Here is a 56,644-nt window from a genome sequence, read left to right on the forward strand (position 1 = left end):
CAGACCGTGCAGGTGTCGGCCTACCCGGACGCGTACGCGCAGTGGGAGCAGCAGGCCGCCGACATCGTCGCCCAGTACTGGAACAGCTGACCCGAACAACGACCGCTGGCCGGCACCCCGTACAGGGGTGCCGGCCAGCGGCGTGTCCGGCGCGAGATTCAGACGTCGGCGACCAGCTCGACCTCGTACCCCTGCCTGTCGGACAGGTAGGCGGCGTACGTCTGCGGGCCGCCCGCGTGGGGGTGGCGGTCCGGGAAGAGCAGCTCCCACCCGTGCCCGGGCGCGGCGGCGACCAGCCGGTCCACGGCGGCCGGCGGGCCGGCGTGGAAGGCCAGGTGGTTGAGGCCCGGCGCGCGCCGGTCGTGCGTGCGCCCGGTGAGCGCCGGGGACTCCTCCAGGACCAGGTAGGTCGGGCCGAGCCGCCAGGACCGGCCGGCCGGCCAGTCCTGGTACGGCGTCCAGCCCAGCTCGCCGAGGAGCCAGCCCCAACTACGCCTGGCAGCCGCGAGATCGGGTACCCAGACCTCCACGTGGTGCAGAGCGCCGATGGTCAGCGCTTGCCGCCCGGCACCCATACCACATCCCCATCCGGATTTGCCGTTCTTGACAGGATAAAGAGCAGATCGGAGAGCCGGTTGAGATACTTTGCCGGGAGCGTGCTGGTCCGGTCCGGATCGTGCGCGACCAGCGCCCACCCCGCACGCTCGGCGCGCCGGGCGGTCGTCCGTGCCACGTGCAGCAGCGCCGCGCCAGCGGTGCCGCCGGGGAGGATGAAGGAGTCGAGCTTGCTCAGGCGCGCGTTGTACTCGTCGCACCAGCCCTCGAGGCGCTCCACGTACTCCTCGGTGACCCGCAGCGGCGGGTACTTCGGGTCCGGCTCCACCGGCGTCGCCAGGTCCGCGCCGACGTCGAACATGTCGTTCTGGATCGACTGCAGCACCGCCCGCAGCTCGTCGGGAAGCTGCCCCAGGGCGAGCGCCACGCCGATGGCGGCGTTGCACTCGTCCACGTCCGCGTACGCGGCGATCCGCGGATCGGTCTTCGGCACCTGCTCGTTGTTGTTCAGCCTGGTCATGCCGGCGTCGCCGGCCTTGGTGTAGATGCGCGTGAGGTGGACGGCCATGACGCACAGCCTACGGATACCGGACCTGACGATCCCGGCGCGGCCGGCCCGCACCGCCTGGCCGGCAGGGGTCGGGCCGGGCGATGCCGGCGACCCGGCGGTCAACGACGTCGACGTCATCCGGGTGCCCGGTGAGGCCCGGCTGGCCGGCACCGTGCACGTGGTCGGGGCGAAGAACTCCGCGTTGAAGCTCATGGCGGCGGCGCTGCTCGCCCCGGGGCGCAGCGTGATCACCAACGTCCCGCGGATCACCGACATCGCCATCATGGGCGAGGTGCTGCGCCGGCTCGGCTGCGCCGTACGCTTCGCCGCCGACGACCCGGTCGACCCCATGGTGGCCCGCGGCGGCGTGGAACGGTCCCGGTCGGTGGTGATCGACGTGCCGGAACAGCCGGGCGCGGAGGCCGACTACGACCTGGTCCGCCGGCTGCGCGCGTCGATCTGCGTGCTCGGTCCGCTGCTGGCCCGCCGGGGCTACGTGCGGGTGGCCCATCCCGGCGGGGACGCCATCGGCTCGCGCGGCCTGGACATGCACATCGCCGGGCTGTCCCGGATGGGCGCGGAGATCTCCGGCGAGCACGGCTTCGTCATCGCCGAGGCCCCCGACGGGCTGTACGGCGCGGACATCCTGCTGGACTTCCCGAGCGTCGGCGCCACCGAGAACCTCGTGATGGCGGCGGTGCTGGCCCGGGGCACCACGACGATCGACAACGCGGCGCGGGAGCCGGAGATCGTCGACATCTGCACCATGTTGAACCGGATGGGCGCCCGGATCGAGGGAGCCGGCACGTCGACCCTGCACATCGTCGGGGTGCCCGAGCTGCGCCCGGTCCGGCACGCCACCGTGGGGGACCGGATCGTCGCCGGAACGTGGGCGTTCGCGGCCGCCATGACCCGGGGCGACGTGACCGTGACCGGCGTCGACCCGGCCTACCTGGAGGTCGCGCTGGACAAGCTGGTCTCCGCCGGCGGCCTGGTGGAGACCCGGGGCGGCGCGTTCCGGGTACGCATGGACGACCGGCCGAAGGCCGTCGACGTGGTCACCCTGCCCTTTCCGGGCTTCGCCACCGACCTGCTGCCGATGGCGATCGGGCTGGCCGCGGTCAGCGACGGCGGCTCGCTGATCACCGAGAACATCTTCGACGGCCGGTTCATGTTCGCCAACGAGATGATGCGGCTCGGCGCGGACATCAAGACCGACGGCCACCACGCCCTGGTGTGCGGCCACGAGCGCCTCTCCGGCGCCCCGGTACGCGCCACCGACATCCGGGCCGGCGCCGGCCTGATCATCGCCGGGCTGTGCGCCGACGGGGTCACCGAGGTCTCGCACGTGCACCACGTGGATCGCGGCTACCCGGATTTCGTGGCCGACCTGCGGGCCCTCGGCGTCGAGGTGGAGCGCGGAACCGCGCCCGAGGAGCCCGACCTCGCCATCTGAGGGACGCCCTTAGCAGTCGTTCAGCCTCGCGGATTAGGGTGCTCGCAGACACTCATTCGCAGCGAGGGAGAAGCAGATGGCGGGTCGACTCGCGGTCGTCGGTGCCGGGTTGATGGGCTCGGGCATCGCCCAGGTGGCGGCGCAGGCGGGCTGGCAGGTGACCCTGCGCGACCTGGACGACGCGGCCACCAAGCGGGGCGTCGACGGCATCCGGAAGTCGCTTCAGAAGTTCGCCGAGAAGGGGAAGATCGAGGCGTCCGAGGTCGAGGCGACCCTGGCCCGGATCACGCCGACCACCGAGCTGGAGGCGGCGGCCGACGCGGACATCGTCGTCGAGGCGGTCTTCGAGAAGATCGAGATCAAGCACGAGGTGTTCCGCGCGCTGGACAAGATCTGCAAGTCCGACGCGGTGCTGGCCACCAACACCTCGGCCATCCCGGTCACCCAGATCGCCACCGCCACCGAGCGCCCGGAGTCGGTCGTCGGCACCCACTTCTTCTCGCCGGTGCCCATGATGAAGCTCTGCGAGCTGGTCCGGGGCTACAAGACCAGCGACGCGGCCCTGGCCACGGCCAAGGCGTTCGCCGAGGAGATCGGCAAGACCGTCGTGGTGGTGAACCGGGACATCGCCGGCTTCGTCACCACCCGGCTGATCTGCGCCCTCGCCATGGAGGCGGTCAAGCTGGTCGAGTCCGGCGTGATCTCCGCCGAGGACCTGGACACGGCCTGCAAGCTCGGCTTCGGCCACGCCATGGGCCCGCTGGCCACGGTCGACCTGACCGGCGTGGACGTGCTGCTCAACGCCAGCAAGAACATCTACACCGACACCGCCGACGAGAAGTTCTTCCCGCCGGAGCTGCTCCAGCGCATGGCCACCGCCGGCGACCTGGGTCGCAAGACCGGCCAGGGCTTCTACAGCTACTGATCCGCACGCTTGACACCCCCGGCCGCCCCGGTCGGGGGCGTCAGGCCTTCCGGGGTGGGGTCAGGGCCGTGCCGAGCAGGGCGAACGCGTCGGGGATGACGGTGCCCCAGTAGGCGAAGTTGTGCCGGCCGTCGGCCCAGGCGGCGCGTACCGGGGGTTCGGGCAGCTCCCGGGCCAGCGCGCGGACGTCCTTGAGGAAGTTGTCCTGCCGGCCGCACCAGAGGCCGACCGGGGTGCCGCGCAGCCGGTCCACGCCCGTGAAGACCGCGTCGCCCGGGCGGACCGCGGGGGAGAAGGCGGCCACCGCGCGCAACCAACCGGGGTACGCCTCGGCGAGCAGCAACGCCCCGAACCCGCCCATCGACCAGCCCCAGACGGCGAGCCGGCTGCTGTCGAAGCCGCGCCGGGCGCACCAGGTGGGCAGCTCCTCGCGGACCATCCGCTGCGGGTCGTCGTTGCCGGAGCGGCGCCAGGAGAGCCGGCCGCCGGTGGCTCCGGCCAGCGCGAAGGGCGGGGCGCCACGGCGTACCGCCTCGGTGAGGAAGCGGGCCAGCCCGAACCGGCCGTAGTCCCGGGGTGTGGCCGAGGCGCCGTGCAGCACCAGGCAGACGGGGAGGCCGCGGCCGTCGCCGTACCCGTCGGGCACCGCCGTCCAGAAGTCCACCTCGCGGCCGCGGGCCCCGGAGGCGATCCGGATCAACCGCTCGTCCCCGGCCGGCACGTCCGGCACGGCAGGCCCCGGCCCGGGCCGGGGCTCGGCGAGCTGCCGGGCGGTGAGCCCGCCGACCACCGCGACGCCGGCCACACCGGCCGCGGCCCCGAGCAGCGTGCGCCGGGTCAGGATGTGCGCCATGCCGGCGAGTGTGCCACCCCGGGTGGGCGGCGGGACCCCCCGTCCCGCGAGGCGCCGACCGGGGTGCCCTCAGCCGTCGTGCCCGGTGGTTCGGGGCCGGGTACCCGCCGCCGTCGCTCGCGCGACCGCTGTGGCCGGTCCTGGCCTGGTCGGCCCGCCACCCTCGGCGGGAGGCGGCGCGGCGGATCCGGGAGCGGTCCGCCGCAGGCCGGGGGTGAGGGCGACGGTGGCGGCCAACGCCGCCGCGGCCACCAACGCGACGGCACGCGCCGGCGCGACGAGGTCCGCGACCGCCCCCGCGAGCGCCGCGCACACCGCCTGAGCGGCCAGCATGCCGTTCCCGTGCAGGCCGAGCACCTGGCCACGGACCTCGGGCGGCGAGTGGGCGATCAGCCGCTCCTGCAACGGCAGTGCAGCGGCGTAGCCGACCGACGCGAGCAGCGCGACGGCCATGGCCAGCGGCAGCGGCGGCGACAGCAGGAGGGCCAGGTACGGAACGGCGAGCAGCAGCCGCAGCGGCCGCAGCCACCGCTCGCGGCGGGCCGGCGGCAGGAACCGCCCCACCACCACGTCCCCGATCAGCATGCCGAGGGCGGCCGCGGCGAGCAGGAAGCCGGCGCGCTCACCCGCGTACGGGACGAACAGCGCCTCGCAGCCGACGATCAGGCCGCCGGGTACCCAGAGGTTGAGCAGCAGCGACCGGCGGCCGGGGTCGGCCCAGAGAGCCCGGTTGACGAGGTGGGTGCGCGCGACCGTCACCCGCCCGGTGGTCCGGGCCGGACGCTCGTCGAGCCCGAACCAGCCCACCGCCGCGGACACCGCCCGCAGGACCAGGGCGAGCAGGAACACCTGGTACGGGCTCAGCCAGACGAGCAGGACGCCGGCCAGCCCGAACCCCGCGATCTGCATGACGCCGACGCTGGTGTTCATGGTGGCCCGGGCCAGTACGTAGGCGTCGACCGGCACGATGTCGGTGAGCAGTGCCCACCGGGCGCCGCCGGCGACCGAGCCGACGTAAGCGTTGGCGAAGATGATCGCGAAGCGGGCCCACAGGGGCAGCCCGGGCACGGCCTGCAGCGCCGCTCCGGCGGTGGCCAGCAGGGCGGCGAGGGTCAGCGCCCGGCGGGGCGGCACGCTGTCCGCCGCGGACAGCAGCGTCAGGCTGCCGAGGACCCCCGCCAGCGGCGCTCCGAACATGCTCAGCGCGGTGAGCAGGGCCGAGCCGGTCGCCGCGTAGGTCAACGCGCCCAGGGCCAGCGCCGACGTCGTGTGCGCCGCGATCCCGGCACAGTTGGCCAGGAACAGGTTGCGGAACTCCCGGACCGCGAACAGTTCTGCGTAGGTTCTCACCCGGGCATGGTCCGCAGGCCACGGCGCATCCCATAGAGTTACGTCCGGAGGCGAAACGTGGGTGTCTGGCAGGTGCCGTCCGACCTGGTCGCGCGGAGCCGGTTCACGGTCTCGCCGATGGTCGAGACAGTCGCGGCGCTGAAGGCGCTGCGCCATCCGCACGTCCTGTGGGAGCAGGCCTGGCGGCGACCGCACGCCGAGGAGTTCCGGCGGATGCTGGCCGCCCGCCCGGTGGCCCGGGCGCTGGTGTCGGCGTCGTTCAACCTCCGGTGGATCGCGGACTTCCTCACCATCGCACCCGCCTCGGCGGATCCGACGTTCACGGCGGAACTGGCGGCCGTCGAGGGGCTGTCCGACGAGCGGATCCGGGCCGACCTGCGGGCCACCCACCCGGGCCCGCTCGCGGCGGAGCTGCTGGCGGACGGCCTCACCGGGCAGGTGGTGGAACTCCTCCGGTGGGTCTGGACGCACACCGTCGGCCCGGAGTGGCCGGAGCGGGAACGCCGGCTGCGGGCGGACATCGTGGCCCGCACCGCCGCGTTGAGCACCCGCGGCTGGGCCGGTGCGCTGACCGACATCAACCGCGACGTGCGGTGGCTGGGGGACGGTCGCCTGCAGGTCAACGACTATCCGGAACCGCCGCTGTCGCTGCACGAGGCCGAGCAACTGGTCTTCCTCCCGGCCCACTGCCGTCGCGGCTGGGTGGTCTGGGACGTGCCGACCCGGTTCGGGATGGTCTATCCGGCGCGCGGGATCCTGGCCGATCCCACCTCACCGGCGCCGGACGGGCTCGCCCGGCTGATTGGCGGGAACCGGGCCGACATCCTGGCCCGGCTGGACGCGCCGCTGAGCACCTCGCAGCTCGTGGTGGTGACCGGGCTGTCTCTCGGCACGGTGGGCGATCACCTGCGGGTGCTGCTCGACGCGGGCGCGGTCACCAAGCGGCGGTCCGGGCGCGAGGTGCTCTACTGGCGTACGCCGCTCGGTGCCGCGCTCGTCGCCGGCGGGTGATCAGCCGTCGCGCTTGGTGGTCCAGCGGAACGTGGTGAGGCAGAGGACCAGGCCGATCACGCACCACAGCCCGAGGACCAGGGCGACGCGGCCCAGCTCGAACGAGCCGCCCGGTTCCTGCGTGCCGAAGCTGTCCGGCAGGAAGACCGAGCGCAGCCCCTGGCACATCCACTTGAGGGGGAAGAGCGCGGCGACCTGCTGCATCCAGCTCGGGAGGCTGGTGAAGACGAAGAACACGCCGGAGATGAACTGGAGGACCAGGGCCACCGGGGTGACCACGGCCGAGCCGCTGCGGGCCGTGCGGGCGAGGGAGGAGATGGCGATGCCGCACAGGGTGCAGGCGGTGACGCCGAGGACGGCGACCCACCCGAAGGTGACCCACCGGGCGGCGGTGTCCGGGAGCGTCAGGTCGAACAGCGCGACCGACACGGCGAGCAGCAGCGCGGTCTCCGCGACGCCGATGGCCACCACCATGAGCACCTTGCCGGCGAACCACACCCACTTCGGCATCGGCGTGCCCCGGTAGCGCTTCAGGACTCCCCGGTCCCGTTCGATGGGGATCCAGATGCCGAGGTTCTGGAAGCTCACGGTCATGAGGCCGGTCGCGATCATGCCGGTGATGAAGTACTGCGTGTAGCTCACGCCCGGCGCGATCTCGTCGTTGAAGATCGCCGCGAAGATCAGGATCATGATGACCGGGAAGCCCATCGTGAACACGACGGACTCCCGGGAGCGCAGGAACTGGGTGATCTCCAGCCGGCCCTGGCGCAGGGCGAGCGTGGCCCCGCCCGGCCGGCGGCCCGGGGCGGCGGCGACCGGGACGGCCGGCTTCGTCGTGGTGGTCATCAGTGTCCGATCATCCGCAGGTAGACGTCCTCGAGGGTCGGCCGGGTCACGGTGAGGCCGGGGACCTCGCCGCCGAAACGCGCGGCCAGCTCCGCGACCAGCGCCGTCGGCGTCGCGGTCTCCGCCGCCTCCGGTGCCCCCTCCGGGGTACGCCAGGAGACCTTCGCCAGCGCCTCCTGGCGGTTGCCCAGCCGGTTCGGCGGGGCCACCTCGACCACCCGGCCGGCGGCGATCACGCCGACCCGGTCGGCCAGGGCCTCGGCCTCGTCCAGGTAGTGGGTGGTGAGCACGATGGTGGTGCCGGCCGCGGAGAGGTCCCGGATCAGCTCCCAGAACTCGCGGCGGGCCTCCGGGTCGAAACCGGTGGTGGGCTCGTCGAGGAAGAGCAGCTCGGGGCGGCCGACGATGCCGAGTGCCACGTCGAGCCGGCGCTTCTGCCCGCCGGAGAGGGTGTGCGTGCGCGCCCGGGCCTTGGCGCCGAGCCCGACCCGCTCGATCACCTTCTCCGGGTCGTCCGAGTCGGGGTAGAAGCCGGCGAAGTGCCGGACCACCTCGCCGACGGTCAGCTCGTCGAACTCGCCGGTGCCCTGCAGCACGATGCCGACCCGGGAACGCCAGCTCGCGTCCGGGTGGGCCGGGTCGGCGCCGAGCACCCGCACCTCGCCGGCGTCGCGCCGCCGGTAGCCCTCCAGGATCTCCACCGTGGTGGTCTTGCCCGCGCCGTTCGGGCCGAGCAGGGCGAACACCTCCCCGCGGCGGACGTCGAGGTCCACGCCCGCCACCGCGAGGTTGTCGCCGTACGCCTTGCGCAGCCCCCGTACGGAGATCGCGAGCTCGTCATCCATGACGTCCAGTGTGCGACTCCGGCGGGCCCGGCGGTGGCCCGGGGGTGTGGTGGTGTCGCCCATGTCGCGCCGCTCGTGCCCGTCGGTCCGCTCCATGGACCTGTGTGGTTTTCCACAGCCCGTTTTACTGAACGGTAACTTAAACTCCGGCCATGGATGAGAAGGCTCCTTCGGGGCGGTTGCCGGAGCGCGACCGGCCCTGGGTGATGCGCACCTACGCCGGGCACTCCTCCGCCGCGGCCACCAACGCGCTCTTCCGCCGCAACCTGGCGAAGGGGCAGACCGGGCTCTCGGTCGCCTTCGACCTGCCCACCCAGACGGGCTACGACCCGGACCACGAGCTGGCCGCCGGCGAGGTCGGCCGGGTCGGTGTGCCCGTGGCGCACCTCGGCGACATGCGCGCCCTCTTCGAGGGCATCCCGCTCGCCGAGATGAACACCTCGATGACCATCAACGCGCCGGCGATGTGGCTGCTCGGCCTCTACGGCACGGTCGCCGCCGAGCAGGGCGCCGAGCTGTCCCGCTGCGCCGGCACCACCCAGAACGACATCATCAAGGAGTACCTGTCCCGGGGGACCCACATCTTCCCGCCGGCCGCCTCCCTGCGGCTCACCGCGGACGTCATCGCGTACACGCTGCGTGAGATGCCGAAGTGGAACCCGGTCAACATCTGCTCGTACCACCTCCAGGAGGCCGGCGCGACGCCGGTGCAGGAGGTCGGCTTCGCCCTGGCCACCGCCGTCGCCGTGCTCGACGCGGTACGCGACTCCGGCCAGGTGCCCGCCGAGCGGATGGGCGACGTCGTCCAGCGGATCTCCTTCTTCGTCAACGCCGGTGTGCGCTTCGTCGAGGAGATCGCCAAGATGCGCGCGTTCGGCGCGCTCTGGGACGAGATCACCCGCGACCGGTACGGCGTCGAGAACGCGAAGCAGCGCCGCTTCCGGTACGGCGTCCAGGTCAACTCGCTGGGCCTCACCGAGGCGCAGCCGGAGAACAACATCCAGCGCATCGTGCTGGAGATGCTCGGCGTCACCCTGTCCCGCGACGCCCGCGCCCGCGCCGTGCAACTGCCCGCCTGGAACGAGGCGCTCGGCCTGCCCCGCCCCTGGGACCAGCAGTGGTCGCTGCGCATGCAGCAGGTGCTGGCGTACGAGTCGGACCTGCTCGAATATCCCGACCTGTTCGAGGGCTCGCACGTGATGACCGCGCTGGTCGACGACATCGTGGCCGGGGCCCGGGTCGAGCTGGAGAAGGTGCTGGAGATGGGCGGCGTGGTGACCGCCGTGGAGACCGGCTACCTGAAGAGCGCCCTGGTCGCCTCGCTGGCCGACCGGCGCCGGCGGATGGAGGCCGGCACCGACGTGGTGGTCGGCGTCAACCGGTTCACCGAGACCGAGCCCTCACCGCTGACCGCGGCCGGCGCCCAGGCCATCGAGCAGGTCGACCCCGCCGTCGAGGCGGCCGCCACCACCGCCGTACGCGAGTGGCGGGCCGGCCGGGACACGGCGGCCGTGGACGCGGCACTCGCCCGGCTGCGCGCGGACGCCGCGACCACCACGAACCTCATGCCGGCGACGCTGGAGTGCGTGCGGGCCGGGGTGACCACCGGCGAGTGGGCCGGCGCGCTGCGCCAGGTCTTCGGCGAGTACCGGGCGCCCACCGGCCTGTCCGGCGCGGCCGGCGCGGGCGGCGACGCCGGCCTGGGTGCGGTCCGGGAGCGGGTCGCCGCCACCGCGCGCGAACTGGGCAGCGGCCGGCTGCGGCTGCTCGTGGGCAAGCCCGGCCTGGACGGGCACTCCAACGGCGCCGAGCAGATCGCGGTACGCGCCCGCGACGCCGGCTTCGAGGTGGTCTACCAGGGCATCCGGCTGACCGCCGGGCAGATCGTGGCGGCCGCCGTGGAGGAGGACGTCGACCTGGTCGGCCTCTCGGTGCTCTCCGGGTCGCACCTGGCCGCCGTGCCGGCCGTGCTCGACGGGCTGCGCGCCGCCGGGCGGGCCGACCTGCCCGTGGTGGTCGGCGGCATCATCCCGGCGGCCGACGCGGAAGCGCTCCGGGCCGCCGGCGTGGCCCGCGTCTTCACCCCGAAGGACTTCGCGCTGACCGGCATCATCGACGACCTGGTCACGGTGATCCGCGAGTCCAACGGCCTGTCCTGACGCGGCGGGCTCCGGGACCCTGGTCCGTGTCGCAGTGCGCGGCCCCAGGTCGGCCCGCTGCCGGCGAGCCCGCCCCCGGTCAGCGGCTCGCGTAGGTCTGGCAGTCGGCCATGTCCAGCTCCGGGCCGACGGTGATCGCCGGAGCGTGGCACTCCAGGTCGGAGTTGTGCCGGCAGTCCGCGCGCTGGCAGGCCCCGACCTGGGCGATCAGCTGCTCGACGCCGCCGCGTACCGGCAGCTCGATGAAGGTGTGGCAGTGCGCGTGGTCGCTGCTGCCGATCGTGATGGCGAACGCGTGGCAGTCGTTGGTGTGGTTGTAGGCGCAGGACCTGACGGCGCACTCCTGGACCCGGGGCATCTCCATCGACGCGGTCATCTCTCCGGCCCTCCTCTGGACGTCTGTCCTGAACGTAGGCGTTCGTCCGGGTCTCGTCCCTGGATCCGGGTGCGGGTCATGCCGTCGGGTGCTCCGCGGCCGTCAGCGCCGCGCCCAGCGGGAGGCAGGTGCTCCACCACCGCCTTTGCTCTGCACCCATGTACGCAACATGGCAGGTGCCGGCGGTGTGGGCGGGGTGCTCCGTGTCCGCCTTTGCTCTGCACCCATGCACGCGGCACGGCAGGTGTCGGCGGGGTGGGGTGGGTTGCTGCGTGTCCGCCTTTGCTCTGCAGCCATCGCCGCAGCGGGCACGGAGCGTAGGTGGTGCGTGGATGGCTGCAGAGCAAAGTGGGTCGGGCGGGGTTGGGCGGGTGGCTACGTGGCGTGTGGGATGGGGTGGGGCCGCCGCGCCGATCCCGCCACGTCGTCACGTTGCGCCGACACGGGCAGTGAGCCTGGGGCGAATGTCCGGTTCATGCCCGGCTTCCGGCGGTGAGTGGAGCGCTATGGCTGTCTCCGGCGGCCGGATACCTCCATGGCGCTCCACCGAGCGTGCGCGGGTGGGCGTGGTGTCTGTTTTGCGGGGTGACCGGCGGCATCCCGGCGGTGGAATGGCCGGCGGGCGAGGGTCGTTATACCCGGTGCACGACCGAGGACCACGGCCCCGCCCGACGGGGTGCCCGGCCCCCGCGGCCCGCCCGCCCGACCCGGATCCCCCGGGAATGATGGTGGCCGGTCGGTCGTTGTACATGGTCCCGGCGCGACGAAGAGGCCCCGCCCCGTCCGCCGGATGATCCCCCCTAAGACTTTCTTGAGCGCCTGACGTGGTGCTTGCGCACAGCCGACCCCCATCGGCGTGTGCGCCAACCCCCGAATGGAGCTACCCCCATGAACACGATGCTGCGTAAGAGCGTGCTGGGTATCGCTGGTCTGGCCTTCACCGGTGGTGTGTTCGCCGGTCCGGTCGCCGCCCACGCCGAGCCGGTGGACACCAAGCCGGCCGCGGTGGCGACGGTGCAGGGCGCCCAGTCGCGCATCGACCTGAACGACGAGCAGACCGCGAACGCGAAGGCGATCATCGCGGCGACGAAGAAGGCCGGCCTGCCGGAGCGGGCCGCGGTCATCTCCATCGCCACGAGCCTGCAGGAGTCGAAGCTGGAGAACCTGGGCCACCTCGGCGACAAGAACGACCACGACTCGCTGGGCCTGTTCCAGCAGCGCCCGAGCTCGGGTTGGGGCACGCCGGAGCAGATCACCAACCCCGAGTACTCCACCCTCGCCTTCCTCAAGGGTTTGAAGCAGGTCGACGGCTGGCAGGACATGCCGCTGACCGACGCCGCGCAGACCGTGCAGGTGTCGGCCTACCCCGACGCGTACGCGCAGTGGGAGCAGCAGGCCACCGACATCGTCCACCAGCACTGGAACAGCTGACCCAACGCAATCGCCGCTGGCCGGCACCCCGAACACCGGGGTGCCGGCCAGCGGCGTCTCCGGAGCGTGAAGGACTCAGACCCGGAAGCCGGCAGCCCGAGCCGCCCGCCGTTCCCGCCTCCGCTCACGACGCCGTCGCAGGAACCAGAAGAGGAACGCCACGAACCCGAGGAGGAACACCAGCACGAGCACCGGCAGCAGGATCGCCACCACCGACATGACGGCACTGGTCGCGTCCTCGGCGGTGCTGGCCACCGGCGCGCCGAAGCCCGCGGTGGTCGCGTTGATGACCGGGCGGGCCGCCGACTTGAGCAGGTGCACGCCGAGCGCGAGGAGCACGCCGACCACCACCGGCACCCACTGGTGCGTGGAGAAGAAGGTGTCCGGGTCGCTGACCGTCACCGTCTCCGAGCTGGAGCCGGCCCCGAAGGCCAGCCCGCCCGCGGTGGGCCGGACCACCGTCTGCACCACGTCGTTGACGTGGTCGACCACCGGCACCTTGTCGGCCACGACTTCGACGGCGAGCAGCACGGCGAGGATCAGCAGCACCCACCCGTTGCCCAGCCACTGCCAGCCGCTCGGCAGCTCCATGAGGTCGGTGTAACGCGCGAGCAGACCCATCAGCAGGAGGGGGATGTAGGCGTTCAGGCCCGCCGACGCGGCGAGCCCGGAACCGGTGAGGACTTCGAGCACGATCTCAATATGGCACCGGTACGCCAGTGGCGCTCGTCGGCGGCGGCCGGGTCCTCGGCTACCCTCGTCGGGTGCGGTTGGTGATTGCGAAGTGCTCGGTGGACTACGTCGGACGACTGTCGGCACACCTGCCGCCGGCCACCCGGTTGCTCATGGTGAAGGCGGACGGGTCGGTGTCGATCCACGCCGACGACCGGGCCTACAAGCCGTTGAACTGGATGAGCCCGCCGTGCCGGCTGGAGGAGGCCCCGGGTGTGTGGCGGGTGGTCAACAAGGCCGGCGAGGAGCTGCGCATCACCCTGGAGGAGATCTTCCAGGACACCTCGTACGAGCTGGGCGTCGACCCGGGCCTGCGCAAGGACGGTGTCGAGGCGCACCTGCAGGAGCTGCTGGCCGCCAACCCGGAGACCCTCGGCGACGGTTTCACGCTGGTACGGCGGGAGTACATGACCGCGATCGGCCCGGTCGACCTGCTGTGCCGGGACGCCAACCAGCGCGCGGTCGCGGTCGAGGTGAAGCGGCGCGGCGAGATCGACGGCGTGGAGCAGCTCACCCGCTACCTCGAACTGATGAACCGCGACCCGCTGCTCGCCCCGGTCGCCGGCGTGTTCGCCGCGCAGGAGATCAAGCCCCAGGCGCGGGTGCTCGCCACCGACCGGGGCATCCGGTGCGTGGTGGTGGACTACGACAAGCTGCGGGGCATCGAGCGCGACGAGCTGACCCTGTTCTGAGCCGGGCGGGCCGGGGCGTTCAGCGGCCCCGGCCGTACATCAGCTTGGCGGCCTTGACCAGGCGGGCGACGTCGGCGGGGGTGCGTTCGAAGGTCATCGACGGCAGCAGCGAGCGGGCCCGGCGGCGGGTGATCGACTTGGCCCGGCCGAACTCGCGCAGCCCGTCCTCGCCGTGGATCCGGCCGAAGCCGGAGTCGCCGACGCCGCCGAACGGCAGTGTGGACATGCCGGCGAAGGTCAGCGTCGAGTTGACCGCGGCCATCCCGGAGCGCAGCCGCCGCGCGACCGCCACGGCCCGCCTGCGGCCGAAGACCGAACCCCCGAGGCCGTACGACAGGGCGTTGGCCCGTTCGACGGCCTCGTCCACGTCGCGGACGCGGTTGACGGTCAGCGTCGGCCCGAAGGTTTCCTCGCGCACCGCGGCGGAGTCCTCCGGCACGTCCACGAGCACGGTCGGGTGCACGTACGGCGGCTGGACCGCCTCGGGACCGCCGAGCACCGGCCGGCCGCCGGCGGCCACCGCGTCGTCGATGTGCCGCCGGATGACGTCGACCTGGGACGGCATGGTGATCGGCCCGATGTCGGCGCCGTCGGGGCCGACGGTGAGCCGGCCGGCCCTGGTGACCACCTTGTCGACGAAGGCGTCGAAGACCTGGTCGACCGCGTAGACGCGCTCGATGCCGATGCAGGTCTGCCCGGCGTTGGTCAGCGCGCCCCAGACGCACGCCTCGGCGGCGGCGTCCAGGTCGGCGTCGGAGTCGACGATCATCGCGTCCTTGCCGCCCGCCTCCAGCAGCACCGGGGTGAGCGTCTCGGCACAGGCGGCCATCACCTTCCGGGCGGTGGCCGTCGAGCCGGTGAAGGCCAGTTTCGCCACCCCCGAGCGGCACAGGGCCGCGCCGACGTCGCCGAGCCCGTGCACGGCCTGGAAGACCGGCTGCTCCGGCACCACCTCGGCGAACCGGTCCACCAGCCACTGCCCGACGGCCGGGGTGTACTCGCTCGGCTTGAACACCACGGCGTTGCCGGCGGCGAGGGCGTAGGCGGCGGAGCCGATCGGGGTGAAGACCGGGTAGTTCCACGGCCCGATCACGCCGACCACCCCGTACGGCTGGTATTCCAGGTGGGCGGTGAACTCGGCGAGGATCAGCCGGGAGCGGACCCGGCGCGGCCCGAGCACCCGACGGGCGTTGCGGGCGGCCCAGTCGATGTGCTCCAGCGCGGTGAGGATCTCCACGACGGCGTCGCCGACCGGTTTGCCGCCCTCGGCGTGCACCAGGTCGGCCAGCTCCTCCATCCGGCGGGCGAGCACGCCTCGCCAGCGCAGCAGCCGGTCCCGCCGGCCGGCGAAGCCGAGCCCGGCCCACCAGTCGGCGGCGACGGCGGCCCGCTCCACCGTGGCGCGCACGTCCGCCTCGGTCGCCACGGGCAGCCGGCCGGCCTCCGCGCCGGTCGCCGGACTGGTCGACACCAGTCGGCCGTCTTCGATGAGCGGGGTCCCCGGGACATGCACAGCCGTCATGGCCGGAGTCTAGACCCGAGCGTTACTCACCGGTAGGCCCCGCGGGAGCCGTACCCTCTGCCCAGGTCGGCGGGGTCGCGCGCTCGGCGGGATCGACGGATGTGCCACGGCTTGAACCGGCGGCGCCCGCCGAAACGGCCAACAGGAGATGGCCGGCCGGGGTCCCGGGGGTGACCGCGCGGTGGTGGGACCGATTACGGTGAGGTGGCAGGCTGACGCCGCGGAGCGACGGTGGGGTGGAGGTCGACTGTCCATGGAGGAGCATCCGGAACTGATGCCGCTGTTGACGGTGTCGGGTGGGGCGATGCGGGGGCTGAGCTTCCGGGTCGGCCGGGATCCACAGCTGGTCGGCCGGGCGCCGAGCGCCGACATCGTGCTCGCCGATCCGCACCTGAGCCGGCGGCACGCGACGGTGCAGGCCACCGTCGACGGGGTGGTGCTCACCGATCTCGGCTCGACGAACGGCACCTGGCTCAACGACCAGCGGATCGTCGGCAGCGTGCCGCTCACGGACGGCGACGTGATCCGGCTGGGCCGCACCGACCTGCGCTTCTTCGACCCGGGCGTGGCCCGGACCGACCCGGTGGGGATGAGCTTCGGGCAGCCACGCCGCGACCAGCGGCCCACCCTGCCGCTGCCGGTCCCGCCCACGCCGCGGGCGCCGATCGAGTCGCGCGGCACGCTGCCGCTGGCGGTCGACGCGCACCGCTGAGCCGGGGCTCGGCCACACCGGCCGGCCGCCCCGCATGGGGGCCGCACACATGGACCGGTCGCCGCCGGCCGTGCCAGCATGCGCGGATGGGGAGCGAGCGACACACCGTCCGGGCCAACGGCATCGTCCAGGCGGTCCGGGTGGCCGGCCCGCCGGACGGCGTTCCGGTGCTGCTGGTGCACGGCAACGTGTCGTCCGCCGCCTTCTGGGAGCCACTGCTGCCCCGGCTGCCCGGGACGCTCCGGGTGGTCGCCCCCGACCTGCGCGGATACGGCGACACCGACACCGCCCCGGTCGACGCCACCCGGGGCCTCGGCGACTTCGCCGACGACGTGGCCGCCCTGCTCGACGCCCCCGGCCTGTTCGCCCCCGGGGCCCGGCCGGTGGTGGTCGGGCACTCGCTGGGCGGTGGGGTGGCGATGCGGCTGCTGGTCGACCACCCCGACCGGGTGGCCGGGCTGCTGCTGGAGGCGCCGGTCTCCCCGTACGGCTTCGGCGGGACCCGGGACCTCGACGGCACCCCCACCACTCCCGACTTCGCCGGCACCGGGGCGGGCACCGCGAACCCGGACTTCGTGGCGCGGCTGGCCGCGCACGACCGGAGCGCCGACGGCCCGACCAGCCCGCGCGCCGTGCTGCGCTCGGCGTACGTGGCCGACCCGGTGTCGCTGGGCGGGGACGAGGACCTGCTGCTGGAGAGCATGCTGACCACCGCCACCGGCGAGGACAACTACCCCGGCACGGCGGTCGCCTCGGCGCACTGGCCGGGCATGGCGGCGGGGGAGCGCGGTGTGCTCAACGCGCTGGCGCCCGCCCACTTCCGGCTCGCCGGCGAGCTGGTCGCCGTCCCGGCGAAGCCGCCGGTGACCTGGGTACGCGGCGACGCCGACGTGATCGTCTCGGACACCTCGCTGTTCGACCTGGCGTACCTGGGGTCGCTCGGGGTGGTGCCGGGCTGGCCGGGGGCGGCGGACTGCCCGCCGCAGCCGATGGTCGGCCAGACCCGGGCGGTGCTCGACGGGTACGCGGCGGCCGGCGGGACGTACCGGGAGGTGGTGCTGCCCGGCTGCGGGCACAGCCCGCACCTGGAGCGGCCGGCCGAGTTCGTCGCCGAGCTGCTGGCGCTCACGGAGGTGCCCTCCGGGGTCTGAGCGACGCGGTGCGTGAAATATCCCACGGCGTCTCGACAACGCAGCGTCACATGGCAGACTCCGGCGCATAACCTTAGCCGCCGTTCATGTCGGCGACGGCGGAGTCAACCAGGGGAGGCCGGTCGTGGCGCGCGAGTTCACCAGTGTGGGTGTGGTGGGTCTGGGCACCATGGGTGCCGGCATCGTCGAGGTGTTCGCCCGCAACGGCATCGACGTGGTGGCCGTCGAGATCTCCGCGACCGCCCTGGAGCGCGGCCGGGCCACCCTCACCGGCTCCACCGACCGCGCCGTCGCCAAGGGCAAGCTCGCCGAGGCGGACCGGGACGCGCTGCTGGCCCGGATCGACTGGCAGGTCGGCCTGGACGCCCTGCACTCGGTGGACCTGGTGATCGAGGCGGTGCCGGAGCACCTGGACCTGAAGCAGCGGATCTTCGCCGAGCTGGACCGGGTCTGCCGGCCCGAGGCGATCCTGGCCACCAACACCTCCTCCCTGAGCGTCACGGAGATCTCCGTGGCCACCACCCGGCCGAACCAGGTCATCGGCATCCACTTCTTCAACCCGGCGCCGGTCATGAAGCTGGTCGAGGTGGTCCGCACCGTGGTCACGTCGGCCGACGTGGTGGCCGACGTGGAGGCGCTCTGCGCGCGGCTCGGCAAGGTGGACGTCACCATCAGCGACCGGGCCGGTTTCATCGCCAACGCCCTGCTGTTCGGCTACCTGAACCACGCGGTCGGCATGTTCGAGTCCCGGTACGCCACCCGCGAGGACATCGACGCCGCCATGAAGCTCGGCTGCGGCCTGCCGATGGGCCCGCTCGCGCTGATGGACCTGATCGGCCTCGACACCGCGTACGAGATCCTGGACACCATGTACCGGCGGGGCGGCCGGGACCGGCGGCACGCACCGGTGCCGCTGATCAAGCAGATGGTCACCGCCGGGCTGCTCGGCCGGAAGTCCGGCCGCGGCTTCTACACCTACGAGCGGCCGGGCTCCCCGGTGGTCGTACCCGACGAGCACACCCCGGTGAGCACGGGTGCCGCGCTCGCCGACGGCGCCCGGGCGATCACCAAGGTCGGCGTGGTCGGCTCCGGGACCATGGCCACCGGCATCATCGAGGTCTTCGCCAAGGCCGGCTACGAGGTCATCTCGGTGACCCGGGGCGCGGAGAAGTCCGCCAAGGTCTGCGAGGCGGTCAAGACCTCCCTCAACAAGGGTGTGGTGCGGGGCAAGCTGAGCGAGGACGACCGGGACGCCGCGCTGGGCCGGGTCACCTGGTCGGCCACCCTGGACCACCTGGCCGACGTGGACCTGGTGGTCGAGGCGGTCGTCGAGGAGCTGAGCGTCAAGAAGGCCCTGTTCGCCAGCCTCGACGAGATCTGCAAGCCGGGCGTCGTGCTGGCCACCACCACCTCGTCGCTGCCGGTGATCGACGTGGCGATGGCCACCCAGCGGCCGGCCGACGTGATCGGCCTGCACTTCTTCAACCCGGCGCCGATCATGCCGCTGGTGGAGATCGTGCGGACCATCCGCACCTCGGCGGAGACCGCCGCCACCGCCCGGGCGGTCTGCGCGGGCCTGGGCAAGACCGGCGTGGTCTGCGGCGACCGGTCCGGGTTCATCGTCAACGCGCTGCTGTTCCCGTACCTGAACGACGCGGTGAAGATGCTGGAGGCCAGCTACTCGACCGCCGACGACATCGACCACGCCATGAAGCTCGGCTGCGGCTACCCGATGGGCCCGTTCGAGCTGCTCGACGTGGTCGGCCTGGACGTGTCGCTGGCCATCCAGCGGGAGCTCTACCTGGAGCTGCGCGAGCCGGGCTTCGCCCCCGCGCCGCTGCTGGAGCACCTGGTCACCGCCGGCTACCTGGGCCGCAAGAGCGGCCGCGGTTTCCGCGACCACACCCGGCGCTGATCCGGGTCAACGCCGGGCGCCGGTGACGGCGTCTTCAGGACGTGACCTTCGAGGAGTACGTCGGCAGCCGCGGCCCGGCCCTGCTACGCCTGGCCCGGCTGCTGACCGGGGACGCGCACCGCGCCGAGGACCTGACGCAGGACGTGCTGGCCCGCGCGTACGTGCACTGGCGGAAGATCGCCCGGGCCGACCGGCCCGACGTGTACGTACGGCGGATGCTGGTCAACGCGAACAGTTCCTGGTGGCGCCGCCGGTCCAGCCGCGAGCTGGCCGTGGACACCTTCGCCGAGCGGCCCCAGCGCGGTGACCTCGGCGGCGAGGCGGCCGACCGGGACGAGATGTGGCGGCTGATCCGCGCCCTCCCGGACCGCCAGCGCGCCGTGCTGGTGCTGCGCTACTACGAGGACCTGGACGACGCGACGATCGCCCAGATCCTCGACTGCTCGCCGGTCACCGTCCGCACCCACGCGATGCGGGCGCTCGCCCAGCTCCGGGAGCGCTGCGGCGCCCCGACGACGAAGGGGAGCCGGCAGTGACCGACCTCGACCAGCGGATCACCTCGGTGCTGCGGGAGCACGCCGAGGGCGACACCGACGCCCATCGCCTGCTGCGGAACTCCCGCGCCCTCGGCCGGCGCCGGCAGGTGCGCCGGCGGGTCGCCGCCGGCACCGCGCTCGCGCTGGTCGGCGTCGTCGGCTTCGCCGGCGTGACCGCGACGGACGTGGGCGGCCTGAACGGCCGGCTGCCCTGGACGGCCGCCACGCCGACCCTGGCCCCGCCGGTGCCGCCCCGCGCCGACGGGGTGCCCGGAGCGGCGGCCGACCCGGCCCGGGTCGGCACCGACCCGAGGGTGCTGCACTTCGGCGTCGACCCGGCGCAGGCGCGGTACCTGGGCTGGGGGGTCGACGGCGGCCAGGTCGAGTCGATCCAGGTCGAGACCGCCGGGGGACGGCGGGCCAGGGTGGAGGTGACCCGGTCCGAGGCCCCCCTGCGCGACGGCGGGATCGAAGAGTTCCCGGTGAGCCCACCGCGGCCGGCCGCGTTCGACGGCGCCGTCCAGCGGGTGCCGCTCGGCGCCGGCCAGAGCGGGTACGTGACCTGGTTCCGGCCGGCGACGGGCCTCTTCGCCCGAGCGAGCATGGTGGGCGGGGACCCGTTCGCGCTCGCCCGCCTCGTCGGGGCGCTGCGCTGGGACGAGGCCCGGCGGTGCGCCGCGCCGGTGCGGCTCGGCACGCTGCCGGCCGAAGCGAGGCTCGGCGCCTGCCGGGTCGACCTCTCCGCGTACCCCCGGCTGATCACCGCGCAGCTCACCGTGGTGCGGGGCGAGGCGCAGAACATGCTTGTCACGTACCGGTACGCGGCGCAGTCCGGCACCAGCACCCAGGCCAACCGGACGGTCGGCGGCCGGCCGGCGTACGTGCCGCCGAACGGGTGGACCGTCGACCTGGTCGGCATCCCGAAGGTGGAGGTGCGCGCCACCTTCGGCTGGCCGGGCCAGGGCTTCACCGAGGCGGACGCGGGCACGCTGCTGGGCGGCGCGCGGCTGGCCGAGGACCCGGCCCGCCTGCAGACCTGGCCCTGACCGGGCGACCGCCGGCCGGAGCCGCCCGACCCGGGTCGCTCCGGCCGGCGGACCGTACGCTTGGTGACCGTGAGCCCCCGTCGCAACCGTCCCCGCCGGGACGACACCACCCACCTCGACGCCGAGCGGGCGCGCCAGGGCGTGCCGACCGTCCAGCAGTGGCGCGACGGCGACTGGCAGGTGCGCGGGATCACCGGCGGGGCGTCGGTGAAGACGTACCGCTGCCCCGGCTGCGACCAGGAGATCCGCCCGGGGGTGGCGCACGTGGTGGCCTGGCCGGCCGACGACCGGGGTGACCTGAACGACCGCCGGCACTGGCACGGCGGCTGCTGGCGGGCCCGGGACCGGCGCGGGCCGAACCTCCAGCGCGGCCGGGGCGCCCCCCGGCACGGCTGAGCGATCTGGATCACCCTGTTTCCGCCCCGGCGGGCGGCGCGGACGGCGGCGCGGGAGACTGGGGCGGTGAGCACACCGATCCGTGCGTCGTCGATCCTGCCCGGCCGCCGGGAGGACATCGAGCTGCACACCGCCGACGGCCTGAAGCTGGTCGGCGAGCTGGCCCGGCCGCTGGACCGGGAGCCGGCCGGCACCCTGGTCTGCCTGCACCCGCTGCCCACCCACGGCGGGATGATGGACAGCCACGTGTTCCGCAAGGCGGCCTGGCGGCTGCCCGCGCTGGCCGACCTGGCCGTGCTCCGCTTCAACACCCGGGGCACCAGCAGCGTCCGCGGCACCAGCGAGGGGGCCTTCGACGGCGCGGTCGGGGAGCGCTTCGACGTGGCCGCCGCCATCGAGTACGCCGAGTTCCACGAGCTGCCGAACATCTGGCTGGTCGGCTGGTCGTTCGGCACCGACCTGGCGCTGAAGTACGGCTGCGACCCGGCCGTGGCCGGCGCCATCCTGCTCTCCCCGCCGCTGCGCTACTCCGCGCCCGCCGACCTGACCGTCTGGGCCGAGTCCGGCCGGCCGCTCACCGCCCTGGTCCCCGAGTTCGACGACTACCTGCGCCCCGAGGAGGCCCGGCAGCGCTTCGCCGCGGTGCCGCAGGCCGAGGTGGTCGGGGTTTCCGGCGCCAAGCACCTCTGGGTCGGCGACGCCGAGACCGTGCTCGACGAGATCGTCAGGCGGGTCAACCCGGCCGTGCCGGTCCCGCTGCCGACCACCTGGGACGGCCCCATGGAGACCGGCGACGTCAGCGCGTACGCCGACCGGACGGTGGCCGCCTTCGCCGACACCCCGGTGCCCGGGCCGGAGCAGCGCCGCGCCGGCTGACGGTCAGCGGGACTCCTGCCGCGGCAGGACCACCTCGCGCAGGATGAGCTGGAGCGCGGCCACCGTGGGGATGGCGATCAGCGCGCCGACCACGCCCAGCAGCGACACCCCGAGCAGGGCGGCCAGCAGCGCGGCCACCTCGTTGACGGAGACCGCCCGGCGCATGATCTTCGGGTAGATCAGGTAGTTCTCGACCTGCTGGTAGATCAGGAAGAACACCAGGCAGGCGATGCCGACCGGCAGGTCGGTGGCGAGCCCGACCAGGGTCACCACCACGGCGCCCAGGGTCGCCCCGATCTGCGGGATCAGGTCGGTCACCGCGACCACCACCGCCAGGGCGAAGGGGTACGGCAGCCCGACCACCAGGGCGAACACGAAGGTGCTCGCCCCGGCCAGCACCGCGATGGCCAGCGCACCGACCATGTACGCGCCGACCCGCGCCAGGATCTCGTCGCCGATGAGGCGGACCCGCTCCCGGCGGGTGCGGGGCACCAGCGCGTACCCGAGGTCGCGCAGCTTGTTGAAGTAGGCCAGGAAGTAGATCGTCAGCACCAGCACGGTCAGCGCCCGGAAGATGGTGCCGAAGATGAGCTGCGCCCCGCCCAGCACGCCGCCGAGGGCCCGGCCGATGGTGTCCGCGTTCGCCGCCGACTGGACGCGCTGCATCACGTCGTAGCGCTCGACGAAGTCGTTGACGGTGGGGTTGCGGCGCAGTTCGTCGACGTAGCCGGGCAGGTGGTCGATGAACTGCCCGGACTGGGTCACCACCGGCGGCACCAGCGCCAACAGCCCGCCGACGATCAGCAGCAGGACGGTCAACGTCACCACCGTCACGGCCAGCCCCTGCGGCACCCCCCAGCTGCGCAGGCGCACCACGGCCGGGTGCAGGCCGACGGCGAGGAAGAGCGCGATCACCACCAGGACCAGGATGCCTGCCGAGTTCCGTACGCCCAGGAACACCGCGTACGCCAGGAGCACGCCGAGCGCCCCGGTGAAGCCGATCAGGAAGCTGCTGCGCCGCAGCGGGCGGCCCGGCACGCCGAAGCGTCCGCTCGGCTCGAACTCGGTCGGCTCGGTCTCCGCGCCGGCCTCAGCCAGCGGGGGCTTGCCGGCCAGGGCGGGGCCGGGGTCGGGACGCGGGGCGTCGGGCCGGTCGTCGCCCGGGCCGGCGGATCCCTCCTGCGACACCCGTGCCTCCCCGGCTCCCGCTCCGGCCCGGCGGAGCGCCCCTGCGGCGGGCCGTGCGCACCGGAGGAGTCCTCGGTGGCGCAGCCCCTGCACCCGCAGGTTATCGGTCGACGCCCGCCCCGACCATCCCCCGCCGCCTCGATCCCGCCGCTCCGGTGAGGTGCGACGCCGGCGGCCGGGCCACCGGGGGGACCGGCCCCGGGTCAGTCCTTGTCGACGGTGACGGCGCTCGGCTTGGCGCTGCGCTCGTCGGTGGTCGGCTTGGTCGGGCGCTTGCCGTTCTCGCCGGTGCTGGTGATCTTCGTGGGGGTGGCGCCCCGGCCGCCCTCGCCGGGCACGGCGGCCACGGTCGGCTCGCCCTCCACACCGGCGCTCGCCTCGGAACCGTCCACGGTGGTCACGGGTTCGGCGACCGGGCGGGCCTTCACGCCGTCCGCCGCCGGCTCCCCGGCCTCGGCGGGAGCGCCGCCGTCGGGGGAGACCGTCGCGGTGCCCTTGGCGGCGGCGGGGACCGGCGTCCGGTCGTCCGCCGGCGTGCCGTTCGCGCCGCGGCCGCCCGCCGCCGTGGCCAGGTCGGCCGGGTCGACGGGAGTGGCGGCGAGGCCGGCCCGCCCGGCCTCCGTGTGCAGCTCGGCGAGCCGGCGCTGGAGGTCGTCGGACTCCTGCCGGGACTTCCAGGTCTCCGTGCGCAGGTCGGCCAGCTCCTGCTGGGCGTTGGCGATCTCCAGCATCACCTGGGCGAGCTGCTGCCGGCCGGCGGCCACCTCCTGCTGAGTGGCCGCGAGGTGCTGCTGGGTGGTGGCCAGGTGCTGCTGGGTGGTGGCCGCGTACTCCTCGAACTGCCGCCGTGATGCGGCCACGTGCTCGTCGGCCTTGCGGCGCCTGCCGGCGGCGTCCTCCTCGGCCCGGCGCAGCAGCTCGGCGGCCTCCTCCTCGGCCCGCTGGCGCATGGTGAGCGCGTCCTGCTCGGCGGCCTGCCGCAGCTCCGCCGCGCCCTGCTCGATCTCCGTACGCCGGGCCGTGTACGCCTTCTCCAGCTCGTCCTGCCGCCTGGTGTGCTGCTTGTCCAGCTCGTCGCGGCGCTTGGCGAACTCCTGCTCGGCGGTGGCGCGGCGCTGGGCCAGCTCCTTCTCCACCGTCTCCTGCCGGGCCTTGACCTCCTTCTCCACGCCGGCCCGCCAGGCGCCCAGCTCCTGCTGGGTCTGTGCGCGGGCCTGCTGGACGTACGCCTCGGTCTCGGTCCGCATCCGCTGCACGTACGCGTCGACCTCGGCGCGGTTGCGCTTGCCGGCCTCGGCGGCCTCGGTGGTGAGCCGGTTGGCCTCGGTCCGGGCCCGGCCGCGGGTGACCTTCGCGGCCTCCTCCGCGTCGTCCACGATCTTCTTGGCCTCGGTGAGCGCCTTGGCGTGGGTGGCCCGGCCGGCCTCGGCGGCGGACTCGGTGAGCCGCTTGGCCTCCTGCTGGGCCTTGGCGTGCACCTCCTTGGCCGCCTCGCGGAGCTGGGTGGCCTCCTGCTGTGCCTTGGCGAGCGCCTCCTTGGCCGCCTCGCGCAGCCGGGTCGACTCCTGCTGGGCGCGGGCGTGGATCTCCTTGGCGGTGTCCCGGAGCTGGGTGGCCTCCTGCTGTGCCTTGGCCAGCGCGTCCTGGGCGGTCTTGCGCAGCTTCTCGGCCTCGGCCTGTGCGGCGGAGAGGGTGGCCTCCGCCTCGGCCTTGCGGGCGGCGGTGTGTCGCTCCTCCTCGGCCCGGCGGGCGGCGAGGGCGATCTCGAAGTCCTTGAGGGCCTGGGCGGCCTGCTCCCGGGCCTCCTCGATGATGTGCTCGGCGGCCGCCCGGCGGGCCTCGATCTCCTCGTTGGCGGCGGCCAGGATGTCGTCGGCCTGTTCCTCGGCCATGGTGAGGATCTGCTCGACCCGGGGACCGAGGTGCCGGAACGAGGCGCGGTCCACCACGCCCACCTGCTTGCGCACCTGGGCGAGGTCGCGTTGCAGGACCTCGACCTGGCCGGCCAGCTTGTGGATCTGGGTGTACGCCTGTTCCCGCTCGGTCGTCAGCGCGGAGATCTCGTGCTCCGCACGAGCGACGTAACGGTCGACCTGTCGTTTGTCGTACCCCCGCAGAGCGGACTCGAAGCTGGGCTCCGTGGTCACGTCCCCGCCGAGGGCGAACAGTTCCTCGCCGTGCGACATGCCCCCATCCTCACACGCATCCGGCCCTGCTGGGGCGATACGGACGCCCCGGTTGGGAGGTGCACTTCACTGAACAGGCGAAACGGACGGGAAAGCATGACGGCGCGGGGCGACACCGGTCACCCGGTGTCACCCCGCGCCGCGGCTCATGCCCCGTCAGCGGGTGGTGGGGGTCAGCTGGCCGACTCGGCCGTGACCTTCTTGTCGGTGCCGTCGGCCTTCGGGGCCTCCGGCTTGTTGGCGCCCCCCGCCGGCACGCCCGGCACGATGCCGGCGAGACCGGAGAGCATCTGCCCGAGCTGCGAGGTGACCGCGTCCTTCTGCCGGGTGAGGTCCTCGACCTCGCGACGGGCCGCCTGGGTGGTCAGCTCCGCCTCGGTGCGGGCCTCGCTGAGCAGTCGCTGCGCCTCGGCCCTCGCCTCGGACACCGTCTTGTCGGCCAGCGCCTTGGCCTTCTCGACCGTGTCGGTGGCGGTGCGCTCGGACTCGACCCGGCGGGCCTCGGCCCGCTGCTCGATCTCCTTGGCCCGCTCCTGGGCGGCGCGGGCACGCTGCTCGGCCTCGCTGACCAGCTTCTGGGTCTGCGCGACCTGGGCGGCGTGCCGCTCCGACTCCTCGCGCTCGGCCTTCTCGCGCCGCTCGGCGAGCTGGAGTTCCAGCGCCTGGAGGTCCTTGTCGCGCTTGTCCCGCGCGTCGGTGAGCAGCTTGGTGGCCTCGGCCCGCTTCTCCTCGGCCTCGCGGGCGGCCTTCGCCCGCTGCTGGGTGATCTCTCGCTCGGCGGTGGCGCGCAGGGTGGCGACCTCGCGCTCGACCGTGGACTTCAGCTCGGCCACCTCGTGGGCGGTGACCGTGCGCAGCTGCTTGGTCTCCCGGTCGGCGTCGGCGCGCAGGGTGTCGGCCTCGCGGCGGGCCTGCACCCGGACCTCGGCGGCCTCCCGCTCGGCGGCGGTGCGGACGCTGCCGGCCTCGCGCTCCGCGGTGGCCTTCATGGCGGCCGCCTCGGCGCGCGCCTTGTCGGTGATCTCCCGCGCCTCGAGGCGGGCGGCGGAGAGGATGCCCTCCGACTCGCGCTTGGCCTCGTTGCGGTGGTCGTTGGCCTGCTCCTCGGCGAGCCGGAGGATCTGCTCGACGCGGGTGCCCAGGCCGGAGAGGGTCGGCCGGCTGTTCTCCTCGAGCTGCTTGTTGGTCTCGGTGAGCTTCTGCTCGAGCGCGCCCTGGCGCTGCTCGGCCTGGCGCAGCCGGCGCTGCGCGTCGTTCATCCGCTGCTCGGCCTCGGCGCGGGCCTGCTCGGACTGGCTCAGGGCGGCGGTCAGCCGGCCGATGAAGTCGTCGACCTGGTTGGTGTTGTAACCACGCAGGCCGACGGTGAAATCGGGCTGTGAGTTCGCGTTATCGAAGAACGCAAGAGGGGAGGACTGCTGCTGGGGCATTGGGACATACTCGCAGACGCCCCAGGGTGCTTCGCAAGAGCGGTCCGCACCTTTCGTGTCCTGTTTACATGGTCAACTTCGCCCCGTGCCGGGACCGGACCAACTGGCGATCTTGGCAGGTCCCGGGCGGGTCGGGCGACCCCGCGGGAAGGGCGCGAAAAGGGCCGCGGGTCGGCGCCCGCGGCCCTTTGTCGTGCGGCAGTCGAATGGTGTTGCGGCCTACCGGAAAGGCAATGCCGACGGTCAGTGCCCGCGGAACCGGTTGATCGCGGTCTCGTGCCGGGCGCGCAGCTCGGTGTCCCGGACGCCGAGACCGTCGGCGGGCGCCAGGCAGCGCACGCCGACCTTGCCCTGGTGCGCGTTGCGGTGCACCTCGTACGCGGCCTCGCCGGTCTGCTCCAGCGGGTAGGTCTTCGACACGGTCGGGTGCACCTTGCCGAGCGCCACGAGCCGGTTGGCCTGCCACGCCTCGTGGTAGTTGGCGAAGTGGCTGCCGACGATCCGCTTGAGGTGCATCCACAGGTAGCGGTTGTCGTACTGGTGCAGGTAGCCGCTCGTGGAGGCGCAGGTGACGATCGTGCCGCCCTTCTTGGCGACGTAGACGCTGGCGCCGAAGGTCTCCCGGCCGGGGTGCTCGAAGACGATGTCCGGGTCATCGCCGCCGGTCAGCTCGCGGATGCGCTCCCCGAAGCGGCGCCACTCGTCCTGGTCCTGGGTCTCCTCGTCCTTCCAGAACCGGAACCCCTCGGCGGTGCGGTCGATGACCAGCTCGGCGCCCATCTTCCGGCACAGCTCGGCCTTCTCCGGCGAGGAGACCACGCAGACCGGGATCGCGCCGCCGCCCAGCGCCATCTGGGTGGCGTAGCCGCCCAGGCCGCCGGAGGCGCCCCAGATCAGCACCACGTCGCCCTGCTTCATGTTCGCGCCGTGGTGGGACACGAGCTGCCGGTACGCCGTGGAGTTGACCAGACCCGGGCTGGCGGCCTCCTCCCAGCTCAGGTGGCGCGGCTTCGGCATGAGCTGGTTGGCCTTGACCACGGCCAGCTCGGCCAGCCCGCCGAAGTTGGTCTCGAAGCCCCAGATGCGCTGCTGCGGGTCGAGCATGGTGTCGTCGTGGCCGGCGGCGTCCTCCAGCTCGACCGAGAGGCAGTGCGCGACCACCTCGTCGCCCGCCTTCCACCGGGTCACGCCCGGCCCGGTCCGCAGCACCACGCCCGCCGCGTCCGACCCGACCACGTGGTACGGCAGGTCGTGCCGGCGGGTCAGCTCGGAGAGCCGGCCGTAGCGCTGGAGGAACTTGAAGGTGGGCAGCGGCTCGAAGATGCTGGTCCACACCGTGTTGTAGTTGATGGCGCTGGCCATCACGGCCACCAGCGCCTCGCCCGGGCCCAGCTCGGGGACGGGCACCTCCTGGACGTGCAGCGCCTTGCGCGGGTCCTTGTCCCGGGTGGCCATGCCGTCGAACATCCGGGTGTCCTCGGCGCGGACCACCACGCCCCGGTAGGTCTCGGGTACCGGCAGGCCGGCGACGCCGGCGAGTTCCCTCTCCGGCTGCGCGGAGCCCTCCGCCGCCATGATTGCTTCGAGGATGTCCTGCACGGTGACCTCCCGTTCGTCGCGCACCCGCACCGGGCGGGCAGGGGTGCTGCCATCGTCGGCGCCGGTGCGACGGGACCGCCATGTCGGCAATCGACACATCCGGCACCGGTCGCACTCCTGTGGGCCCGGACGTTACTGAACGGTAGCTAGGGCGGGAAGTCCTCTGTGAAAAACTGCATCCGCCGATGCGTGGAGGTGTCCGTGGGAACGTGAAACCGCGCAGTGCCGCGCCGTGTCCCAGGTAGTAGGAAGGGCTCCGGCCACCTCGACCGGAGCCCCTCGACGCGTCAGTGGCCGGAGGCGGCCGGCTCGACCAGTTCGACCAGGACGCCACCGGCGTCCTTCGGGTGCACGAAGTTGATCCGGGAGTCGGCGGTGCCCCGCCGCGGCTCCTCGTAGAGCAGCCGGACGCCGCGCTCGCGCAGCGCCGCACAGGCCGCGTCGATGTCGGCCACCGTGTACGCGACCTGCTGCACGCCCGGCCCGTTGCGGTCCAGGAACTTCGCGATCGTCGAGGACGGCGACAGCGGGGCGAGCAGCTGCACGCAACCACCCTCGGCGGTCGGCCCGACGGCCAGCATCGCCTCGCGTACGCCCTGCTCCTCGTTGGTTTCCGTGTGCACGCAGCGCATCCCGAAGGTGCGCTGGTAGAAGTCGATCGCGGCGTCCAGGTCGGCCACGGCGATCCCGACGTGGTCGATGCGGCGCAGGCCGATGTCGGCGACGGGGTCGGCAGCGGGCTCGACGGGAGAGTTCTCAGCCATGGCGCCAGTCTGACCGAACGATCGTTCGGGAGACAGTTGGACATCTCACTCCGCTCGACGGACCGCGCGGAACGCCCTCGGCGTGAGCCTCGGTCGAACGGCCGATCCCGAACGGGGTCACCGCGGTCCGCGTCCTCCGTACGCCCGAGCGGCGGCCCGACGCCGCGCCAATCGTCCTGCTGGACGGGCGATGCCTCGATGACCAGGTCGCGAGCAGGATTCGAACAGGCACGCACATCAGCAATGGTCGCCCCCCGGCCGGCGCTCGCGGCCCGGGCACGGGGGCCTCGACCGGACTCGGGAGCGGTCGGCATGACACTGGAGCAGTGGGCGGCGGCAGGCGTCGTGCTGGGCGCGATCCTCAGCGCGCTCACCCTGGCCGTGACGGTGAGCCGGCCGCTTCGCCGCCTGGCCCGGCAGAACGAGGAGTTCCGGCAGGACTGGTACGGGGTGCCGGCCCGACCGGGCCACGACGCCGTCCCGGGGGTGCCGGAGCGGTTGCGGCGGATCGAGACGGAGTTGCACCCGGACGGGCGCGGGACGCTGCGGAACGCGGTCAACGACGCGGAGCGCCGTCTCAAGAACGTGGAGAGCCGCCTCGACGACCACCTCCGGGCGCAGCAGGGCCGAGCGCCGGGCCGGTGAGCCGGCGGTGACCGGGCTCATCGATCGTTCGGCATATGCGAACCCGGACGGCGCACGGTTGATCTGCAACTTGCACACGGTGGAGAGTACGGATGGTGAGTTCACTGTCACGCCCCGTCGCCGCCATCTGGATCCCCTCCCACATCGACCCGATCGAGCCCCACCTCATGGCCTGCCTGGACCACACGAGGCGCTGCCGCTACGGCCTCCTCGGGATCATCACCACGGCACCGTGGGACGAGGTCAGGCAGCTGATGATCGACGGAAAGGTCGACGTGGTGGTGGTCGCCGAGCGGGAGCACCTCCCCTCGAACCGGACGCCGCGGATCGAGGTGGCCGCCCGGGGGGCGCACCCGTCGCCCGCGTCGCCGAGGGGTCCGGTGCCGCCCCGCCGGCGCCGCCCGCGCCAGGGCTGAACGGGCGCCCAGCCATCGACCGGCACGATTGGATCGCATTGCGGACGTGCTCGGGGTCACCGTACTGTCGCTCTTCCCGGCAGATATGGTGCGTCCTAACAATCGTTAAGGCGTACAGGTCGGCACCCCCTCGGAGGCAGGCATGGCTTCGGTGATCGTCAGCGGCGCGCGGACCCCGATGGGGCGCCTGCTGGGCAACCTCAAGGACCTCCCCGCGACGAAGCTCGGCGGCGTCGCGATCAAGGCGGCGCTGGAGCGCGCCGGCGTGGCACCCGACCAGGTGCAGTACGTGATCATGGGGCAGGTGCTCCAGGCCGGCGCGGGCCAGATCCCGGCCCGCCAGGCCGCCGTCGAGGCGGGCATCCCCATGTCCACCCCGGCGCTGACCATCAACAAGGTCTGCCTCTCCGGTTTGGACGCGATCGCCCTGGCCGACCAGCTCATCCGGGCCGGCGAGTTCGACATCGTGGTGGCCGGCGGCATGGAGTCGATGACCAACGCCCCGCACCTGATGCTCGGCCAGCGCGCCGGCTACAAGTACGGCGACGTGACGATCAAGGACCACATGGCCCTGGACGGCCTCACCGACGCCTGGGACTGCTGCTCGATGGGTGAGTCCACCGAGCGGCACGGGGCGAAGCACGGCATCACCCGCGAGGAGCAGGACGCGTTCGCCGCGACCAGCCACCAGCGCGCGGCCGCCGCCCAGAAGAACGGGCACTTCGCCGAGGAGATCACTCCGGTGATCATCCCGCAGCGCAAGGGCGACCCGCTGGTGATCAGCGAGGACGAGGGCATCCGCCCGGACACCACGGCCGAGTCGCTGGGCAAGCTCCGCCCCGCGTTCACCAAGGACGGCACCATCACGGCCGGCAGCTCCTCGCCGATCTCCGACGGCGCCGCCGCGGTGGTCGTCATGAGCAAGGCCAAGGCGAAGGAGCTGGGGCTCACCTGGCTGGCCGAGGTCGGCGCGCACGGCAACGTGGCCGGGCCGGACAACTCGCTGCACTCGCAGCCGTCCAACGCCATCAACCACGCCCTCAAGAAGGCCGGCCTGGGCGTCTCCGACCTCGACCTCATCGAGATCAACGAGGCGTTCGCGGCCGTCGGCATCCAGTCCACCCGGGACCTGGGCGTCAGCGCCGACAAGGTCAACGTCAACGGCGGGGCCATCGCGCTCGGCCACCCGATCGGCATGTCCGGCGCCCGGCTGGTGCTCACCCTGGCGCTGGAGCTCAAGCGGCGGGGCGGCGGCACCGGCGCGGCCGCGCTCTGCGGCGGCGGCGGCCAGGGCGACGCGCTGATCATCCACGTGCCGAACGGTGCCGAGAGCTGACCGTGGGCGACAGTGTGCAGAACGTCCCGGCGGCGGCGGCCGGTCCGGTACGCCGCAGCCGGGACGTACCCCTGCTGGTCGAGCGGGCCCGCGCGGGTGACCCCCGCGCGGTGGCCCGGCTGATCACCCTGGTCGAGTCCGGCGACGAGGTGCTGCCGCAGGTCGCGGCGGCACTGGCCCCCTACGCCGGGCACGCCCAGGTGGTCGGTCTGACCGGCTCGCCCGGCGTGGGCAAGTCGACCACCACGAACGAGCTGGTCCGGGCGCTGCGGGCGCGCGGCCACCGGGTGGGCGTGCTGGCCATCGACCCGTCGAGCCCGTTCACCGGCGGGGCGATCCTCGGTGACCGGGTCCGGATGCAGGACCACGCCACCGACCCCGGCGTCTACATCCGTTCGATGTCCAGCCGGGGTCACCTCGGTGGGCTCTCCGCGGCCACGCCCCAGGCCGTGCGGGTGCTGGAGGGCGCCGGCTGTGACGTGGTGCTGGTGGAGACCGTCGGCGTCGGCCAGGCCGAGGTCGAGGTGGCCTCGCTGGCCGACACCACGCTGGTGCTGCTCGCCCCGGGCATGGGCGACGCCATCCAGGCCGTCAAGGCCGGCATCCTGGAGATCGCCGACGTCTTCGTGGTCAACAAGGCCGACCGGGACGGCGCCGACGCCACGGTGCGCGACATCCAGGGCATGATCGCGCTGGGCGAGCGCGGGCCGGGGGAGTGGCGGCCGCAGGTGGTCCGCTCCGTCGCCGCCCGCGGCGAGGGCATCGACGACATCGCCGCCGCGATCGACAAGCACCGCGACTGGCTGGAGCGCCACGGCGAGCTGCGCCGCCGCCGGGAGGCGCGGGCCGCCGCCGAGATCGAGGCCATCGCGCTGGGCACCCTGCGGGACCGGATCGGCTCGCTGCGCGACGGTACGCAGCTGCCGACCCTCGCCGCCAAGGTGGCCGAGGGCGCCATCGACCCGTACGCGGCGGCCGGCGAGCTGCTGGCCCAGCTCGGCGCCTGACGGGTCCACTGCGGAACATCCCCGCCTAGTACGCTCGCACCGCCTCACGGATCCGTGGGGCGGTGCGCGTCTGTGGTGGGAGAGCATGGCTGACGAGGCGACCCAGGAGCTGTCGGTGACGCCGAACGCGGTGGTGGGCGGTGCGACGCACGTCTCCGACGAGGTGGTGGAGAAGATCGCGGTGGCCGCCGCGAGGTCGGTGCCCGGGGTGGCCGAGCTGGGCGGCGACGTGGCCCGCTTCTTCAACGCCGTGCTGGACCGGGTCGGGCTGGACCAGGTCGGCGACGCCCGGCGCGGCTGCTCGGCGCACGTCACCGACGGCGCGGCGGTGGTCAACCTGGTCATCGTCATCGGCGGCGGCCGGCCGGTGCCCGAGGTGACGGAGGCGGTCCGTGCCGCCGTGACCTCGGCGGTCGAGGGGTACGGCCTGCGGGTCGACGAGATCAACATCCGGGTCGACGACGTGGCGTTGGGCGACCCGGCCGCGCCCCCGGCCTGATCAGGTTACCGCTCGGTAGGCGCAAGCTTAGCGATCGTTCAGGCTGGCGTTCTACACTCGGTCTGCATCCCAGGACTCGAGGAGGAGCTCCGCGCATGGACGCCGACGAGATCGCCGCCGGTCGGGCCCGCTGGCAGGCCCGCTACGACGCCGCCCGCAAGCGCGACGCGGACTTCACCACGCTCTCCGGGATGACCGTCGACCCGGTCTACGGGCCGCCGGAGGGGGTGCCGTACCCGGGCTTCGAGCGGATCGGCTGGCCGGGCGAGTTCCCGTACACCCGGGGGCTCTACCCGACCGGCTACCGCGGGCGCACCTGGACCATCCGGCAGTTCGCGGGGTTCGGCAACGCCCAGCAGACCAACGAGCGCTACAAGATGATCCTCGGGGCCGGCGGCGGCGGGCTCTCCGTCGCCTTCGACATGCCGACCCTCATGGGGCGCGACTCCGACGACCCGCAGTCGCTCGGCGAGGTCGGTCACTGCGGCGTGGCCATCGACTCGGCCGCCGACATGGAGGTGCTCTTCGACGGCATCGACCTGGCCGGTGTGACCACCTCGATGACCATCTCCGGCCCGGCCGTCCCGGTCTTCTGCATGTACCTGGTCGCCGCCGAGCGGCAGGGCGCCGACCTGTCCACGCTGGACGGCACGCTCCAGACGGACATCTTCAAGGAGTACATCGCGCAGAAGGAGTGGCTCTTCGACCCGGAGCCGCACCTGCGCCTCATCGGCGACCTCATGGAGTACTGCGCCCGGGAGATCCCGCGCTACAAGCCGCTGTCGGTCTCCGGCTACCACATCCGCGAGGCCGGCTCGACCGCCGCGCAGGAGCTGGCGTACACCCTGGCCGACGGGTTCGGCTACGTCGAGCTGGGGCTCTCGCGCGGGCTGGACGTCAACGTCTTCGCCCCGGGCCTGAGCTTCTTCTTCGACTCGCACGTGGACTTCTTCGAGGAGATCGCCAAGTTCCGGGCCGCCCGCCGGATCTGGGCCCGCTGGCTGCGCGACGTCTACGGCGCCACCAGCGAGAAGGCCCAGTGGCTGCGGTTCCACACCCAGACCGCCGGGGTGTCGCTGACCGCCCAGCAGCCGGTCAACAACGTGGTGCGGACCGCCGTGGAGGCCCTGGCGGCCGTGCTCGGCGGCACCAACTCGCTGCACACCAACGCCCTCGACGAGACCCTGGCCCTGCCCACCGACGAGTCCGCCGAAATCGCCCTGCGCACCCAGCAGGTGCTCATGGAGGAGACCGGCGTGGTCAACGTCGCCGACCCGCTCGGCGGCTCCTGGTACGTCGAGGCGCTCACCGACAAGATCGAGGCCGAGGCGGAGGAGATCTTCGCCCGGATCCGGCAGCTCGGCGGCGAGGGCCCGCACAAGATCGGCCCGATGACCTCGGGCATCCTGCGCGGCATCGAGGACGGCTGGTTCACCGGCCACATCGCCGAATCGGCCTTCGTCTACCAGCAGGCGCTGGAGAAGGGCGACAAGCGGATCGTCGGGGTCAACTGCCACACCGGCACGGTCGCCAAGGACCTGGAGATCCTGCGCATCTCGCACGAGGTCGAGCTGGAGCAGCGCCGGGTGCTCACCGAGCGCAAGGCCGGCCGTGACGACGCCGCGGTCAAGGCCGCCGTGCAGCGGATGGTCGAGGTCAGCCGGACCGGGGAGAACATGATCCCGGCCATGCTGGACGCGGTCCGGGCCGAGGCCACGCTGGGCGAGATCTGCGACGCGCTGCGGGGCGAATGGGGCGTCTACCGCGAGCCCGCCCGCTTCTGAGTCGGAGGAAGGGCCCCGTCCCGACGCCAGCCGTCGGGACGGGGCCCTTCCCGCGTCCGAGCAGGCGTGAGAGTCGCAACTGCCGCCGTGGCGGTTGATCCGAGTTCCGCGGGCCACGTGCGAGACTAGATAACCATGAGCGACCCACGGATCACCTCGTCGATCTTCACCCGCGGCGCGGTCGACCTCAGCGCGCTGCGCGGCACCCCGGAACCCGCCCGTCCCACCGCCCCGAGCCAGGCCGGGCCGCCGGCCGGCGTGCCCGGCGGCCCCCCGGCGGGAGGCGGCGTGGCCGTCATCGACGTGACCGAGGCGACCTTCCAGTCCGAGGTGTTGGAGCGGTCGCTGACCACGCCCGTGGTCGTGGACTTCTGGGCCGAGTGGTGCGAGCCCTGCAAGCAGCTCTCGCCGGTGCTGGAGCGGCTGGCCGCCGAGGGCGACGGCGCGTGGGTGCTCGCCCGGGTCGACGTCGACGCCAACCCCCGGCTCGCCCAGATGTTCCGGGTCCAGGGCATCCCGATGGTCTACGCGGTGGTCGGCGGGCAGCCGATCGACGCCTTCTCCGGCGTGGTGCCGGAGGCCCAGCTCCGCCAGTGGATCCAGGCCATCCTCAAGGCCGGTGGCGTGACCGTCGCCGAGCCGGAGGACCCGCGGCTCACCGAGGCCGACGACGCCCTGATGTCCGGCGACCTGGAGGCCGCCGAGGCGGCGTACCGGAAGATCCTGGCCGAGAGCCCGGCGGACGCCGCGGCGGAGGCCGGCCTGGCCCAGGTCGGGGTCGCCCGGCGGGTCGCCGGCGCCGACCCGCGCGCCGCGCTCGCCGCCGCCGAGCAGGCCCCCGACGACATCGAGGCCCAGCTCCTCGCCGCCGACATCGAGGTGCTCAGCGGCCTGGCCGAGCAGGCCTACGCCCGGCTCGTCGGCCTGGTCCGCCGCTCCGCCGGCGACGACCGGGAGAAGGTCCGCCAGCACCTGGTGTCGCTGTTCACCATCGCCGGCCCGGACGACCCCGCCGTGGCGTCCGCCCGACGTGCCCTGGCCAGCGCCCTGTTCTGAGTTCACCGCACGCCAGCGCGGGCCGGCGTTCCGGCCGGCCCGCCCGACCACCGAGGACGGGAGCCCATGATGCGCCGGATCGCCGTCCTCGACGCGCCGACGAACCTCGGCCTGCGCCCACCCACGTCCACCTCCGTCCCGGGCTGCGGCAAGGCGCCCGGCGCGCTGCGCGACCACGGCCTGCTCGCGCGGCTGCGGGCCCGCGACGCCGGCTGCCTCACCCCGCCCCGGTACGACCCCGGTGACTGGCGCCCCGGCGACGGGGTCTGCCACGCCCCGGAGATCTCCGGCTACTCGTTGGCGCTGGCCGACCGGATCGGCGCGATCATCGACCGCGGCGAGTTCCCGCTGGTGCTCGGCGGGGACTGCTCGGTCCTGCTCGGCTCGGCGCTGGCCATGCACCGGCTCGGCGAGGCGGTCGGCGGGCGGATCGGGCTGGTCTTCGTCGACGGCCACTCCGACTTCCGGCACCCCGGCAACGCCTCCTACGTGGGCGCGGCGGCGGGGGAGGACCTGGCCCTGGTCACCGGCCGGGGGCAGGCCGACCTGGCCGCCATCGAGGGGCGGCGCCCCTACTTCCGGGACATCGACGTGGTGGTGCTCGGCATCCGGGCCCAGGACGAGTACCGCCTCGACCTCCAGGCCGCCGGCATCACCACCCGCCCGGTGCCGGCGCTGCGCGCCGAGGGTGCGGCCCGCACCGCCCAGTGGGCGCACGAGCAGCTGGCCGACTGCGCCGGCTACTGGGTGCACATCGACGTGGACGTGCTCGACCCGGCCGTGATGCCCGCGGTCGACGCGCCGGACCCGGGCGGGATCGCGTTCGCCGAGCTGGAGATCCTCCTCGCCGGCCTGGTGGACACCCCGCACTGCCTCGGTGTCGAGCTGACCGTCTTCGACCCCGACTACGACCCCGACGGGTCGTACGCCGCCGAGATCGTCAACACCGTGGTGGCCGGGCTCGCGCCGGTCGCGGCGCCCGGCGCGACACCGCCCCGGCTGCTGCCGTCCGGCCCGGTCGCCCCGGCGCCCCGCCCCGGCAACGGCCGGCCCCCGGCCCGCGACGTGCTGCCCGGCCCGGCGGCCGTCCCCGCGCCCGCGGTGGCCGTGGAACCCATCGGCCCGGCCCCGACCGAGGCCGGGGACGACCCCGCCGGCGCCAACGGAGAGCGGCCGGCGCCCGACCGTCCCGCCGACCGGTCCGGCCCGGGCCTGCCGCGCCCCGCGGCGGAACCGGACGGGCCGGTCGGCCCGCTCGGGTCGCCAGGACCGGGGCTGCTGCGCCGGGTGCCCGGCGGCGAGGACGAGCCCCCGACGCCGGTGGGCGACGCCGGGCCGGGGCGCCCGGGCGCGGACATCGCCTGAGCCACCTCAGCGGGCCGCGAGGCCCCGGAGGAAGCGTTCGGCGATCGGGACCGCGCTGGTGGTGCTCGACCCGCCCTGCTCGACGAAGACCGCGAACGCGACGTCGCCCTGCCAGCCGACGAACCAGGCGTGGGTGTGCGCCGGGTTGTTGTCGTACTCGGCGGTGCCGGTCTTGCCGTACACCGGCTCGCCGGGGACGTCCGCGAGGGCGCTGGCCGTGCCGCCGGTGACCACCGCGCGCATCATCGTCTTCAGCGCCGTCACCGACTCCGGCCTGAGCGCCGCGCCGGCCGGGGCGGGCTTCGCCGGGGCGGGGTCGAGCAGCAGCCGGGGCTGCTCCCAGTGGCCGCGGGCCACGGCGGCGGTGGCGCCGGCCATGGCGAGCGGGCTGACCACGGTGGTGCCCTGACCGATCGCGGCGGCGGCCTGCTCGGTGGCCGAGCCGTTGGTGGAGACCTTCCCGGGGAAGACGTCGGTGCCGAGGTCCCAGGGCGCCTCCAGGCCGAGCGAGCGGCCGGCCTGCGCCAGCCCGTCCGGACCGAGCTTCGGGGCCAGCGAGGTGAAGGCGGTGTTGCAGGACTTCGCGAAGTCGGTGGTGAAGGGGACGTCGCCCAACTCGAAGTTGTCGGAGTTCTTGAACGACCGCCCGTCGACCTCGAACGTCTTCGGGCAGGGCACGGTCGCCTCCGGGGTGACCGCGCCCCGGTCCAGCAGGCCCAGGGCGCTGACCATCTTGAAGGTCGAGCCGGGCGGCACCTGGGCGGTGAAGGCGAGGTTCTCCCCTGCCGCACCGGGGCCGTTGGCGGCGGCCAGCACGGCGCCGTCGCTGATCCGGACGGCCACCAGGGCGGAACGGCGGGCCTGGCCGCGCAGCGCCGCGTCGGCGGCGTTCTGGGTGGCCACGTCGAGGGTGGTCTTCAGCGGCTGGCCGGCCCGGGGCTCGCTGCGGAACGCCTCGACCCCGCTGGGCGCGGTGGTGCCGTCCGGGGCGGAGCGTTCGGTGATCACGGTGATCCCGGGGGTGCCGCGCAGGCGGTCGTCGTAGCGGCCCTGGAGACCGCCGTGGCCGACCAGGTCGCCGCGGACGTACCTGTCCGGGTGGGCCTTGAGGTCGTCGGCCTGGGCCGGGTCGACCGAGCCGAGCAGGGCCCGGGCGAACTCCCGCGTCGGCGCCAGGAAGAGCTTGTCGGACTGGAACCGGGTGCCGGGCAGGTCGTAGATCCGGGGCTTGATCTGCCGGTACGCCTCGTCGCGCAGGGTCACCACCTCGACGAGCGCCCCCCGCTCCGCCTCGCTGAGGCGTTTCGGCAGGTCGGAGAGGTCGACCGGCGGGGTGAGCGCGGGCCGGACCGCCTTGAACGCGGTGTCGAGCTGGCGGACCAGGGCCTTGGCGTCCTTGACCTCCGCGGGGCTCACCTGCACCCGGACCACCGGGCGGGGCGTGACGAGCGGGGCTCCGGCGCCGTCGAGCACGCCGGCCCGGGGCGCGGCCTCCCGACGCAGCGCGAGCCGGTCGCCGGACTCCAGCTTCTCGTGCACGACGGCCGGCTCCCAGATGACCTGCCACTGGTCGTCGGAGCCGTGCCGGAGGCGTACCGGATTCTCGTAGGTCCAGGTGGTGGCCCCGGGCAGCGGCCAGGTGAGCCGGACCCGCGCGGTGGCGATGTCCCCCTCGATCTTCACCTCGCCGGTGCGCTTGAGCTGCGGCGGGCTGTCGCCCAGCTCCCCGGCGAGCGACCGGAGCTCCTTGGTCACGTCGGCCGCGGGCACCTTGGCGCCGGTCGGGTCGATGAAGCCGACCGCCTGGAGGTTGCCGGAGCGCCACCCCGTCAGGAAGGCGTCGACGCTGCGCTCCGGGCCGTCGTCGCCCGAGCACCCGGTCAACGCCCCCGCCGCCAGCACGGTGGCGGCCAGCGCCGCGAGGGCCCGACGGGGAGGGGAGAGGCGGCGGTGGACGGGGTACGACAGGAGCATGAAGCGGTCCCTCCGGTATGAAGCTGCCCTGCACGCTAGTACGGCACGCGGCTTCCCACCGTCCCGGCACGGCCCTTGCGCAGGCAAAGAGTGCCGTGTGGCAGTGTGATGAACATCGCCAGTCCGGGTACTCCGCGACCGGCCGACCACGGACCCGCAACGGGTGAAAGGACAGAGTCCCGATCCGGACGTCCGGCCAGTGGTCCGCCGACGAAGGGGCACAGCGGCAGGCCTAGGCTGGGCGGCAGAGTGACCCACAACGCGGTGGGTCGAGGGGAGTGGCACCGATGGACCGGCGTCCGGCGATCAAACCGGGACCCGACCTCCGGCAGGCTGACACCAGCCGGGACGATGACAGCTTCGATTCGGCGACCGACGGGGACGGTTTCAGCCGTCTCGACACAGGAGTGACCGGGATGACCGGTTCCAGCATCGACACCCTCTACGACCTGGGCCTGCCCGCGCAGGCGCTGGGCGACGAGTCCGAGGACGAGCTGGACGAGCCGGTACCCAACGCGGAGCGCCTGGTCGCCCAGGCGGTCGCGCTGGCCGGTGACGACCACGACGCGGCCACCCTGGTGGGCCGGTTCTGGCGGTTCGCGCCCGACGAGGAGCTGATCGGCTTCACCGCCGAGGAGATGCTCGACGCGGCGCGGGCCCACCGGGACCTCGCCCAGCAGCGGGTACCAGGCGAGCTGAAGCTGCGCATCCACGAGCCCGACGCCGAGCAGCACCACACGGTGGTCGAGATCGTCACCGACGACATGCCGTTCCTGGTCGACTCGGTGACCGCGCTGCTGAACTCGCACCACCTCGACGTGCACCTGCTGGTGCACCCGCTGGTGGTGGTCCGCCGGGAGCCGCTGGGCCGGCTGACCGAGGTCTCCGCGGACGTGGAGCCGGACGACGCGATCGCCGGTGACCTGGTCGAGAGCTGGATGCGGATCGAGATCGACCCGGTCCGCGACGCGGCCGAGCGGGAGAAGCTCCGCCGGGAGCTGCAGCGGGTCCTCACCGACGTGCGGGAGGCCGTCGAGGACTGGCCGAAGATGCGGCAGCGGGCCCTGGCCCTGGCCGACGAGCTGGCCTCGGCCCGCACCTCGGACAACCGCCCGCCGGTGCCGGAGAAGGACATCACCGACTCGGTGGAGCTGCTGCGCTGGCTGGCGCACGACCACTTCACCTTCCTCGGCTACCGGGAGTACCGGCTGGTCGACACCGACGGCGCGGACGGCGGCCAGGCCCTGGAGGCCGTCCTCGGCACCGGGCTGGGCATCCTGCGGTCCGACTCGCCCGAGGCCCGGTCGCTGAACTCCATGACGCCCGAGGCGCACGAGAAGGTGCTGGAGAAGCGCCTGCTCATCATCACCAAGGCCAACTCGCGGGCCACCGTGCACCGCTCGGCCTACCTCGACTACATCGGCTTCAAGATCTTCAACGAGGCCGGCGAGGTGGTCGGGGAGCGGCGCTTCCTGGGCCTGTTCTCCACGGCGGCCTACCGGACCAGCGTCCAGGAGCTGCCGGTGGTCCGGCGGAAGGTCGCCGAGGTGCTGGACCGCTCGGGCCTGAGCCTGCGCAGCCACTCCGGCAAGGACCTGCTGCAGATCCTGGAGACCTACCCGCGCGACGAGCTGTTCCAGATCAAGACCGACGACCTCTACCACGCGGTGATCGGTGTGCTCCGCATGGCCGGCCGCCGGCAGCTGCGGGTGTTCCTGCGCCGGGACGCGTACGGGCGGTTCATCTCCTGCCTGATCTACCTGCCGCGGGACCGGTTCACCACCCAGAACCGGCTGCGCATGCAGGACATCCTGCTGCGCGAGCTGAACGGCGTCGGGGTGGACTACACCACCCGGGTGACCGAGTCGATGCTGGCCCGGGTGCACTTCATCGTCCGGACCGACCCGAACAACCCGCCCGGCGAGATCGACGCCGACCTGCTCGCCGAGGAGCTGGCCGACGCGACCCGCCTGTGGGACGACGACTACCGGCTGGTGCTGGAGCGCAAGCTCGGCGACGAGCAGGCCAAGCACCTGTTCAGCCGGTACGCCGACGCGTTCCCGGAGGGCTACAAGGACGGGCACACCCCGTACGAGGCCATGAAGGACCTGGCCAAGCTGGAACTGCTCGAGGAGCCGGGCCAGCTGGAGATGCACCTGTTCCGCAAGCAGCTCGCCCCGCGCACCAACGGCGCCGGCCGGGCCGTCCAGGTCGACGAGACCATGGACGTCCGGTTCAAGGTCTACCGGTACGGCGAGCCGATGATGCTCTCCGCCGTGCTGCCGGTGCTGCACTCGCTCGGCGTCAAGGTGGTCGACGAGCACCCGTACGAGGTGGAGCGCGTCGACGGCCGGATCTGGCTCTACGACTTCGGGCTGCAACTGCCGGAGGCGCACCAGGAGCTGGCCGAGGTCCGCCCGCACGTGGAGAACGCCTTCGCCGCCGCCTGGCGGGGCGAGGCCGAGGTGGACGGCTTCAACGAGCTGGTGCTCCGGGCCGGGCTCACCTGGCGGCAGGTCGTGGTGCTCCGGGCGTACGCGAAGTACCTGCGGCAGGCCGGCGCCGTGTTCTCGCAGGAGTACATGGAGCAGACCTTCATCGCGTACCCGCGGATCGCCACCCTGCTGGTGGACCTCTTCGAGACCCGGTTCCGGCCGGGCGCGTCCACCCTGGACGAGCGCCGCGAGCGCAGCGGCGAGCTGGTCACCGCGATCGGCGAGGCGCTGGACGACGTGGCCAGCCTCGACCAGGACCGGATCCTGCGCTCCTTCCTGACGTTGATCCAGGCCACCCTGCGCACCAGCTTCTACCAGCGGCCGGTCGGCGGGCGGCCCAAGCCGTACGTCGCGTTCAAGCTGGACCCGCAGGCGATCCCGGAGCTGCCGGCGCCGCGACCCAAGTTCGAGATCTTCGTCTACTCGCCCCGGTTCGAGGGCGTGCACCTGCGGTTCGGGCCGGTGGCCCGGGGCGGCCTGCGCTGGTCCGACCGGCGCGAGGACTTCCGCACCGAGGTGCTCGGCCTGGTCAAGGCGCAGATGGTGAAGAACGCCGTGATCGTGCCGGTGGGCGCCAAGGGCGGCTTCGTGCTCAAGCAGAAGCCGGGCGACCGGGACGAGGCGGTGGCCTGCTACAAGGAGTTCGTCGGCGCGCTGCTCGACGTCACCGACAACATCTCCAGCGGCCGGATCGTGCCGCCGGAGGACGTGGTCCGGCACGACGCCGACGACCCGTACCTGGTGGTGGCGGCGGACAAGGGCACCGCGACGTTCTCCGACATCGCCAACGAGATCTCCGCCGCGCACAACTTCTGGCTGGGCGACGCGTTCGCCTCCGGCGGTTCGGCCGGCTACGACCACAAGAAGATGGGCATCACGGCCCGGGGCGCCTGGGAGTCGGTGAAGCGGCACTTCCGGGAGCTGGGGCACGACACCCAGACCCAGGACTTCACGGTGGTCGGCGTCGGCGACATGTCCGGCGACGTGTTCGGCAACGGGATGCTGCTCTCGAAGCACATCCGGCTGGTGGCCGCCTTCGACCACCGGCACATCTTCCTCGACCCGGACCCGGACGCGGCCACCTCGTGGGACGAGCGGAAGCGGCTGTTCGACCTGCCCCGGTCGTCCTGGGAGGACTACAACGCCGAGCTGATCTCGGCGGGCGGCGGGATCTACCCGCGTGCCGCCAAGTCGGTGCCGGTCTCGCCGCAGGTGCGTGCGGTGCTCGGCCTCGACGACGACGTCACGCAGCTCAGCCCGCAGGAGCTGATGAAGGCGATCCTCACCGCGCCGGTGGACCTGTTCTGGAACGGCGGCATCGGCACCTACGTGAAGGCGTCGACGCAGACCAACGCCGAGGTCGGCGACAAGTCCAACGACGCCATCCGGGTCGACGGCAAGGCCCTGCGCTGCCGGGTGGTCGGTGAGGGCGGCAACCTGGGCTTCACCCAGCACGGCCGGATCGAGTACGCGGCGGCCGGCGGCCGGATCTACACCGACTTCATCGACAACGCGGCCGGGGTGGACTGCTCCGACCACGAGGTGAACATCAAGATCCTGCTCAACACGGCGGTCGCCGACGGCGTGCTCGACACACCGCACCGCGACGAGCTGCTGGCCCAGATGACCGACGAGGTCGCCGAGCTGGTGCTGCGGGACAACTACGACCAGGCCCGGGCGCTGAACAACGCCCAGGCCCAGGCCGCCTCGCTGCTCCCGGTGCACCGCCGGATGATCAACGAGCTGGAGCGGGCCGGCCAGCTGGACCGGGCGCTGGAGGCGCTGCCGCCGGACGAGGAACTGGCGGTGCGCGGCGAGACCGGGCTGACCGCGCCGGAGTTCGCGGTGCTGCTGGCGTACGTGAAGATCGTGCTGGAGCGGGAGATCGTCGCCGAGGGGCTGGCGGACGAGGAGTGGACGACCGACGTCCTGGTCAACTACTTCCCGACCCCGCTGCGCGAGCGGTTCGCCGACCGGATGGGCCAGCACCGGCTGCGCCGGGACATCGTCACCACGGTCCTGGTCAACGAGGCGATCAACCGGGGCGGCATCACGTTCGTCTTCCGGGTGGTCGAGGAGACGGCCGCCTCGGCGGCGGACGTGCTCCGGGCGTACGTGGTGGTCCGTGAGGTGTTCGGGCTGCGCGAGCTGTGGGACGCGGTCGAGGCGCTGGACAACAAGGTCTCGCCCGACCTGCAGACCAGCGTCTACCTGGACACCCGACGGCTGCTCGACCGCGCGGTGCGCTGGCTGGTCACCAACCGGCGCTCGCCGATCGACGTGCCGGGGGAGATCGCCCGCCTGCGCGACGGGGTGGCCCGGCTCCTCCCGGGGCTGGAGAACCTCTTCTACGGCACCGAGCGGGAGGCGATCGCCGCCCACATCGACTCGCTGATCGGCAAGGGGCTGCCCCGCGACCTGGCCGAGCAGGCGACCCGGCTGATGTACAGCTTCGGCCTGCTCGACGTGGTGGAGACCGCCCAGTCGACCGGCCGGGACGTGGGCGAGGTGGCCTCGGTCTACTTCGTCCTCTCCGACCGGTTCCGGGTGGACGCCCTGCTGTCGAAGATCTCCCTGCTGCCACGGGAGGACCGCTGGCAGACCCTGGCCCGGATGGCGCTGCGCTACGACCTGTACGCCGCGCTGGCCGCGCTCACCGCGGAGGTCCTCGGTTCCACCCCGGACAGCCTCCCGCCGGTCGAGCGGGTGCAGGAGTGGGAGCAGGCGAACGCCACCTCGATCCACCGGGCGCACCGGGCGATGGGGGAGTTCGACGAGTCCCGGGCCGACCTGTCCGCCCTGTCGGTGCTGCTGCGGCAGATCCGTACCCTGGTGCGGACCTCGGCGGCGGCCTGACCCGGTACGCACGCCGGCGCGGCCCGGTGGTCGGTGATCCCGACCACCGGGCCGCGGCGCTTCACGCCAGGCTGGCGAAGGCGATGACGTTGTCGACGTAGCTGCCGCTGCTCTCGTCGAACACCCCGCCGCAGGTGACCACCCGCAGGCCGGGCTTGTCGGACGGGCCGTAGACCAGCTCGGTGGGGAAGGCCGCCTTCGGGTACGACTTCACCTCGGTCACCGTGAACGTGGCGGTCGAGCCGTCCTCCCGGGCGATCGAGATGGTGTCGCCCGTCCGGAGCGCGCCGAGGTTGAAGAAGACGGCCGGCCCGAGCTTGGCCGAGTCGACGTGGCCGACGATCACCGAGTTGCCGGCCTCGCCGGGGCTGGGCCCGGGGGAGTACCAGCCGGCCTTCATGGCCTGCTCGAGCGGGGGCACCTGGACCGTGCCGTCCGGGTTCAGGCCGAGGGTCATGATCTCGGCGTGCACGCCGATCCGGGGGATCGAGATGGTCGTCGGGGTCGAGCGGGGCAGTCCGGCGGGGGCGAGGTCCGGCTGCGGCGTGACGGCGGCGTCGTCTCCGACGGATGCCTGGTCCGCGGTTTCCGTGTCGGTGCCGCCGGTGGGGCCGGGGATGATGATCGGCGACGGGGACAGGTCGGTGGGGGCGCCCTGGGCGAGCGGCTGGGGCGGGCGGGGCGGCGGCACGGTCCGCACCGACGCCCCGATCAGGCCGGCGCCCACCATGGCCAGCAGGACGACGACAGCGGCGCCGGCGGCGCGCCACGGTTTTCCGTGGCGGCCGCCGGGCCGTGTCGCCGTCCGGTCAGACGAGGTCATCGCCCCGGCGCCGGCGCAGCAGAACCATGCCGCCCAGGGCGGCGGCGCCGATGACGCCCACCCCGCTGGCGGCCATGTTGCGGTCCAGGCTCGTGGTGGTCATGCCACCGTCGCCGCCGTCGACGTGGCCGCGCGGCATGCAGTCCTTGCGGTCCTCGTCCTTGCGGTCGTGGCCCTTCTGGTCCTCGTCCTTGCGGTCGTGGCCCTTCTGGTCCTCGTCGCGCTGGTCCCGGTCCTTGGCGTCGTGCTCCTTGTTGTCCCGGTCGTTGCGCTCGTCGTTCTTGCGGTCCTCGTCCTTGCGGTCCTCGTCCTTGCGCTCGTCGTCCTTGCGCTGGTCGTCCTTGGCCTGGTCGTCCTTGCGCTGGTCGTCCTTGCGCTCGTCGTCCTTGCGCTGGTCGTCCTTGCGGTCCTTCTCGTCGCCCGGCTGGTCGGCGACCAGGCCGCCGCCCTGGCCACCGGCGCCCGGCTGCCAGGAGTCGTTGCCCTGCCAGTCGTTGCGCTCCTCGCCCTTGCCGTCGTCGTGCTTGCCGTTCTGGTCCTTGCTGTCCTGGTAGTCCTTGCCGTCCTGGTAGTCCTTGCCGTCCTCGTGGTCCTTGCCGTCGTCGTGCTTGCCGTTCTGGTCCTTGCTGTCCTGGTAGTCCTTGCCGTCCTGGTAGTCCTTGCCGTCCTGGTAGTCCTTGCCGTCCTGGTAGTCCTTGCCGTCCTGGTAGTCCTTGCCGTCCTCGTGGTCCTTGCCGTCGTCGTGCTTGCCGTTCCCGTAGTCCTTGCCGTCCTGGTAGTCCCTGCCGTCCTGGTAGTCCTTGCTGTCGTGGTCCTTGCGGTCCTCGTAGCTGCGGTCCCAGTCCTTGCGGTCCCAGTTCTTGTGGTCCCAGTTCTCGTGCTCCCCAGAGCAGGTACCGGGAAGACTGATCTGCGGCTTGGCGAGGGCGTTCGTGCTGGCCGCGTTCGCCGCCCCGGGCGAGAACAGCAGCAGGGACGCGCCACCGAGAGCGGCACCCGCGACGAGCTTCCCGAGCATCTTCTTAGCCATGACCTGCGTCACTCCATCCCTTTTTGTCCTGAGCCCGCCTTCAGTCGAGCTACGACCGACGTTAGACCGGTTCATGACTTATCCGGGGAAAGATTCGTGTTTAGGAGTTTATCGGCGGTAGGAGCGGTGCGGGTGCTACGCCGCTTTTAGTGGTTCTGCGTATCGCCGGGGCGGGGCCGTGCCGGCTCGGTCGTTCCCGCGTCGACTGCGCCCGGCCGTGCCGTGGCGTGGCGGACTCCGCCGGTCTGCCTGGCTTCCGGACGACGGCGCCTCCCGCGACTCGCCCGGTGGTTCGGGCGAGCGGGACGCGGGCGCATCGAGGCATTGCCATGGAAGCGCTCCCATGCAAGAATCGCTGCACGCGGTTCGGGGAGCCACACCGCGAGTTCAGACGTCGAGGGCAGCCGGGTCACCGGACGGCGTCCGACTCCCCGGCCGGTCCCGTGCGGGCCGGTCGCACCACCACCATGACGCCCGTCCGGGTCGGGCACCCCCCCGAACACACCCGTGGCGCCGACGATCCGTCCCCCGGCGGACGCCCGAGCGCCCTTCCACCGGGCCGTACGCGGATCCGGTCTCGCCCAAGGAGATCAGTGGCATGAATCTGTGGAGAAGGCTCTCCGGCCGCAGCCGGGCGCTCGCGCTGACCGGCGCCGGCGTCCTGGTCGCCGGTGGACTGGTGACCCTCCCGGTCACCGCGGCGCAGGCCGCGACCCAGTGCAGCGTGGACTACACCACCAGCGACTGGCCCGGCGGCTTCACCGCCTCCGTGACCATCAGGAACCTCGGTGACCCGCTCAGTTCGTGGAACCTCGGCTTCACGTTCCCGAACAGCAGCCAGAAGGTGCAGCAGGGCTGGTCGGCGAAGTGGTCGCAGAGCGGCCAGAACGTCACCGCCCAGAACGAGTCCTACAACGGGGCGCTGGGCACCGGCGCCAGCACCAGCATCGGGTTCAACGGCGCCTGGAGCGGCAGCAACCCGAAGCCCACCCAGTTCACCCTGAACGGCACGGTCTGCAACGGCGGCACCACCAGCCCGACGCCGACCAGCCCGACCCCGACGCCGACGAGCCCCAGCCCCACGCCGACCAGCCCCAGCCCGACGCCGACCACGCCGGGCCAGAAGGTCGACAACCCGTACGCCGGGGTGAAGGGGTACGTGAACCCCGAGTGGAAGGCCAAGGCGGACGCCGAGGCGGGCGGCAGCCGGGTCTCCAACAACCCGACCGCGGTCTGGCTGGACCGGATCGCCGCCATCGAGGGCACCGACGGCAGCAGCTCGAACGGCTCCATGGGCGTCCGCGACCACCTGGACGCGGCGCTCACCCAGGGCGCGGGCTACATCCAGTTCGTCATCTACAACCTGCCCGGCCGCGACTGCGCCGCGCTGGCGTCCAACGGTGAGCTGGGCCCGGACGAACTGCCCCGCTACAAGGCGGAGTACATCGACCCGATCGCGGCGATCCAGAGCGACCCGAAGTACAAGAACCTGCGGATCATCAACATCATCGAGATCGACTCGCTGCCCAACCTGGTGACCAACACCTCGGGCAACGCGGGCGGCACCGCGATGTGCGACACGGTCAAGGCCAACGGCGCCTACGTCAACGGGGTCGGCTACGCCCTGGCCAAGCTGGGCGCGCTCGGCAACGTCTACAACTACATCGACGCCGCCCACCACGGGTGGATCGGCTGGGACAGCAACTTCGGCCCGACCGCCGACATGCTGAAGAGCGCGGCCGTCGCCTCCGGCAGCACCGTCCACAACGTGCACGGGTTCATCGTCAACACGGCGAACTACTCGGCGCTCAAGGAGCCGTACGTCAAGATCACTGACACGGTGAACGGCACCAGCGTCCGGCAGTCGAAGTGGATCGACTGGAACCAGTACGTCGACGAGCTCTCGTTCGCCCAGGCGTTCCGGCAGAAGCTGGTCTCGGTCGGGTTCGACAGCAACATCGGCATGCTGATCGACACGTCCCGCAACGGCTGGGGCGGCACCGCCCGGCCCACCGGGCCCGGCGCGACCACCAGCGTGGACACCTACGTCAACGGTGGCCGCGTCGACCGGCGGATCCACGCCGGCAACTGGTGCAACCAGGCCGGCGCCGGTCTCGGCGAGCGGCCCAGGGCGAACCCGGAGTCGGGCATCGACGCGTACGTCTGGGTGAAGCCGCCGGGTGAGTCGGACGGCTCCAGCACCCTCATCCCGAACGACGAGGGCAAGGGCTTCGACCGGATGTGCGACCCGACCTACACCGGCAACGCCCGCAACGGCAACAACCCGAGCGGCGCCCTGCCCAACGCGCCGATCTCCGGCGCCTGGTTCTCCGCACAGTTCCAGGAGCTCATGAAGAACGCCTACCCGCCGCTCTCCTGAGCGGGCCGGCCCACCCGCCGCGGCGGGAGTGAGGCACCGCCGCGCGGGTTCCCCGGGCCCCTGGTCGACCCACGTCGACCAGGGGCCCCCGGGTGCTCAGGGGACCGTGCGCTCGATCGCCGCCCGGCCCAGTTCGGCCAGGTCGCGGCGGGCCTGCTCCAGGTTCTCCGGGGTGAGGTCCTGGCCCCGGGCCGCCACCAGGTCCTCGGGATCCCACGGCTGCTCGGCGCCGGTCCGGATGTTGTCCCCGCCCGCGCCGGTGCCGGTGCCGGTCGCCCCGGTCCCGGCCGCGTACGGGTCACCGAGGATGTCCGGCGAGCCGGTGTCGGGCACCGCGCCGTCGGGCTCGGTGAAGACGGGATTGTTCGGGTCGGTGCCACCGGTGCGCAGCTGCGGCACCGTGCTGTCGTCGTCCACCGCGGCGGCCACCTCGGGGGTCTCCTCCAGCGGCCGCTCGCCACCGCGGTCACGATCCGTCATGCTGCTGCCCTCCTGTCCCTTTCCGTGATCCCCACGGCGTACCCCGTGCGGCCCCGGCCATGCCGGCGGCCCCCGGGACGGGCGTCCCGGGGCCGCGGTCAGCCCTCGTCGGCGGCGCGTGGCTCCGGCGGCTCGGTCGGGCGCAGCCACTGCCAGAGCAGCATCAGCAGGCCGAAGGCGAGCATCACCAGGCCCGCCCAGAGGTTGATCCGGACGCCCTGCGCCTTGTCGATCTCGGCGGACGAGTCGAAGAGGCCCATGAGGCCCACGATCAGCCCGTACGCGACGAACAACCCGCCGATCACCCGGCGGATGTCGAACAGCCGCGCCGCCGCCGACCGGGCCTCCTCGGCCTCGGTCTCCTCGACCAGCGGGTCGTGGGCCTCGCCGCGGGAGCGGCGTTCGGGGTTGTCTGCCATGGCGTGCCTCCCTTTCTCAGAAGACCGGGATGTAGAACAGGGCGGCGAGGACCACGGCGATCACGCCGAGCAGCACCGGCGAGCGGTACCAGGCGGCGTCGCCGGCCAGCGAGTCGTCCTTCAGCGTGGCGTCGCTCAGCCCGTAGACCAGGCCGGTCAGCTCGTCGTTCCGCTTCGGCCGGGTCAGCGGGGTGAGGATCGCCGCCACGACGGCGACGGTCACGAAGGCGAGGCCGGCGCCCCAGAAGCTCTCCTCCAGGTCGGAGTTGAAGCGGACGACGTGGCCCAGGTGCAGCAGATAGGTCCCGATCGCCACCACGGTGCCCGCCAGCAGCGACCAGAAGCCGGCGAGCGGGCTCATCCGACGCCAGAACATGCCGATGATGAAGGTGCCGAAGAGCGGGGCGTTGAACACCGAGAACAGGGCCTGGATGTAGTTCATGATGTTGCTGAACCCGGCCGCGATGAACGCCGTGCCGATGCCGACCACCACCGCCACCACGGTGGCGATCCGGCCCACCTTCACGTAGTACTCGTCCGGGCGGTCCCGCTTGAAGTACGCCTGCCAGATGTCGTAGGTGAACACCGTGTTGAACCCGCTGACGTTGGCCGCCATGCCGGCCATGAACGAGGCCACCAGGCCGGTGACCGCGATGCCGAGCACCCCGTTGGGCAGCAGGTCGCGCATGAGCAGCGGGATCGCGTTGTTGTAGACCAGGTCGCCCTCCTCGGCGCCGAGCCCCTTGACGGTGACCAGGGCGATCAGGCCGGGGATCACGGTGACCAGCGGGATGAGCAGCTTCGGGTACGCGCCGATGATCGGCGTCCGGCGGGCGGCGCTCATGTTCCGGGCGGACAGGGCGCGCTGGACCTCGGCGAAGTTGGTGGTCCAGTAGCCGAACGAGAGCACGAAGCCGAGGCCGAAGACGATGCCCAGCCAGTGCGCGCCGAGCGGGTTGTCCGTGCTGCCGGTGTCCTGCCAGGCGTGCAGCCCGGCCTCACCGAGCTTCGAGTCGCGGACCGCGTCCATCAGGCCGTTCACGCCGCCGACCTTCACGAGGCCGATCACGGTGATCGGCACCAGCCCGGCGATGATCACGAAGAACTGGAGCACCTCGTTGTAGATCGCGCCGGACAGGCCGCCGATGGTGATGTAGGCCAGCACGATCAGCGCGCCGATCACGATCGCCACCCAGAGCGGCCAGCCGAGCAGCGCCTGCATGATCAGCGCGAGCGCGTAGAGGTTGACCCCGGCGATGAGCACCTGGGCGACCGCGAAGCTGATCGCGTTCAGCAGGTGGGTCGGCCGGTTGAACCGCAACCGCAGGTACTCGGGGACGCTGCGGACCTTCGAGCCGTAGTAGAAGGGCATCATCACGATGCCCAGGAAGACCATCGCCGGCACGGCGCCGATCCAGTAGTAGTGGACGGTCATGACGCCGTACTGGGCGCCGTTTGCCGCCATGCCGATGATCTCCAGGGCGCCCAGGTTCGCCGAGACGAACGCGAGGCCGGTGACCCAGGCGGGCAGCGACCGCCCGGAGAGGAAGAAGTCCACACTGGTCCGGATGGCCCGCCGTGCGGCGAAACCGATGCCGAGGACCGTGATGAAGTAGAGCGCCAGGATCAGATAGTCCAGGGCGTTCATGTCCAACCGAAGGCCGTCACCCATCCCGTGCTCCCTCCGTGGCGACGCTGCGCCCGCAGGTACCCACTTTGGGAAATTTCATGCCCGGAGTGCGGTCTGTCGCACATGGCGGAGCCCCGGCCGTTCACCGGCCGGGGCTCCGCGCAGGGGTGTCGTCAGCGGCCCAGGACCCGGTCCAGGAAGTCCCGGTAGCCGCGTACGGCGACCCTGAGCTGCTCGGTGTCGGTCGAGCCGGACTCCTGCCAGCTGCCCAGCTTGGTCTTCTGCTCGCGCAGCGCGACGGAGAGCGCCTCGATGGCCTCCTCGACCAGCGACTGCGCCTCGCCGACCGCCGCCTGCGGGTCGTCCACGAAGCGCAGCTGGACGTCCCGCCAGCGGTCCCGGAAGTCCTGGGCGGTCTCCCCGGCGAAGAGGGTGGCCGCGTCGGCCGGCACGGCGCCCGGTGTGGGCCGGGCCGCACCGGCCACGGCGGCACCGGCCGCGCCCGCGCCGGCCGCGGCGGTGCTCGTGTCCGGGTCGACCATCGCCGGCTCGGCGCTGCCGTACCCGGCCCCGGCGGCGGCCGGCGCGTCGTCCCGCGCCACGCCGGAGTGGGCCGCCTCCCAGCGGTCCGGGTCGTGCAGCCGGTCGCCCGCCGTCGGGTCGGCCCGCTCGTCGTCGAACGCGTCGGTCCGGCCCGGCGCGCCGTCGCCCGGCACGGCGGTGTCCTCGCCCCGCGGGTCCCGCTCGTCCTCGGGCCGGCCGCTGGCCATCGCCGAGGCGGCCACCGCGTCACCCACCGAGGTCGCCCCGAAGGCGGTCGGCAGCGGCGCGGGGTCGTGGTACACCGGGCGGTCGTCGGCGTCGGCGGCCTCCGCGTCGCTGAGCTCCCCGGCGTCGTACGCCCGGGTCTCGTCGGATTCCGCGTCCCGGCGCCCGGCGCGCTCGTCGGTGACCGCCGGGTCGTCGAAGGTGCCCCGGTCGTCCAGGGCGTCCTCGGGCACGTCGGCCCGGTCGGCCTGGGGCCCGTCGCCGGCGGCCCGGTCGCCCGAAGGCGGGACCGGCACCGGCGTGGACCGGACGGCCTCGGGGTGGTCCTGCGTGACCTGCTGCTCTTCCTGACGCATGGCGGCGGCCTCCTCAGCGGCTCGTGGCGTCGTGCTCGTGGTCGGGATGGCGCTGCTCGGGCGGCTGGTGCCCGACCGGGTCCTCGCCGAGCAGATCGGCGAAGAGGGCGCGGTAGTGCACGAGCGCCTGCCGGAGATCCTCGGTGCCGGCCTCGCCGCGCTCGTTGCGCAGCCGGATGTCGTGGGCGTCGCGGTAGTGGGTGAGGGTGCGGGCGTGCTCGACGGACAGGTGGGCGATCTGTTCGGAGAAGTCCCCGGTGGGGTACCCGCGCTCCGCGATCAGCCGGGTGACCAGTTCGTCGGCGTCGCCGACCGTTTCGGCGGGGGAGTCGACGAAACGCACCTGGAGTTCCTCCCAGGCGGCGGCGTAGCGGGCCCGGGACTCCGGGCTGAGCGGGGTCAGCTCCAGCTCGGCGTGGCGGCGTTCCCGCTCCCGCAGCTCCCGCTCGGCGGCGCCGCGGCTGTCCTGCTCGGCGACCGCCCGGTCGTACTCAGGGCCGAAACGCTCCCTGAGGGCCCGGCGGCGGCTGGCGACCACGGCGACCGCGGCGAGCGCCGCGAGCACCAGAACGACGATGACTATGACGACTACCTGGGTGGGCGACATGGCTCCTCCTTCGCCCGCTGGTATTCCCTCCGGTCCGTGATCGTCAATCCCGATCGGCGGTACTTTCCTGCGCGATCGTGCCCCCGGAGCCTGCCCACGGCACGGCCGGGCACACATCCGTTTCGCACCGCGAAAGGTGGAGCGGCCCCAGACGCGGCGTTCGGGTGACGAACCGGGCGGCGGGCGACGCGACCGGCGAGCCGGCCTCCCGTGCGCCCCTTGTGGACGAAATCCCGCCGGTCCCTTTCGGCGGTCCGGAGCCGTCCAACGGTGTCCACAGCGAACATTCCGGACCGTAGTGAGGGGCGAGACGGCCGGTAGTGCATCCGGCTGGGATTACGTATCCTGCCCAAGGCGCCCGGGCCGGGGCCCGGCGTCGCGGCCCTCCGGCCGGTGCCGGCGCCACCCCTGCGACACCTTCCCCCGGGCGAGGTTGGATGAACACCCGAGACTGGCCGATCCGCGCCAAGCTGACCGCGCTGGTCATCGGTCCGGTGACCGGGCTGCTGGCACTGTGGATCTTCGCTACCACGCTGACCTTCGGGCCGGCGCTCGACCTGCTCGCCGCACGCACCCTCCTCTATGACCTGGGCCGGCCCGGTGAGAGCGTGGTCGCCGAGCTGCAACGGGAACGCCGGCTCTCGGTCGTCCAGCTCGCCGGCGAGACCGCCCTGCCGGCCCTGGCCGAGCAGCGTGTCCGCACCGACCGGGCGATCGCCGAGCTGCGCCGCCGGGTCGACGGGGACAAGCTCCGCGACGCCGCCGACGACCTGCTCGACGCCCGGCTCGACCAGCTGGTCTCCGCCCTCGACGCGCTGCCCGCCGGGCGGGGCTTCATCGACGGCCGGAAGGTGGACCAGGCCGGCGCCGTCGGGCTCTACAGCGGGATGATCGGCTCCGCCTTCCAGACCTTCGCCGCCATGGCCACGCTGCCCGACGCCCAGCTCAACCGGCAGGCGCTGGCGCTCACCGGGCTCGGCCGGTCCCGGGAGCTGCTCGGCCAGGCCGACGCGCTGCTGGCCGGCGCGGTCACCGCCGGCCGGTACGCCGAGGGTGAGCACGAGCAGCTGGTCCGGACCATCGAGAACCAGCGCTTCCTGGCCGAGAACGCGGTCGCCGACCTGCCGGCCGCCGAACGGACCGGTTACCAGCGGCTCACCGAGGGGGAGGCGTTCGTCCGGCTGCGCGCACTCCAGGACACCCTGGTCCGCGCCCGCGACCTGCCCGCCGGGTTCGACATCCGGGCCTGGGAGACCAGCCACGCCGCGGTCTCGCAGGGCCTGCGGGACTTCGAGCTGCGCGGCGCGGACACCCTCACCGAGCGGTCCGTGCCCATGGCGGTCCAGATCCTGGTCCGGCTTGCCGCCGCCGGGGTGCTCGGCCTGGTCGCCATCGTGGTCTGCGTGCTGGTGGCGCTGCGGGTCGGCCGGTCCCTGGACCGCCGGCTCACCGGGGTCCGCACCGCCGCGCTGGAGATGGCCGAGCACCGCCTGCCCGACGTGGTGGCCCGGCTGCGCCGCGGCGAGGAGGTCGACGTCGCCCGCGAGGCGCCCGAGCTGGACCACGGCGGCGACGAGATCGGCCAGGTGGGACGCGCCTTCAACGAGGTGCGCCGCACGGCGGTGCAGGCCGCCGTCGACGAGGTCACGCTGCGCCGCGGCCTCAACGAGGTCTTCCTGAACATCGCCCGGCGCAGTCAGGGCCTGGTGCACCGGCAGCTGGCGCTGCTGGACCGGCTGGAACGGCGGACCGAGGACCCGGACGAGCTGGCCGGGCTGTTCCAGGTCGACCACCTCGCCACCCGGCTCCGGCGGCACGCCGAGGACCTGGTCATCCTGGCCGGCGCGGCCCCCGGCCGGGGCTGGCGCAACCCGGTCGCCGCGGTCGACGTGGTGCGCGGCGCGATCTCCGAGGTCGAGTCGTACGACCGGGTCGACGTGGGCGAGGTCCAGCCCGCCGGTGTGCTCGGCCGTGCCGTCGGCGACCTGATCCACCTGCTCGCCGAGCTGGTCGAGAACGCCACCGTCTTCTCCCCGCCCGGCACCCGGGTGGACATCACCGGCCGCACGGTCCCCGGCGGCTACACCGTCGAGATCACCGACCGGGGGCTCGGCATGTCGCCGACGGCCCTGGCGGACGCCAACCGCAAGCTGTCCCACGCCCCGGAGTTCGACCCGACCGACAGCGCCCGGCTCGGCCACTTCGTGGTGGCCCGGCTGGCCGCCCGGCACGGCGTCCGGGTCGAGCTCCGGCGCGCCGCGCCCGGCGGGATCACGGCCGCCGTGTTCGTCCCGTCGGATCTGATCACCGCCGAGCCGGCGATCGGCCCGACCGGCCCGGACGCCGACCGGCCCGGGCGGGACGACCGGCGGATGGCCAAGGTGACCCGGCTGGCGACGGTCCCCCGGACGCGGGCCTCCCGGCCCGGCCGGGAGCGCCCCGAGTCGGCGGTCGTGCCGCTGCCCGCCGGCCGTCCCTCCGCCGTCGAGACGCCGGCGGACGCCGACGGCCTGCCCCGCCGGGTCCGCCGGCGCGGGCCGGCGGCACGCCCCCGGCCGGTCGTCGCGGACAACCCGGCGCACCGCCCGCCCGAGGAGGCCCGGCGCGCCATGTCCGCGCTCCAGGCCGGCACCGCCCGGGGCCGCCGCGACGGCTCCCGCGCCGCCGCCGACCCCGGCGCCGCCCGCAGCCGGCCCGCCCCGGCGGCGACGACGGGCGGACCGGCCGCCGACAAGCCCACCGCCGCCCCGGGCCGGGCCGGCGCTCCGTCCACCGACGCGGCCCGTACCCGGGCCGCCGAGCCCTCCCCGCCCGAACCGGCGGCGGCTCCGGACCAACGAACCGCGACTGAGAGGGACGCCTAGTGGTGCACACGACGCGGCAGAACGCCGATCTCGACTGGTTGCTCGACGACCTGGTGGAGCGGGTGCCGGGCGCCCGCCAGGCGGTGGTGCTGTCGGCGGACGGCCTCCTGCTCGGCGCGTCCGCCGAGCTGGACCGCACCGACGCGGAACACCTCTGCGCACTGGCCTCCGGTTTCTCCAGCCTCGCCAAGGGGGCCACCCGGCACGTGGGTGGCGGCGCGGTACGGCAGACCGTGGTGGAGATGGAGTCGGCGTACCTGTTCGTCACGGCCGCCGGGCAGGGCGCCTGCCTGGCCGTGGTGAGCGACGCCGACGCCGACATCGGCCTGGTGGCGTACGAGATGGCCATGCTGGTCATCCGGGTCGGCGAGAACCTGAGCGCACCGGCTCGCACGGCGGCGACCGATGCGGGCTGAGTCGCCGGGCCCGCAGCACGAGTGGCTGGACGCCGCCGCCGGCCCCGTGGTCCGCCCGTACACCGTGACCGGCGGCCGGGTGCGCCCGCCGGTCGACGGCTTCGACCTGGTGGCGTTCGTGCTGACCACGCCGGGGGCCGACCCGGCCGGGGTGCCCGGTCTCCAGCCGGAGCACCGGCGCCTCGCCGAGCTGGCCCGCCGGCCGGTGGCCGTGGCCGACCTCGCCGCCGACCTGGATCTCGCCGTCGGCGTGGTCCGGGTGCTGCTCGGCGACCTCCTCGCCCGGGGCCTGGTCACGGTGCGCCGGCCGGCCGCCGCCCACCTGCCCGACGACAA

48 protein-coding genes (1 of these 48 cut by a window edge) are annotated in these 56,644 nt (G+C 73.2%); 26 read left to right on the forward strand and 22 right to left on the reverse strand.

Annotated elements, in window-relative coordinates; genetic code table 11:
- Positions 1-158: 158 nt before the first annotated feature.
- Together ACZ6PY_RS27390 and ACZ6PY_RS27395 are read right to left on the reverse strand one after the other, a co-directional pair.
- The gene (locus ACZ6PY_RS27390) at positions 159-575 is read right to left on the reverse strand and encodes a VOC family protein (RefSeq protein WP_466077118.1); all 417 of its coding nucleotides are present in this window, start codon (positions 573-575) and stop codon (positions 159-161) included.
- Positions 551-1,123, reverse strand: a complete 573-nt coding sequence (locus ACZ6PY_RS27395) for a cob(I)yrinic acid a,c-diamide adenosyltransferase (RefSeq protein WP_151465161.1) — start codon at positions 1,121-1,123, stop codon at positions 551-553. The genes ACZ6PY_RS27390 and ACZ6PY_RS27395 overlap by 25 nt, the downstream gene beginning before the upstream one ends.
- Between ACZ6PY_RS27395 and murA the strand changes: the two genes are divergently transcribed.
- Positions 1,122-2,561, forward strand: a complete 1,440-nt coding sequence (gene murA / locus ACZ6PY_RS27400; protein ID WP_466077122.1) for a UDP-N-acetylglucosamine 1-carboxyvinyltransferase — start codon at positions 1,122-1,124, stop codon at positions 2,559-2,561. The genes ACZ6PY_RS27395 and murA overlap by 2 nt on opposite strands.
- A 76-nt stretch (positions 2,562-2,637) precedes the next feature.
- On the forward strand, positions 2,638-3,486 hold the full coding sequence (locus tag ACZ6PY_RS27405; protein WP_262284733.1) for a 3-hydroxyacyl-CoA dehydrogenase family protein: 849 nt from the start codon (positions 2,638-2,640) through the stop codon (positions 3,484-3,486).
- Between the two features lie 40 nt (positions 3,487-3,526).
- On the opposite strand, the gene ACZ6PY_RS27410 is transcribed toward ACZ6PY_RS27405, so the two are convergent.
- Both ACZ6PY_RS27410 and ACZ6PY_RS27415 read right to left on the reverse strand, forming a co-directional pair.
- A complete protein-coding gene (locus tag ACZ6PY_RS27410; protein WP_466077125.1) occupies positions 3,527-4,339 on the reverse strand; it encodes an alpha/beta hydrolase in 813 nt (270 codons plus the stop codon).
- Between the two features lie 69 nt (positions 4,340-4,408).
- Positions 4,409-5,689, reverse strand: coding sequence for an MFS transporter (locus tag ACZ6PY_RS27415; protein WP_466077128.1), 1,281 nt, complete (start codon positions 5,687-5,689; stop codon positions 4,409-4,411).
- 57 nt (positions 5,690-5,746) lie between these two features.
- Between ACZ6PY_RS27415 and ACZ6PY_RS27420 the strand changes: the two genes are divergently transcribed.
- Positions 5,747-6,700: an ArsR/SmtB family transcription factor gene (locus tag ACZ6PY_RS27420; protein ID WP_466077131.1), complete on the forward strand. Its 954-nt coding sequence runs from the start codon at positions 5,747-5,749 to the stop codon at positions 6,698-6,700.
- Here the strand turns inward: ACZ6PY_RS27420 and ACZ6PY_RS27425 are convergent, their stop codons facing one another.
- Together ACZ6PY_RS27425 and ACZ6PY_RS27430 are read right to left on the reverse strand one after the other, a co-directional pair.
- Complete coding sequence (locus ACZ6PY_RS27425; RefSeq protein ID WP_466077136.1) at positions 6,701-7,546, reverse strand: ABC transporter permease; 846 nt, start codon at positions 7,544-7,546, stop codon at positions 6,701-6,703.
- Positions 7,546-8,391 (reverse strand): ABC transporter ATP-binding protein, encoded by an 846-nt coding sequence (locus ACZ6PY_RS27430; protein WP_466077140.1) that lies wholly within the window; start codon positions 8,389-8,391, stop codon positions 7,546-7,548. Before ACZ6PY_RS27430 ends, ACZ6PY_RS27425 begins: the two co-directional genes overlap by 1 nt.
- Positions 8,392-8,543: 152 nt before the next feature.
- Between ACZ6PY_RS27430 and ACZ6PY_RS27435 the strand changes: the two genes are divergently transcribed.
- Positions 8,544-10,550 (forward strand): protein meaA, encoded by a 2,007-nt coding sequence (locus ACZ6PY_RS27435; RefSeq protein WP_466077145.1) that lies wholly within the window; start codon positions 8,544-8,546, stop codon positions 10,548-10,550.
- A 79-nt stretch (positions 10,551-10,629) separates the two neighbouring features.
- On the opposite strand, the gene ACZ6PY_RS27440 is transcribed toward ACZ6PY_RS27435, so the two are convergent.
- Positions 10,630-10,926 (reverse strand): DUF1540 domain-containing protein, encoded by a 297-nt coding sequence (locus tag ACZ6PY_RS27440; protein ID WP_466077150.1) that lies wholly within the window; start codon positions 10,924-10,926, stop codon positions 10,630-10,632.
- Between the two features lie 888 nt (positions 10,927-11,814).
- Here ACZ6PY_RS27440 and ACZ6PY_RS27445 point away from each other — a divergent pair.
- Positions 11,815-12,357, forward strand: a complete 543-nt coding sequence (locus ACZ6PY_RS27445) for a hypothetical protein (protein WP_466077153.1) — start codon at positions 11,815-11,817, stop codon at positions 12,355-12,357.
- 75 nt (positions 12,358-12,432) lie between these two features.
- On the opposite strand, the gene ACZ6PY_RS27450 is transcribed toward ACZ6PY_RS27445, so the two are convergent.
- A complete protein-coding gene (locus ACZ6PY_RS27450) occupies positions 12,433-13,050 on the reverse strand; it encodes a DUF4126 domain-containing protein (RefSeq protein WP_262284725.1) in 618 nt (205 codons plus the stop codon).
- A gap of 71 nt (positions 13,051-13,121) precedes the next feature.
- Between ACZ6PY_RS27450 and nucS the strand changes: the two genes are divergently transcribed.
- The gene (gene nucS / locus ACZ6PY_RS27455; RefSeq protein ID WP_466077157.1) at positions 13,122-13,781 is read left to right on the forward strand and encodes an endonuclease NucS; all 660 of its coding nucleotides are present in this window, start codon (positions 13,122-13,124) and stop codon (positions 13,779-13,781) included.
- 19 nt (positions 13,782-13,800) lie between these two features.
- On the opposite strand, the gene ACZ6PY_RS27460 is transcribed toward nucS, so the two are convergent.
- Positions 13,801-15,303, reverse strand: a complete 1,503-nt coding sequence (locus ACZ6PY_RS27460; RefSeq protein WP_466077160.1) for an aldehyde dehydrogenase family protein — start codon at positions 15,301-15,303, stop codon at positions 13,801-13,803.
- 253 nt (positions 15,304-15,556) lie between these two features.
- Between ACZ6PY_RS27460 and ACZ6PY_RS27465 the strand changes: the two genes are divergently transcribed.
- From ACZ6PY_RS27465 to ACZ6PY_RS27495, 7 genes are all read left to right on the forward strand, one after another.
- Positions 15,557-16,015, forward strand: coding sequence for an FHA domain-containing protein (locus ACZ6PY_RS27465; RefSeq protein WP_466077163.1), 459 nt, complete (start codon positions 15,557-15,559; stop codon positions 16,013-16,015).
- Positions 16,016-16,101: 86 nt separating this feature from the next.
- Positions 16,102-17,166 (forward strand): alpha/beta fold hydrolase, encoded by a 1,065-nt coding sequence (locus tag ACZ6PY_RS27470; RefSeq protein ID WP_466077167.1) that lies wholly within the window; start codon positions 16,102-16,104, stop codon positions 17,164-17,166.
- Positions 17,167-17,290: 124 nt separating this feature from the next.
- Positions 17,291-19,081, forward strand: coding sequence for a 3-hydroxyacyl-CoA dehydrogenase family protein (locus ACZ6PY_RS27475; protein ID WP_466077170.1), 1,791 nt, complete (start codon positions 17,291-17,293; stop codon positions 19,079-19,081).
- A 41-nt stretch (positions 19,082-19,122) separates the two neighbouring features.
- Positions 19,123-19,617, forward strand: coding sequence for a SigE family RNA polymerase sigma factor (locus ACZ6PY_RS27480; RefSeq protein ID WP_466077173.1), 495 nt, complete (start codon positions 19,123-19,125; stop codon positions 19,615-19,617).
- A complete protein-coding gene (locus ACZ6PY_RS27485) occupies positions 19,614-20,663 on the forward strand; it encodes a hypothetical protein (RefSeq protein WP_466077176.1) in 1,050 nt (349 codons plus the stop codon). The genes ACZ6PY_RS27480 and ACZ6PY_RS27485 overlap by 4 nt, the downstream gene beginning before the upstream one ends.
- A gap of 63 nt (positions 20,664-20,726) precedes the next feature.
- A complete protein-coding gene (locus ACZ6PY_RS27490) occupies positions 20,727-21,059 on the forward strand; it encodes a hypothetical protein (RefSeq protein ID WP_466077179.1) in 333 nt (110 codons plus the stop codon).
- Between the two features lie 66 nt (positions 21,060-21,125).
- On the forward strand, positions 21,126-21,935 hold the full coding sequence (locus tag ACZ6PY_RS27495; protein ID WP_466077182.1) for an alpha/beta hydrolase: 810 nt from the start codon (positions 21,126-21,128) through the stop codon (positions 21,933-21,935).
- Between the two features lie 3 nt (positions 21,936-21,938).
- Here the strand turns inward: ACZ6PY_RS27495 and ACZ6PY_RS27500 are convergent, their stop codons facing one another.
- The 5 genes from ACZ6PY_RS27500 to mce form a co-directional block, all read right to left on the reverse strand.
- On the reverse strand, positions 21,939-23,033 hold the full coding sequence (locus tag ACZ6PY_RS27500; RefSeq protein WP_466077565.1) for an AI-2E family transporter: 1,095 nt from the start codon (positions 23,031-23,033) through the stop codon (positions 21,939-21,941).
- 293 nt (positions 23,034-23,326) lie between these two features.
- Positions 23,327-25,309 (reverse strand): coiled-coil domain-containing protein, encoded by a 1,983-nt coding sequence (locus ACZ6PY_RS27505; protein ID WP_466077185.1) that lies wholly within the window; start codon positions 25,307-25,309, stop codon positions 23,327-23,329.
- Positions 25,310-25,482: 173 nt separating this feature from the next.
- Positions 25,483-26,739 (reverse strand): DivIVA domain-containing protein, encoded by a 1,257-nt coding sequence (locus ACZ6PY_RS27510; RefSeq protein ID WP_466077188.1) that lies wholly within the window; start codon positions 26,737-26,739, stop codon positions 25,483-25,485.
- A 243-nt stretch (positions 26,740-26,982) separates the two neighbouring features.
- Positions 26,983-28,338 carry a crotonyl-CoA carboxylase/reductase gene (ccrA, locus tag ACZ6PY_RS27515; RefSeq protein WP_466077568.1) on the reverse strand — a complete coding sequence of 452 codons (1,356 nt, stop codon included), beginning with the start codon at positions 28,336-28,338 and terminating at the stop codon, positions 26,983-26,985.
- Positions 28,339-28,625: 287 nt separating this feature from the next.
- Positions 28,626-29,102, reverse strand: coding sequence for a methylmalonyl-CoA epimerase (gene mce, locus ACZ6PY_RS27520; protein WP_466077191.1), 477 nt, complete (start codon positions 29,100-29,102; stop codon positions 28,626-28,628).
- A 312-nt stretch (positions 29,103-29,414) separates the two neighbouring features.
- Between mce and ACZ6PY_RS27525 the strand changes: the two genes are divergently transcribed.
- The 8 genes from ACZ6PY_RS27525 (at position 29,415) to ACZ6PY_RS27560 (ending at position 37,210) form a co-directional block, all read left to right on the forward strand.
- The gene (locus ACZ6PY_RS27525; protein WP_466077194.1) at positions 29,415-29,747 is read left to right on the forward strand and encodes a hypothetical protein; all 333 of its coding nucleotides are present in this window, start codon (positions 29,415-29,417) and stop codon (positions 29,745-29,747) included.
- A 92-nt stretch (positions 29,748-29,839) separates the two neighbouring features.
- Positions 29,840-30,163, forward strand: coding sequence for a hypothetical protein (locus ACZ6PY_RS27530; protein WP_466077197.1), 324 nt, complete (start codon positions 29,840-29,842; stop codon positions 30,161-30,163).
- 142 nt (positions 30,164-30,305) lie between these two features.
- Positions 30,306-31,499 (forward strand): acetyl-CoA C-acetyltransferase, encoded by a 1,194-nt coding sequence (locus tag ACZ6PY_RS27535; protein WP_466077200.1) that lies wholly within the window; start codon positions 30,306-30,308, stop codon positions 31,497-31,499.
- Positions 31,500-31,501: 2 nt separating this feature from the next.
- Positions 31,502-32,506 carry a methylmalonyl Co-A mutase-associated GTPase MeaB gene (gene meaB / locus ACZ6PY_RS27540; protein ID WP_466077203.1) on the forward strand — a complete coding sequence of 335 codons (1,005 nt, stop codon included), beginning with the start codon at positions 31,502-31,504 and terminating at the stop codon, positions 32,504-32,506.
- A gap of 85 nt (positions 32,507-32,591) precedes the next feature.
- Positions 32,592-33,005, forward strand: coding sequence for an Asp23/Gls24 family envelope stress response protein (locus ACZ6PY_RS27545; RefSeq protein WP_466077206.1), 414 nt, complete (start codon positions 32,592-32,594; stop codon positions 33,003-33,005).
- A 95-nt stretch (positions 33,006-33,100) separates the two neighbouring features.
- Positions 33,101-34,789, forward strand: a complete 1,689-nt coding sequence (locus ACZ6PY_RS27550) for an acyl-CoA mutase large subunit family protein (RefSeq protein ID WP_466077209.1) — start codon at positions 33,101-33,103, stop codon at positions 34,787-34,789.
- Between the two features lie 135 nt (positions 34,790-34,924).
- A complete protein-coding gene (locus tag ACZ6PY_RS27555) occupies positions 34,925-35,845 on the forward strand; it encodes a tetratricopeptide repeat protein (protein WP_466077211.1) in 921 nt (306 codons plus the stop codon).
- A 66-nt stretch (positions 35,846-35,911) separates the two neighbouring features.
- Positions 35,912-37,210 (forward strand): arginase family protein, encoded by a 1,299-nt coding sequence (locus ACZ6PY_RS27560; protein WP_466077214.1) that lies wholly within the window; start codon positions 35,912-35,914, stop codon positions 37,208-37,210.
- A 6-nt stretch (positions 37,211-37,216) separates the two neighbouring features.
- Here the strand turns inward: ACZ6PY_RS27560 and ACZ6PY_RS27565 are convergent, their stop codons facing one another.
- Positions 37,217-39,184 (reverse strand): penicillin-binding transpeptidase domain-containing protein, encoded by a 1,968-nt coding sequence (locus ACZ6PY_RS27565; RefSeq protein ID WP_466077217.1) that lies wholly within the window; start codon positions 39,182-39,184, stop codon positions 37,217-37,219.
- Between the two features lie 287 nt (positions 39,185-39,471).
- Here ACZ6PY_RS27565 and ACZ6PY_RS27570 point away from each other — a divergent pair, with 287 nt between their 5' ends.
- A complete protein-coding gene (locus tag ACZ6PY_RS27570; RefSeq protein ID WP_466077220.1) occupies positions 39,472-44,535 on the forward strand; it encodes an NAD-glutamate dehydrogenase in 5,064 nt (1,687 codons plus the stop codon).
- Between the two features lie 61 nt (positions 44,536-44,596).
- On the opposite strand, the gene ACZ6PY_RS27575 is transcribed toward ACZ6PY_RS27570, so the two are convergent.
- On the reverse strand, positions 44,597-45,358 hold the full coding sequence (locus ACZ6PY_RS27575) for a class F sortase (protein ID WP_466077223.1): 762 nt from the start codon (positions 45,356-45,358) through the stop codon (positions 44,597-44,599).
- Positions 45,345-46,388 (reverse strand): hypothetical protein, encoded by a 1,044-nt coding sequence (locus ACZ6PY_RS27580; protein ID WP_466077226.1) that lies wholly within the window; start codon positions 46,386-46,388, stop codon positions 45,345-45,347. Before ACZ6PY_RS27580 ends, ACZ6PY_RS27575 begins: the two co-directional genes overlap by 14 nt.
- Before the next feature lie 598 nt (positions 46,389-46,986).
- On the opposite strand from ACZ6PY_RS27580, the gene ACZ6PY_RS27585 reads away from it, so the two are divergent.
- Positions 46,987-48,768 carry a glycoside hydrolase family 6 protein gene (locus ACZ6PY_RS27585; protein WP_466077229.1) on the forward strand — a complete coding sequence of 594 codons (1,782 nt, stop codon included), beginning with the start codon at positions 46,987-46,989 and terminating at the stop codon, positions 48,766-48,768.
- A gap of 96 nt (positions 48,769-48,864) precedes the next feature.
- On the opposite strand, the gene ACZ6PY_RS27590 is transcribed toward ACZ6PY_RS27585, so the two are convergent.
- The 5 genes from ACZ6PY_RS27590 to ACZ6PY_RS27610 form a co-directional block, all read right to left on the reverse strand.
- Positions 48,865-49,248, reverse strand: coding sequence for a hypothetical protein (locus ACZ6PY_RS27590; RefSeq protein WP_313718496.1), 384 nt, complete (start codon positions 49,246-49,248; stop codon positions 48,865-48,867).
- 98 nt (positions 49,249-49,346) lie between these two features.
- Positions 49,347-49,667 carry a hypothetical protein gene (locus tag ACZ6PY_RS27595; RefSeq protein WP_466077232.1) on the reverse strand — a complete coding sequence of 107 codons (321 nt, stop codon included), beginning with the start codon at positions 49,665-49,667 and terminating at the stop codon, positions 49,347-49,349.
- Between the two features lie 16 nt (positions 49,668-49,683).
- Positions 49,684-51,339 (reverse strand): sodium:solute symporter family protein, encoded by a 1,656-nt coding sequence (locus tag ACZ6PY_RS27600; RefSeq protein ID WP_466077235.1) that lies wholly within the window; start codon positions 51,337-51,339, stop codon positions 49,684-49,686.
- A gap of 131 nt (positions 51,340-51,470) precedes the next feature.
- Entirely contained in the window at positions 51,471-52,421 is a 951-nt protein-coding gene (locus tag ACZ6PY_RS27605) for a hypothetical protein (protein WP_466077238.1), read from the reverse strand.
- A gap of 13 nt (positions 52,422-52,434) precedes the next feature.
- A complete protein-coding gene (locus tag ACZ6PY_RS27610) occupies positions 52,435-53,028 on the reverse strand; it encodes a hypothetical protein (RefSeq protein WP_466077244.1) in 594 nt (197 codons plus the stop codon).
- A gap of 437 nt (positions 53,029-53,465) precedes the next feature.
- On the opposite strand from ACZ6PY_RS27610, the gene ACZ6PY_RS27615 reads away from it, so the two are divergent.
- The 3 genes in view from ACZ6PY_RS27615 to ACZ6PY_RS27625 are tightly spaced (each overlapping or abutting the next) and all read left to right on the forward strand, a layout consistent with a single transcriptional unit that may run on beyond the window.
- Positions 53,466-55,892, forward strand: coding sequence for a sensor histidine kinase (locus ACZ6PY_RS27615; protein ID WP_466077248.1), 2,427 nt, complete (start codon positions 53,466-53,468; stop codon positions 55,890-55,892).
- Positions 55,892-56,308 (forward strand): roadblock/LC7 domain-containing protein, encoded by a 417-nt coding sequence (locus ACZ6PY_RS27620; RefSeq protein WP_262284693.1) that lies wholly within the window; start codon positions 55,892-55,894, stop codon positions 56,306-56,308. The genes ACZ6PY_RS27615 and ACZ6PY_RS27620 overlap by 1 nt, the downstream gene beginning before the upstream one ends.
- Positions 56,298-56,644 carry the 5' portion of a DUF742 domain-containing protein gene (locus ACZ6PY_RS27625; protein WP_262284692.1) on the forward strand. Its footprint extends 40 nt past the window's final position, so only the first 347 of its 387 coding nucleotides appear in the window; it begins with the start codon at positions 56,298-56,300; its stop codon lies beyond the right edge, outside the window. The genes ACZ6PY_RS27620 and ACZ6PY_RS27625 overlap by 11 nt, the downstream gene beginning before the upstream one ends.

This window comes from Micromonospora sp. NPDC048907 (assembly GCF_055586885.1).

What these genes read in the sequence shown, in the direction of transcription:
- ACZ6PY_RS27590 (WP_313718496.1), bottom strand. Translation starts at nt 49,248, where the DNA reads ATGACGGATCGTGACCGCGGTGGCGAGCGGCCGCTGGAGGAGACCCCC.
- ACZ6PY_RS27615 (WP_466077248.1), top strand. Translation starts at nt 53,466, where the DNA reads ATGAACACCCGAGACTGGCCGATCCGCGCCAAGCTGACCGCGCTGGTC.
- ACZ6PY_RS27610 (WP_466077244.1), bottom strand. Translation starts at nt 53,028, where the DNA reads ATGTCGCCCACCCAGGTAGTCGTCATAGTCATCGTCGTTCTGGTGCTC.
- ACZ6PY_RS27535 (WP_466077200.1), top strand. Translation starts at nt 30,306, where the DNA reads ATGGCTTCGGTGATCGTCAGCGGCGCGCGGACCCCGATGGGGCGCCTG.
- ACZ6PY_RS27405 (WP_262284733.1), top strand. Translation starts at nt 2,638, where the DNA reads ATGGCGGGTCGACTCGCGGTCGTCGGTGCCGGGTTGATGGGCTCGGGC.
- ACZ6PY_RS27460 (WP_466077160.1), bottom strand. Translation starts at nt 15,303, where the DNA reads ATGACGGCTGTGCATGTCCCGGGGACCCCGCTCATCGAAGACGGCCGA.
- ACZ6PY_RS27580 (WP_466077226.1), bottom strand. Translation starts at nt 46,388, where the DNA reads ATGGCTAAGAAGATGCTCGGGAAGCTCGTCGCGGGTGCCGCTCTCGGT.
- ACZ6PY_RS27530 (WP_466077197.1), top strand. Translation starts at nt 29,840, where the DNA reads ATGGTGAGTTCACTGTCACGCCCCGTCGCCGCCATCTGGATCCCCTCC.
- ACZ6PY_RS27570 (WP_466077220.1), top strand. Translation starts at nt 39,472, where the DNA reads ATGGACCGGCGTCCGGCGATCAAACCGGGACCCGACCTCCGGCAGGCT.
- ACZ6PY_RS27565 (WP_466077217.1), bottom strand. Translation starts at nt 39,184, where the DNA reads ATGCTCCTGTCGTACCCCGTCCACCGCCGCCTCTCCCCTCCCCGTCGG.
- ACZ6PY_RS27545 (WP_466077206.1), top strand. Translation starts at nt 32,592, where the DNA reads ATGGCTGACGAGGCGACCCAGGAGCTGTCGGTGACGCCGAACGCGGTG.
- ACZ6PY_RS27390 (WP_466077118.1), bottom strand. Translation starts at nt 575, where the DNA reads ATGGGTGCCGGGCGGCAAGCGCTGACCATCGGCGCTCTGCACCACGTG.
- ACZ6PY_RS27465 (WP_466077163.1), top strand. Translation starts at nt 15,557, where the DNA reads ATGGAGGAGCATCCGGAACTGATGCCGCTGTTGACGGTGTCGGGTGGG.
- ACZ6PY_RS27410 (WP_466077125.1), bottom strand. Translation starts at nt 4,339, where the DNA reads ATGGCGCACATCCTGACCCGGCGCACGCTGCTCGGGGCCGCGGCCGGT.
- ACZ6PY_RS27585 (WP_466077229.1), top strand. Translation starts at nt 46,987, where the DNA reads ATGAATCTGTGGAGAAGGCTCTCCGGCCGCAGCCGGGCGCTCGCGCTG.
- ACZ6PY_RS27470 (WP_466077167.1), top strand. Translation starts at nt 16,102, where the DNA reads ATGGGGAGCGAGCGACACACCGTCCGGGCCAACGGCATCGTCCAGGCG.
- ACZ6PY_RS27560 (WP_466077214.1), top strand. Translation starts at nt 35,912, where the DNA reads ATGATGCGCCGGATCGCCGTCCTCGACGCGCCGACGAACCTCGGCCTG.
- ACZ6PY_RS27445 (WP_466077153.1), top strand. Translation starts at nt 11,815, where the DNA reads ATGAACACGATGCTGCGTAAGAGCGTGCTGGGTATCGCTGGTCTGGCC.
- ACZ6PY_RS27525 (WP_466077194.1), top strand. Translation starts at nt 29,415, where the DNA reads ATGACACTGGAGCAGTGGGCGGCGGCAGGCGTCGTGCTGGGCGCGATC.
- ACZ6PY_RS27505 (WP_466077185.1), bottom strand. Translation starts at nt 25,309, where the DNA reads ATGTCGCACGGCGAGGAACTGTTCGCCCTCGGCGGGGACGTGACCACG.
- ACZ6PY_RS27600 (WP_466077235.1), bottom strand. Translation starts at nt 51,339, where the DNA reads ATGGGTGACGGCCTTCGGTTGGACATGAACGCCCTGGACTATCTGATC.
- ACZ6PY_RS27595 (WP_466077232.1), bottom strand. Translation starts at nt 49,667, where the DNA reads ATGGCAGACAACCCCGAACGCCGCTCCCGCGGCGAGGCCCACGACCCG.
- ACZ6PY_RS27550 (WP_466077209.1), top strand. Translation starts at nt 33,101, where the DNA reads ATGGACGCCGACGAGATCGCCGCCGGTCGGGCCCGCTGGCAGGCCCGC.
- ACZ6PY_RS27555 (WP_466077211.1), top strand. Translation starts at nt 34,925, where the DNA reads ATGAGCGACCCACGGATCACCTCGTCGATCTTCACCCGCGGCGCGGTC.
- ACZ6PY_RS27435 (WP_466077145.1), top strand. Translation starts at nt 8,544, where the DNA reads ATGGATGAGAAGGCTCCTTCGGGGCGGTTGCCGGAGCGCGACCGGCCC.
- ACZ6PY_RS27430 (WP_466077140.1), bottom strand. Translation starts at nt 8,391, where the DNA reads ATGGATGACGAGCTCGCGATCTCCGTACGGGGGCTGCGCAAGGCGTAC.
- mce (WP_466077191.1), bottom strand. Translation starts at nt 29,102, where the DNA reads ATGGCTGAGAACTCTCCCGTCGAGCCCGCTGCCGACCCCGTCGCCGAC.
- ACZ6PY_RS27425 (WP_466077136.1), bottom strand. Translation starts at nt 7,546, where the DNA reads ATGACCACCACGACGAAGCCGGCCGTCCCGGTCGCCGCCGCCCCGGGC.
- murA (WP_466077122.1), top strand. Translation starts at nt 1,122, where the DNA reads ATGACGCACAGCCTACGGATACCGGACCTGACGATCCCGGCGCGGCCG.
- ACZ6PY_RS27575 (WP_466077223.1), bottom strand. Translation starts at nt 45,358, where the DNA reads ATGACCTCGTCTGACCGGACGGCGACACGGCCCGGCGGCCGCCACGGA.
- ACZ6PY_RS27510 (WP_466077188.1), bottom strand. Translation starts at nt 26,739, where the DNA reads ATGCCCCAGCAGCAGTCCTCCCCTCTTGCGTTCTTCGATAACGCGAAC.
- ACZ6PY_RS27605 (WP_466077238.1), bottom strand. Translation starts at nt 52,421, where the DNA reads ATGCGTCAGGAAGAGCAGCAGGTCACGCAGGACCACCCCGAGGCCGTC.
- ACZ6PY_RS27440 (WP_466077150.1), bottom strand. Translation starts at nt 10,926, where the DNA reads ATGACCGCGTCGATGGAGATGCCCCGGGTCCAGGAGTGCGCCGTCAGG.
- ACZ6PY_RS27395 (WP_151465161.1), bottom strand. Translation starts at nt 1,123, where the DNA reads ATGGCCGTCCACCTCACGCGCATCTACACCAAGGCCGGCGACGCCGGC.